The organism is Kribbella antiqua (assembly GCF_004345665.1).
Classification (GTDB): domain Bacteria; phylum Actinomycetota; class Actinomycetes; order Propionibacteriales; family Kribbellaceae; genus Kribbella; species Kribbella antiqua.
The window spans coordinates 1-57192 of the sequence record NZ_SLWR01000006.1; the positions used below are offsets into that span (position 1 = coordinate 1).

Here is a 57192-nt window from a genome sequence, read left to right on the forward strand (position 1 = left end):
CTTGTCGGCGGTGTGGACGATCCACAGCCCGGCCATCCCGTTGGGCAGCGGGACGATCTTGCAGGTGCGTTCGGCGACGGCGGCGCGGTGATCGTGGGTGTCCTCGCGGACGCGGTGTTTGGCGATCTGGCGGCGCAGCGACTCGAGCAGGTTCTTGTGGCTCTGGGCCGCGGCGCGTTTCAGCACGTGCGCCTCGACGGCGTGGGCGGCGTCGTCGGGCAGGTCGGCGGTGGCTTCGGAGATGGCCAGCGCTTTGCCCCAGGTCAGCGCGCCGCACTTCAGGGCGGTGTGGGTGGCGCGCAGGGTGGTGGTGAGGCGCAGCGCGGTGGTGACGTGGCGGGCGACGGTGGTGGGGGACAGGCCGAGGGCGAGGGCGATCTCGGCGTGCCAGGAGCGTTCGGGGTCGATCGGGCGGCCTTTGGTGTCGAGCTGGGTGGGGCGCGGGGATTCGGCGTGTTCGGCCTGGCGTTGCCGGTAGAACGACGCCATCGCCTCGGTCTTGAGGGCCTCGGCCCAGCCGGCCATCCGGGTCGCGGCCTTGAGCAGTTCGATCAGCGCGATCGGCGACATCGCCCGCGGGCGGGTGTCTTCCAGTGCCGCGGCGAGGGCGCCGCCGGGCGGCAGGGACAGCCAGGCCGGGGCGCCCAGGGCCAGCAGGGCGCGTTCGGCCTCGTCCTGCTCCACACCGTGCCATTCCTGCCACTCGAACTCATCCACCCGCGACCACCGACTACCGCCGAGGGCGTCATCGAGTTCGGCGTCCAGCCACTCCTGCTCGGTCAGCACCAGCGGACCGCCCGGGACCTCGGCATCGGTGGGGTAATGCAGGTCATCGGGCACGTAGTCGTAGGCGTCCGACAGGTAGGCGTCGTCCGGCACGGCGGTATCCCAGGCAGTGCGGTGGGCGCAGCAGGCGGCGCGGTCGGGGATTGACGGCGTGGTGGTGTCGCGGACTGACGCAGAGGACACGATCGTCGCGGTGGGCGTGGCCGTATCGGCGGTGACCTGATGGCCGCCGCCGGGCTGGGTGATCACTAGCCCTCTCATGCACCTATATTAGAACAAGTGTTCGATCAATCCAAATCGTGGATCCCGTCTCTGGTGTCATGTCGCAGGACATGGGTGACGGTTCTGTATCAGGACATCGGTGACACTTTCGGGGGGTCTTGGTGGGTGACACTTCGGTGAGTCGGCGGGGTCGGTGATGCCCGGGGCCGGTCGACTGCGCCGGTGCCGAAGAACAAGTCTGTTGATCCCCGTGTCCGCGCGATCACGCAGTGGCCGCCTGATGCGCCTCGTGGGGCGGTGACGACCTTCTGTGCCGAGCACGGCATCTCGCGCAAGACGTTCTACGAGAACCGGCGGCGTAGCCTCACCGACGGTGCCCGCGGCGGCGTTGGAGCCGAGGTCGCGGCGGCCGAAGTCGAGCCCTCGAAGCTGGCCGATGAGGTCAGGCGGCAGGCGATCGGGGCTCGGGCTGCACTCGATTGGCTTGGCGGACGGCGTTGGCCGACGAGGAGTACGGCCGCCATAGCGGATGGGTAGCCACGCTCACACCATCGCGTGGTCGACTCATCCCATCACCTTGACCCTGCGGAGCTTTGGAGCGGATGAACGGGAATCGAACTCGCATTCTCAGCTTGGGAATCCCACGAAACCTCTTAGGTGAGTCTGAAATGACCGGGTCCGGTTATGGACGCCCGCGCCCGCTCCGCGGCCTCGGCTGAACACCGCCGAGGATGCACGGGGGATGCACCAATGCTCTAGTTGAACCGGGCCACGGGCAGGGCTAGAGCATGGGGTCGCCATCGTCGCCACCGTCGCCACCCTCGCCACTTCCGCCAGCCAGTTGCCTCTACGTCTCGGCAGTTGTGGGCCAGGCAGGCCCCTCGACAAGTCCCAGCCAACCAAACGCGGAAAGGGCGCGCAGCCACGCTTTCTCTGCCACAATCCAATCTGCGACGACGTAGATGCGTGAACCCTGGGAGAGGAACTGATGCCGGACGAACCCGATGCCGAGATCCGACGCCGGGTCGAACAGGCACTGGGCCGGCCGACCACGACCTGGGCCGTCCCCGATACCGGTTGGTCGGGGGCGATCCGGCACTCAGTCGGATTGGCCGACGGTACGCGCGTCTTCGTCAAAGCCGCCACCGACGACGATACCGAGCGCTGGCTCCGCACCGAACACCTTTCCCTGCAGCACGTTCCCGAGCGGTTCGCGCCAGCGATCATCGCGTGGCTCGACGAGCCCGGCCGCCCGATTCTCGTCACTGAAGATCTCAGCCGGGCGCACTGGCCGGCCAGCCATCAGGGTGTGAATTGGCGCCCCGGCGATATCGATCTCCTACTCACCGCTGTCGCCAATCTTTCAGATATCGAGGCACCGAACGTCTTCTCACCCACACCGCGAACGCGCGCTCGCTGGCCCGGCCTACTGTGCGGCCCGGACCGAACGGCCTTCCTCGAATTGCAGCTGTGCTCGGAGAAGTGGCTCGACAACGCCGCACCGCAGCTCATCGCCGCCGAATCCCGCTGCGACGAGGACGGAACGAGCCTGGTGCACGGGGATATTCGCAGCGACAATATCTGCATCGACGGCGACCGGGTGGTTTTCGTCGACTGGAGCCAAACCTCACGCGGCAGCGCCGACCACGATCTGGCCGGATTGCTCCCGACCCTGCACCTGGAAGGCGGCGCCCTTCCCTACGACGTCATGCCCGACGGCGCACCCTGGGCCGCCGCCGGTGCCGCCACGCTCGCCTATCGCGTCCACCACGATTCCCTGCCGGACTGGCTGGTCCCGGTGATGATCCGGCTGATCGCGATCGACCTGTCGTGGGCAGCGTCATCGCTGGGGCTTCCGCCACCCGACGGCACCGCCCCGCGCTAACCGAACAATTCTGGATCATCCGAGTCCGCGTTCTGGCCACCGATCGCGAAGAATCGGCGGGCCGGACGCACCCGGGCCGGTGCAGAACCTGGCCGACGTCGAACGCGAGTACGCAATTGCTGTCGCCGGACTGCCGCCTCAGGGCGGACTACGCCTTGCGACGTTGGCGATCCGGCCATTAGTTGCCTTCCGCAACTGATGGCTGCGCATGATCGCGCCGCATTGGGGGACGCATCGACTCCTCGCTCTGGGACGACTCCGCGAACCCCACCACCCCGGAAGTGCTCGGCCGATCTCGCGCAGAGCTGCTCACGCCGCGCCCGGCGCTTTGTCCTCGACGCGCGTACGCTCGTCGCCGGGGGCAAGCGGCCGGCTGAGCCGACTTCAGTTGATGAGGCTTTCGACGATGGTTTTCATGCGGTCGACCGGGATTGCGAAGCCGATGCCGATGTTGCCGGAGCGGGAGGTGCCGAGGGTGGCGATGGCGGTGTTGACGCCGACGACCTGACCGGCGGCGTTGACCAGTGGGCCGCCGGAGTTGCCAGGGTTGATCGCCGCGTCGGTCTGGATCGCCGACTGCCGGGTCCCGTTGTCGCCGAACCGTGCCTGCCGGTCGACCGCGCTGACGATGCCGGCGGTCACCGTTCCTTCCAGGCCGAGCGGTGAGCCGACGGCCAGCACCGGGTCGCCGACCCGCAGCTGTGCGGACCGGCCGAGCGTGAGCGCTCGCAGTCCCTCGGCATCGGCGGTCGAGACCTGAAGGACCGCGAGGTCGTTGTCCGGGTCGGAGCCGAGGATCTCCGCATCGATCGTCCGGCCGTTCGACAGGACCAGGGAAACATCGCTCGCTCCTTCCACCACGTGCGCGTTGGTGACTACGTGACCCTGCTGGTCGATCGCAAACCCCGACCCGGTGGCCCGGCCGGCCCGCACCGAGACCACGCCGGGCAAAACGCTCGCCGCCGCGGCTGAGATCGACCCCTGCGCGGCCGCCGGTGGAGCGGCCGCCTGGGGCAGTTCGACCGCCGTACTCTCGGAGTCGCCCGAGCCCGTGACGGCGCCGGCGATACCGCCGGCCACGATCGAGAGGGCCAGGCTGGCGATGAGCGTCCGGCCGCGCCGCGCAGCACGGGGAGGGGCCGCCACCCCGGCCTGAGGTGCCGCCGCCGAAGAGGGGGATACGGGCGCGGCGGAGGCCGGGGTGACGGAGAAGGCGGGCGGCGCCGATGGTGCTACGGGCGCCGCGGGTGGCGGGCCGGGGGCGTAGTGCGGGCCACGGAACGGATGACCGAGATGAGGGCTCATCTGTTGCTCCTAAGGGAGGCGCGAGAACCACAGGAGCGACGCCAGGGCGGCCAGCAGAGCCGCGGCCAGGGCGATACCCGCCACCAGGTTGGTGATCTCGCGTGGTTCGGTGGTCCAGCCGATCGATGACTGGAGGTCGGAGTAGACGTCGCGCAGTTGCTCGTCACTCTCGGCGGCGTAGTACGAGCCGCTGGTCGCGTCGGCGAGGCCCTTCAGCGCCTCGGTGTCGGCGGGGACCGGGATGTTCCGGCCTTCGAGGTTGACCGTGCCGTCCGGCGTTCCGTACGCGATCGTCGACACCGGTACGCCGGCCTGCGTGGCAGCCTCGGCGGCTTCGTCGATCGAGCGGCCGGAGGTGTTGCCGCCATCGGACAGCAGCACGATCCGGGCCGGCGGCGGGTCGTCGGGGGCGACCGAGCTGATCGCCTGCAGGCTGGTCAGTACGGCCTCGCCGATCGCGGTGCTGTCGGTCAGGGCCAGGTTGTTGATCGCGTCCACGGTCGCCTGGTGGTTCGTACTCGGTGTGGTGACCACGGTCGCCGTACGGGCGAAGGAGACCAGGCCGACGTTGAACTTCTCCGGCAGGTCCTGGACGAACTCGACGGCCGCCTGCTTCTCCACCTCGAACCGCGTCGGCGACACATCCGTCGCCGCCATCGAGTTGGACACGTCCAGCGCGACCAGCACGGTAGCCCGCTCACGCGGCACGCGTACGTCGGCCACCGGGCGGGCGATCGCGATCGTCAGCACGGTCAGTGCGGCCAGGAACGCGACGGCCGGTGCGTGCCGGCGCCAACCGGGCCGTTGTGGCGCGACCTTGTCCAGCATCGGCAGGGTCGCGAACCGTACGGCGTACTTGCTGCGGCGGCGCTGGGCGATCAGGTAGGCGGCGATCAGCGCCACCACCAGCACCAGCAGCCAGAGCCACAGGGGTTGCTCGAATCTCATCGGATACCGGTCCTCGAGGTCGAAGGTCGGCGAGTGTGGGCGCGACGCCGGGCAGTGGCGAAGGCGGCGACCTCGCGGACCCAGTCGGTGTCTGTGCGAAGGACGAGATGGGCCGCGCCGGCCGCGCGGATGTCCCGCGCGGTCTGGGCGCGTTTGGCCGTCATCACGTCGGCGTACTTCCGCCTGAGCTTCTTGCTGCTGGTCTGGACCTCGCGCCGGCGGCCCGTCTCGGGATCGACCAGGGTGAGCAGCCCGACCTCGGGCAGCTCGAGTTCGCGCGGATCCAGCACCTCCACTGCGATCACCTCGTGTCGCGCGGCCAGCCGGCGCAGTGGCTCGGCCCAGGTGTCGTCGTGGAAGTCCGAGACGACCACCCGCAGGCCGGGCCGCGGATGTTCGCGGTTCAGCCGGGTGATCGCCGTACCGAGCCGGACGGCGGGGTGCTGTCCTGGTGTTGCCCTAGGCAACGACAACAGGGCTCTGAGAGTACGGCGGAGTGCGGCGGCGCCGCCGACATCGGGGATCCGGGACAAACGGTCACCGACGGCGATGCGGACGCCGAGCCGGTTGCCCGGGCGGTCGGCCAGTAGACCGACTGCGCCGACGACGGCGATGGCGAGATCACGTTTCTCGCTGAGCGCGGTGCCGAAATCCATGCTGGCGGACGCGTCCAGGAAAGCCCAGGTCTCCAGTTCACGCTCGGCCAACGGCGCCCGGACGTGCGGCTCGAGCGATCGTGCCGTCACGTTCCAGTCCATCCGTCGTACGTCGTCCTGGCCGGCCTGGTACGGCCTCGCCTCGTTCGGCTCGGCGCCGGGACCGCTGCGGAGGCCGGTGATCTCGCCGTGCAGGAAGCCTTCCAGCTTCCGCTTGACCGAGAGCTCCAGCGTCCGCAGCGCCCGCTCGCGCCCGGCCAGCAGATCCGGACCCGCCGGTTGCCTCTCCGGCGAGCCCGGACCCGTCCCGTGTGGGTCGTTCATGCCGCCGACCCTTGAGCGTCGTCGGCCGGGACGACGTGCGGTTGCTCGATGACCTGCAGGATGCGCGAGACCACGGAGCGCGGATCGACACCATCGGCCAGGGCGTCGAACGTGAGAACCAGCCGATGCGCCATCACGTCGAGGGCGACGTCGTACACGTCCGCAGGTAGGACATAGTCCCGTCCCCGCAACAGCGCCAGCGCCCGCCCGGCGGCGACCAGACCCAGCGTGGCCCGAGGGCTCACGCCGAACTCGAGCACGCCTTGCAGGTCGTTGATCCCGTATTGCTGCGGCACCCGCGTCGCATGAACCAGCCGTACGACGTACTCCGCCACGGCGTTGTGGACGAACACGTCATCCGTTGCCTCCTGCAACTGAGCGACGTGCTCCGGAGTGAGTACGGCGTTCGCGTGCGGGCGATGGGCGCTCATCCGCTGCAGGATGCTGAGCTCCTCCAGCGGGCTCGGGTAGTCCACCATGATCTTGAGCAGGAACCGGTCCCGCTGCGCCTCCGGGAGTGCGTACACGCCATCGGACTCGATCGGGTTCTGCGTCGCGAGCACCAGGAACGGCTCGGGCAGCTTGTAACTGCGGCCGCCGATGCTGACCTGGTTCTCGGCCATTGCCTCCAGCAACGCGGACTGCACCTTCGCCGGTGCGCGGTTGATCTCGTCCGCGAGTACGAGGTTGGCGAAGATCGGACCGAGCTCGGTGTCGAAGCCTTCGGCCGACGGGCGCCAGATCCGGGTGCCCATGATGTCGCCCGGGACCAGGTCCGGCGTGAACTGCAGCCGGGAGAAGTTGCCGCCGATCACCTCGGCCAGCGTCCGTACCGCCAGGGTCTTCGCGACACCCGGCACGCCCTCCAGCAGGCAATGCCCGCGAGCCAGCAGCCCGACCAGCATCCGCTCCACCAGATGGTCCTGTCCGACCACGACCCGCTTCACCTCGAACAGCGCATGCTCCAGCGAAGCCGTGGTCACGCCCGGCTCACTCCGCCGTACACCACCCGGCGCGGGCTCCCACTGGGTCATGCGTTCTCGGCCGCGTCAGGCTGGGAGGGCTGCGACGGCTGGCTCTCGCCCTGCTGGCCCTGGCCTTGGCCCTGCTGACCGCTGCCGTTCTTCTCGGGGCAGTCGCCGCGGCTGTTCGTGCTAGGGGACGGCGTGGTGGCGCCGTCCTCGATGGTGACGTAGCCCTGCTCGGGCGCCGGGTCGTTGTTCGCGGCGTACGCGAACCCGCCGACTCCGAAAGCGGCCATCACGACCGCGGAACCGAGCAGAATCCGTTTGCCAGGGTTGTTCATCAGTGTCCAACTCCTTCATTCGGTCTTTCAGCGGAGTCCAGACCATCAAAGGAGTGCGAAAACGACCGGAAAGCCCAGCGAAAGTCCAGCGAAAGAGCGGACCGGTCCGGGGCGTGGGCCCCGCTACCTTGGTCTCGTGCGACTACTGGTGGTGGAGGACGAGGAAGGCCTGGTCAGCGCGCTGCGCTCCGGGCTCGGCCGGGCTGGGTACGCCGTGGACACGGCGCTGACCGGTGCCGAGGCGATGGAGAAGCTCGCGACCACGGCGTACGACTTGGCGATCCTGGACATCACTCTGCCGGACACCAGCGGCCTCGACCTGTGCCGCGCCGTACGACGGGGTGAGATCGAGGTGGCGTCCGGTCGCGAGCTACGGGTGCTGATGCTGACCGCGCGGGCCTCGCTGGCCGACCGCGTCCGCGGCCTCGACGAAGGTGCGGACGACTACCTGACCAAGCCGTTCGCCCTGGTCGAGCTGCTGGCCCGGATCCGCGCTCTGCTCCGCCGCGACGTCACCAACGGCAGCACGCAGCTGCACGTCGGCGACCTGGTGCTCGACTCGTCCCGCCACCTCGCCACCCGAGCCGGCCGCGAACTTCCGTTGACGTTGAAGGAGTTCGGCGTACTGCGGTATCTGATGTCGCGGCCAGGTCATGTCGTGTCGGCCGAGGAACTCCTCGAGCACGTCTGGGACGAGAACGCGGACCCGTTCACCCAGAGCGTCCGCGTGACAGTCGGAACGCTGCGCCGCAAACTCACCCAGGAAGGCGAAGAACCCGTCCTGGAAACCGTGATCGGCCGCGGCTATCGGCTCAGAGGTGACGGATGAAACTCAGCCGCCCACCATCGGCGCAGACGATTCGGTTCCGCTTGACGCTGGCGTATTCCGCCGTACTGATCGCGTTGTCGGCGCTGCTGCTCGGCGGGTTGTACTTCGCGCTGGAGGCGTTCCTGGATCCCAAGCCGCTGGATCCGATCACGGTGAACAAGGTTTACAAGGACGCGCACGGCGACATCAAGGTCAAGCCCGGCCAGGTGATCCAGGCCGCGGAGATCTCCAGCATCCAGTCTGCCGTGAACTACCAAACCCTGCAGACGTTGCGGAACTACTCGGCCGCCGGCATGGGCGTGCTGTTCCTGGTCAGCCTCGGCACCGGTTGGTGGCTGTCGGGTCGCGCACTCCGGCCGGTACGGCGGATCACCGCCACCGCGCAGGAGATCTCGGCCACCGACCTGTCCCGCCGGATCGCGCTGGACGGCCCGCGGGACGAACTGCGGAACCTGGCCGACACCGTCGACGACATGCTCGAACGGCTCGAGTCGGCGTTCCTGGCGCAACGGCAACTGGTCGACGACGCGTCGCACGAGCTGCGCAATCCGCTGGCCGTGATCCAGGCGAACGTCGACGCCGTACTCGCGCATGACGACACGACCCCGGAGGACCGGGCGCAGGCGACGGCGATCGTGGCCCGGGCGATCCAGCGGATGACGCGGTTGGTCGAAGACCTGCTGGCGTCGGCACGTCGCTCGTCGCCGGCTTTCGTCGACGCGGATGTGGATCTGGCTGCGATCGCCGGCGAGGCGGCCGAGGAGTACCAACTCCTCGCCGCGGACCGCGAGCTTCGCGTCGTACGGCGACTGTCGCCCGGGCCGATCGCGGCCGGGGACGCGTCGGCGCTCCGGCGCGCGGTCGACAACCTGCTCTCCAACGCCGTCCGGCTCGCTCGCGGTGGAAGCGAGTTGATCCTCGCGGTCGGGAGCCGCAACGGCTGGGCGTGGATCGCCGTACGCGACGAAGGTCCCGGCATCGCCGAAGAAGACGCCGATCGGGTCTTCGACCGCTTCTTCCGCGCCGGTCAACGGCAGTCACCGGCCACCGTCCCGTCCACGGGTCAGCGTCGCGCCGGGTTGGGCCTGGCGATCGTTCGCCAGATCGCCGAATCCCACGGTGGCACGGTCGCCTTGCACTCCGAGCTGGGTGTCGGCAGCACGTTCATCCTCTGGTTGCCCGAACGCTCCCTGACCAACACCACCCGCCGCAGCCCGACCCCGCCGGTGGAGGATCCGCTCGGCCCTCGGATAGCTGACTGAACTCTTCGAGCACAAAGTCGGTGCAACAGCGAATACTTGGCTAGCCACAGATCGCCTGCTACGATGATTATGTGGCCAGCCACCTAATGCATTGAAACGTCAGTACTTGTCATCTTCCGATCGCGACAGGCGACCCCCACCTAGACCGTCCGAGGAACCGAACCATGGCTGGTCCCGCACCTCACATCCCCACCATGGCAAGCGAGGGGCAGCTGAGCTACGCGGTCTTTCAGCTCGCCCGTGCTCACCGCGGCTACGCCGCGGCCATGCTCCGCGAGATGGACCTGCATCCCGGTCAGGAACTGCTGCTGATGCACCTCCTTGAGCGCGACGGCCAAAGCCAGTCCGAACTGGTCGAAAGCGTCCGCGTGGACCACTCCACCGTCTCCAAGGCCCTCCGCCGCATGCAGGACGCCGGCCTGGTCATCCGTGAGCCGGCCGAACACGACCGGCGCGTCCTGGTCGTCCGCCTCACCGACAAGGGCCGTTCGATGCGCGAGCCCATCTCGGCCATGTGGCAGGCCCTGGAGGAGGCCTCCACCCGGAACCTGTCGGCGCAGCAGGCAAAGTCGTTTGTCCGCACCGCCTACGCCATCGTCGACACAATCGACAGCCGCCCTCTTCCCCAAGCTGAATCCAAGTAACTCGCCCCGCTTGCTGACCTGATTGAAAGTGAGACCCATGACCACCACCCTTCCGGTCCTGGTCGTCGGCGCGACCGGCTCCCTCGGGGGCAAGGTCGTCGAGGAGCTGCTCAAGCGCGGTAAGAACGTCCGCGCCCTGGTCCGGCCGACCACCGACCCGAGCAGGCTCGAAAGCCGAGGTGTCGAGATCGCCCGCGGCGACATGCTCGACCTCGACTCGCTCATCGCCGCCATGGACGGCGCCGATGCGGTCATCACCACTGCTGCCGGCTACACCCGCGGGGGCAAGAACGCGCACGACATCGACACCATCGGCAACGCCAACCTCGCCGAGGCCGCCCACCGCGCCGGCATCCGGCGGTTCGTCCTGACCAGCATCCTCACCTGCGACCAGACGCCCGATGTCCCGCATTTCTGGCACAAGAAGGTCACCGAGGACAAGCTCGAGCAGCTCGGCGTGCCGTTCGTCGCACTGCGCCCGGGGGCGTTCCTCGACCAGCTCGCGAGCGCGGCGGGCAACCCGATCGACAAGGGCCGCGTCATCTGGATCGGCAAGACCAACGTCCCGCTGACCTTCGTCCGCACCTCCGACCTCGCGGCGTATCTCGCCGCCGCGGTCGATGCGGAGGCCGACAACGGTGAGCGTATCGACATCGGCTGGGATCGTCCGGTCAGCCTCCGCGAGGTCGCCGACCTGATGGGCAGCCGGGCCGGAAAGAAAATCAAGGTCTGGGCCGTCCCTTCCGCCGTCACCCGTGCCGCAGGAGCCGTCGCCGGCCGCTTCATGCCGTTGCTCACGGACATGGCCGCGATGTTCCGCTGGATCGACAGCGGCCGCTACGTCGCAGACACCCGTCGGCAGGAGCAACTGTTCGGTCCCGTCCCCACGGCCGAGGACGCCCTCGCCCGGTTCACCGACGAGGTGGACAGGGCGCGCGACCTCGGCTAGCGCCGATTGGTTCGGTAGCGGCCTGGGGTGGTGCCGATGAGGTTGGTGAAGGCCGCGATGAAGCTGCTGGGGTTCGCCCACCCGCAGGCGTGCGCGACGTGGATCGTGTCGTGGCCGTCGGCAAGCAAAACGAGTGCGTGACAGATGCGTAGTTGGGTGCGCCACTCGTAGAAGGTCATGCCGAGTTCGTCGTGGAACAGCCGGCTGAGAGTACGGGCGCTGGCTCCGATCCGCTGCCCGAGTTCGGCTAGTGAGGTGTTGTCCGCAGGCCGCTCGTACAGAAGTTGGGCAATGGCTTGCAGCCGATCGTCCTGTGCTTCCGGCAGTTGCAGCGGTTGCTCGCGCGCTTCGTGGAGTTCGTCGACGAGGACTCGACGGAGGCGAGCGCTCGCGCCGCGGTCGTAGTCACCAACCCGTAGGCCCGTGAGGGCGAGCAGTAGCTCGCGGGCCAGGTCGGACACCATGAGTACGGCCGGATGCTCAGGCACGAGCCGGGCCAGGGATGGCGGGAGGAAGACGATTCGCATGTCGGTGTTGCCGTGAGCGCGGTGGTAGTGCGTGAACCCGGCGGGCGTCCAGCCGACTCGATTGGCCGGAACGATCAAGGTGCCGCGCTCCGTGTGAACCGAGATGACGCCACGGGCCGCGTACACGAGGTGCCCACGCGGATGGGAGTGCGCCGAGCTCGTTCCACCCGACGGCCAGAGATGCGCTCCTCCGGACGGCCACAGTTCTGACGTCTGGGGAGCTTGGCGGCGAACGGGCATAACTTGGCATTCTACCGGTGGTCGGCCACGGGACTCGTTGGCGACAGTGAACCCATGACGATGCGAGCGGCGGTATGTGTCCGGCCGGGTGGCCCGGAAGTGCTGGAGATCCGAGAGTTGCCGGTGCCCACGGTTCGGGATGGCTGGAGCCTGGTGCAGGTGAAGGGCGCGGGGCTCAACCGGTCCGAGCTGAGGACCCGTCAGGGGCACTCCCCGAACGTGAGGTTCCCGCGAGTGCTGGGGATCGAGTGTGTGGGAGTCGTGGCAGCCTCGACCGATCCCACGATGCCGGAGGGTACGACGGTTGCGGCGGTGATGGGTGAGATGGGCCGGGAGTACGACGGCGGCTATGCGCAGTACGCGTTGCTGCCGAACTCGCTGCTGATGCCGATCACTACCTCGTTGCCCTGGGAGGTGTTCGCCGCATTGCCTGAGACGTACTTGACCGCACAGGGAGCGCTCGACGCGTTGGGCATCGTGCGTCAAGGGCGGTTGCTGATCCGTGGCGGCACCTCGTCGGTGGGCATGGCGGCGGCATCGATCGCGTCCGGCTACGGTCTCGAGATCGCGGCGACGACCCGGCGGCAGGCCAAGGTCGACGCGTTGACCGCAGTCGGCGTCGACCACGTACTCGTCGACACCGGTGAGTCGCTGCCGGCGAGTGTGCACTCGGTCTGGGCCGAGGGGGCGGACTACGTCCTGGATCTCGTCGGAGCGAGCACGGCGGTGGAGTCTCTGCGCCTCGTCCGCCGCGGCGGGACGGTGTGCGTGGCCGGCTCGCTCAGTGGATGGTTGATCCCGGACTTCGAACCGATAGCGATGATCCCGTCCGGCACCAAGCTCACGGCCTTCCACAGCGACAACCTCAAGGGCAGCGCGGGCAGGACCGTGTTGCAGCGGGTGGTCCACGAGGTCGAGGCCGGCGTCTATCGGCCCAACGTGGACCGGGTCTTCGCCCTGGATGACATCGTCGCGGCCCACCGCCACATGGAGGACAACCAAGCCACCGGAAAGGTCGTCATGCGGCCGGAAAGCGCGTGAATCGGGCGGGCTCTAGAGTTGAGGAATGGTGTTCTTCGGTGCGCTGCTGGGCCTGATCGGGCTGGTGACCTTGGTGTTCCGGGACGCCGACGTCGCCGGGCTGCCGGCGGTCGGTGTCGGAGTCGGCCTGCTGCTGGTGGGCGCCGCGGTGGCCGGGCTCGGCGTCGTACGGCGTCGATGGGTACGGCGCCGGCGGCGGGAACGCGGGGAGCCGGAGCCGATCGGCAACGTGGTGGACCGGGCCCGTGCCTTGCCACGACTGCTGCGGGCCGCTCGGCAAGGGGCCTACGCCGGGTTGCCGAAGAGCCGGATGGCGTTGTGGGCGCTGGCGTTGGTGTATCTGGTGTCGCCGATCGACATTCTGCCGGACCTGCTGCCGGTCATCGGCGTGACCGACGACGCGGGGGTCGTGGTGTGGCTGCTCACGAGTGTGTCGACGGCGACGGGTCTCTACCTTCGCCACGAGCGTGATCAGCAGCGAGCCAATCCGTGATGTCGGCAGCGGCCTCCTCTGGATGCTCGTAGGCGAAGAGCTGCAGCCGATCGGTCGGGGGTTGCTGTTGCGCAAGGTGGGTAGCGGCTGCCAGTAGTTGCTGGGCTGCCGCGAGCACACGCTCAGCCTGAGGCACCGCCTCTGCCGGATTGGTCAGCGTGACCGCCGACCGCGCGAGGTCGGCCACCTCACACGCCTGGTAGGCCATGGCAATCCGATAGCGGTCAGTCATGCGGCGGCCCGCACGAAGAACAAGACGGTCATGGCGATTGCGGTAGTGAGGACCAGAGCACGCAGTACGGCGGCCGGCAAACGCCGTACCAGGTGAGCTCCGGTGTAGCCGCCGAGAATGGCGCCGAGCAGCATCGTCACGAGGTGGAGCGGTTGGCCGAGTACGTCGGCCGCGAACAGGAAGATGACGCCGGCGGTGAGATAGACGGCGGCGACCTGGATGACGCGGAGCGGATTGCCCCGAGCCGGATCGAGTGACGTGGTGGCGGTCCAGAAGGCGAGCATCATCAGGCCGACCGCGCCGCCGAAGTAGCCGCCGTAGATCGACAGCATGAACTGCCCGGCGAGGATCGCCGCCGGGCCGGGCGTGCCCAGCCGGATCGCCTGGGTGAGGCGCCGGCCGAAGGCGAGCACGATCGTCGCGAACGCCAGCAACCACGGCACTGCTGCGTCGAAAGATGCCGAGGGCAACCACAGCAGCAGTCCAGCGCCGAGTGCCCCGCCGAGCATACTGGCCAGCGTCAGGCCGAGTGTCGACGGCCGCTGGAAGGCGTGGATGTCGCGCCGGTAGACCCAGGCGCTGGTCGCGTTGCCCGGGAGGAGCGCGACGGTCGTGGTCGCGTTCGCGGTGACCGGCGGCATCCCGCTGGCGACCAGTGCGGACAGTGCCACGAAGCTCCCGCCACCGCCGACGGCGTTCAGTGCGCCGGCCGCGACACCGGCGAGGAGGATCATCAGCACCCTTCGAGCATCAGGGTTCGGCAAGCGCTTCACAATGCGCGATCCCCGTAGCCAGCCTAAGGCTGAGACGTAGGCTAGAGCTCATGCGGTACGACCTGGACGACCTCCGGCTGTTCAGCCACGTTGCAGCCGAAGGCTCGATCACCGCCGGTGCGCGGGTGATGCACCTGAGCCTGCCTTCGGCCAGCGCGCGGGTCAGAGCCCTCGAAGCGCAGGCCGGCGTACCTCTCCTGATCCGCGAGCGCCGCGGCGTCCGGCTCACTCCCGCCGGCGCCACGCTGGCCCGGCACGCCCGCGAGGTTCTCGCCGAGACCACCCGCCTGGACAGCGCCGTCGCGTCGTACGCCGTCTCTCGCACCGAGCCCGTCCGCCTGGTCGCCGGCGGCTCCGCGATGCACCAGCTCGTCCCCGCCGCGCTCGCCACCTTCCTCCGCGATCACCCCGAGTACGACGTGAACGTCAGCGAACGCCGGACGATCCGCAGCGTCCGGCTGCTCGCCTCCGGGGAAGCCGACCTCGGCGTGATCCTGGACGACGAGCCCACGCACCTGAGGACCGAACCGCTCGCCGACGACTCGCTGGTCGTCATCGGGCAAGCCGGCGGCGTCCTGTCCGGCCGTACCTCAATCGCGCACGCCGAAGTCGCCGAACACCCATTGGTCGGTCTCGACCGCGGCTCGCCGCTGACTCAATGGATGGACGATCGCCTGGGCCCGCACGCCCCGGCTCCGCGCTACCGGACCGTCGTACCCACGCTCCACACGCTCATCACCCTCGCCACGGCCGGTGCCGGCTTGGCGATCGTCCCTCGTCGAGCCGTGGACGCCAACACCGCCGTGGACATCTGCCCCCTCCAGGACACTTGGTCGACCCGCGCCCATCTGCTCTGCTACTCGGCGACCGCACCGGAGTCCGCACACCTCCTGGCCGCTCACCTTCACGTGGCGGCTAAAGCTTGAGGTGGTGCGACATGCCCTCCAGGAGGTAGCCCAATCCCAGCTCGAAGACCTCGGCCGCGGACCGGTGGCGGGCGTCGTGGACGGCCTCTTCGAGGGTGGGGTAGTGGCCGGTGGCAAACATCCGGGCCATGTAGGGGAAGGTCTTGTGCTGCCATTCCCGCTCGTTCTCGCCGGTGGCGCGTTCGGCGCGGCGCTGGGTGATCTCCTTGCGCACGGCACCGATCAGGTAGAGGTCGAGTGCCTCGAGCACGCCCATCATCGTGTCGACGTCGTCGATCCCGGCGGCCCGGAGCGCGGCCAGGGATCGCTCGGTGTGAGCCAGCGTTGCCGGGCCGAAGTGCGGGCGGCCGCCGAGCAGGTCGGCGAACCACTCGTGCCGGAGGGCAGCGTCCCGGATCCCGTTCGCGATGGACCGCAGTACCTCGGCCCAACTCGACCCGGTCGGCTCGGGAAGCTCGCCGTACACGGAGTCGACCATCAGCTCGAGCAGTTCTTGCTTGGTGTCGACGTACCGGTAGAGCCGCATCGGGCCTGCGTCGAGCGCACCGGCGACCTTTCGTAGCGACACCGCCTCCAGGCCCTCGGCATCGGCCAGGGCGAGGGCGGCCTGCACGATCCGCTCCCGGCTCAACGGGCTCGGCGCACGCCGCTCCGGCGGCTCGGGCCGCTCCCAGACGAGTGGAGTATCTGCCACCTCTTGAACAATACACTGGCTCGTGCGATACAGTGTATCGAAAAATACAGTGCATCGAACGGAGCTCATCATGATCGCGATCATCGGAGGCGGCCCCGGCGGCCTCACTCTCGCCCGGGTGCTGCACGTCCACGGCATCGAAGCCGTCGTGTACGAGCGTGATACCTCACGGGAGGCCCGCACCCAGGGCAGCATGCTCGACCTGCACACCGACACCGGCCAGGCCGCTCTCCGTGAAGCCGGTCTCCTGGAGAGGTTCCTCGCGGTCGCTCGCCGGGAAGGCCAGGACATGCGGATGCTGGATCACACCGGTACCTTGCTGCTCCAGGAGGACACCCCGGACGACGCGCCCATGGCCCGGCCGGAGATCGACCGTGCCGACCTGCGCGACCTGCTGCTCGACTCGCTTCCGGCCGGGACAGTCTGCTGGGGCAAGACCTTCAGCCACGCCGAAGCACGAGCTGGCGGGTACGTCGTGCACTTCGCTGACGGGAGCGTGGTTGAGTGCGAGCTGCTCGTCGGTGCCGACGGCGCCAACTCCCGCGTCCGCCCCCTGCTCACCGACGTCCAGCCCGTCTACGCCGGCACCACCTCGATCCAGAGCGCCATCCACGATGTCGAGCGCGCCCACCCCGAGCTGGCCGCCGAGGTTGGCCGCGGCAACTACTGGGTGTTCGGCCCGGATCGGCGGCTGACCGCACAGCGCAAGGGCGACGGCAGCATCCACGTCGGCATCTCCCTGCAGGGCGCACCGCGAGACCTCGACCTGCCGGGCGCACCGACAGACCTCGACCGTACGGCGGTTGCCGGGCTGCTCGACGGCTGGGACGACCGCTTCCATCGCCTCCTGGCGGCCTGTGACGAGCCGTTCGTGGTACGCCCGATCAACGTCCTGCCGAGCGACCTGACCTGGCCGTGCCGATCCGGCGTCACGCTGCTCGGCGACGCTGCCCATCTGATGCCGCCGGTCGGCGAAGGCGCCAACCTGGCCATGCTGGACGCCGCCGACCTCGGCCGGGCCATCGCAGCACACCCGGGCGATGTGGATGCTGCGGTGGCGGACTACGAACCGGCGATGCTGTCCCGCGCCGCCGAGACCGCGAAGGAGTCCGCCAGGGTTGCCGAGCTGCTGGTAGGTCCGGATGCCGCACAGAAAGTACTGCGGTTCTTCCAGCCTCAGCCTGTCGACTAGCGTGAAGCGTATGACCGCGGACGAGGCCATTCCCCTGCAAGCGTTCAGCGCGTTGCTCTACAGCGACAACGTCGCCACAGTCTGCCGGGCGCTGAACATGTACCAGGTGGCCGCGTCGTACACGCGGTTGTCGGGCGGGAATCCGTTGGAGCCTCTCGGTGGCGAGGTGCGGCAGGTGGCGCGGGCCGTGTTGTCGCGGCCGCCGGTGGCCGGCGATGAAGAGATGCGGGCGGCCTTTGATCACCTGAGTGCGCTGAACGTTCTGACGAGCCTTGCCGAGGCCGAGGACGCGCAGTTGATCGCGGACGTGCTCGAAACTTCCAAGGATCCCGATGTACGTGCGACAGCGCTGCTCGCGGCGGCCGCCGTACCCGCGGGGGACGAGCGGTTGCTGGGCGTGCTGGCTGCGATGGTCACGGACGAGACGCTCGACGAGGTTGCGAGGGCGCGGGCGCAGGCTGTGCGGGCAAAGTTGACTGGTGGCCTCGGATAGCGTGCAGGTATGCACGCGCTGACAGTGGAAGAGGCCCGGCAACGGGCAGCAGACCTCGCCGTCCGGTCGTACCGGGTCGACTTCGATCTGACCGGGTCTGGCGACACGTTCGTCACGACCAGCCGGATCCGGTTCGGCGCGACGAGCGATGCGACCTGGGTGGATGTGAAGCCCGAGCGGCTGCTCGCGGTCGAGCTGAACGGCGCCCCGGTCGACGTCGGTCTGCTGGCGGAGGGCCGGTTCCCGCTGACCGGGCTGGAGCCCGAGAACGAGGTCGTGGTGACCGCGGAGATGAGGTACTCCGTGGATGGCGAGGGACTGGTGCGATCGGTCGACGCGGCCGACGGGCGGGTCTACACCTACGGGATGTCGTCGCTGGAGTCGGCGCCGCGCTACTTCGCGTGCTTCGATCAGCCTGACCTCAAAGCGCCGTACACGGTGACGGTGAAGGCGCCCGAGGATTGGGTTGTGCTGGGCAACGGTGCGGCGACGCAGGTGGGGCCGGGCCAGTGGGAGCTGGCGGAGACGAAGCCGCTGTCGTCGTACTTCGTCACGATCGTGGCGGGGCCGTATCACCTGATCAGGAGCGAGCACGACGGGATCCCGCTGGGCCTCGCGTGCCGGCAATCGCTGAGTGAGCACCTGCAAAAGGACGCCGAGGACCTGTTCCGGACCACCGCGCAGGCGTTCGACGAATACCACCGGTTGTTCCGGCAGCGGTACCCGTTCGGTGAGTACTGGCAGGCGTTCGTGCCGGACTTCAACCTCGGCGCGATGGAGAACCCGGGCTGCGTCACGTTTGCGGACAAGCTGGTCTTCCGCGGTCAGGTGACCGACGCGGAGCGGGCGACCCGGGCGCGGATCGTGGTGCACGAGATGGCGCACATGTGGTTCGGCGACCTGGTCACCATGAAGTGGTGGAACGACATGTGGCTGAACGAATCGTTCGCCGAGTACATGGCGCATCGCGTGTCCGAGGAAGCCACCGACTACAAGGGCAACTGGACCGACTTCGCCTTCGTCCGCAAATGGTGGGGGTTGCAGACGGATCAGAGCAGCTCGACGCATCCGGTCGCGCCGGACAGCCTCAAGGACGCGCGGCAGTCGCTCGACGACTTCGACGGCATCTCGTACGCCAAGGGCGCCGCGGTGCTCAAGCAACTCGCGAAGTACCTCGGCGACGACGTCTTCCTCCAGGGTGTCAACGCGCACCTGGGGGCGCACGAGTACGGCAATGCCGACCTGCACGAGTTCATCGCCAAGCTCACCGAGGCCGGCGCGCATGACCTCGCCAACTGGTCCGAACAGTGGCTGCGGACCTCGCGCCTCGACACGATCACGGCCGAGCGGACCTCGACGGGCGTCACCCTGCACCGCACCAGTCCTGACGCCTCCCGGCGGCCGCACAAGCTGAGTGTCGGTGCCTACGACGCCGGCGGCGGAACGACGGTCGACGCCGTGGTCGATGGCGACCGGGTGGAAGTTGCTCTGAGCAACCAGGTGATCGTGCCGGATGCGAACGACGACACCTGGATCAAGCTCCGGCTCGACCCCGAGAGCCTGGCCAACCTGCCGGCCGTCCTGCCGAAGGTGTCCGACGGGACGACCCGCGCGGTGATCTGGAACTCGATCCGCGACTCCGTCGCCGACGCCGAACTGGACCCGCGGCAGGCGCTCGACCTGTTCGTCACCGCCATCGAGCACGAGGACAGCGACATCGCCGTGGGCTCACTCCTGCGCTGGCTCGAGGAGAAGGTGCTCGGCGGCTATCTCCCGTACGACGCTCATCGCGGCGCGGTCGCTGATGCCTTGGGCAACAAACTCGCCGGCACCCCGGCGGGCAGCAGCCTGCAGCTGGCGACGGCCCGCGGGTTCGTGACAACCACCGACGACGCGGCGGCCCTCACCGCGTGGCTCGACGGCAGCGACGTACCTGATGGTCTGGAGATCGACGCGGATCTTCGGTGGTCCCTGGTCCTGCGGCTGGTCCGGCTGAACGCGTTCGGGGCGGCGGAGATCGAGGCCGAGCTGGCCCGGGACACCTCGACCGAGGGGGTCGTCGAGGCGGCGAAGTGCCTCGCCGCGCTGCCGGACGCGAAGGAAGCCGCGTGGGCGCGGGTGATGACCGATCCCGGCTTGGGAGTGAGCGAACTGCTCGCCACCGCCGACGGGTTCTGGCATCCCGCGCAGGCCGACGTCACCGCGCCGTACGTCGAGCGGTTCTTCACCGACGTACGGCGGATGGCCGAGATCAGGTCCGGGATGGTGGTCCCACTGACCGTGCAGCGGATCGCGCCGAAGTATGTGATCGACCCGGACCTGATCGACCGGGCCGAAGCGCTGATCGCCGACGAGACTGTTGCCCCAGGCATCCGTCGGCAGACGGCCAACTTCGCCGACGAGCTCCGCCGGGCGGTCGAAGTACGCCGTACCTTCGGCTGACAGGAACCGGTCAGCACAACCCACCGCCGCCGCGGCGCTGATGCGATTGGGCAATGAGCAATGCGGCGGTGGTGGAGCTCCGCGCGGTGGCGGGACTGGAGGTGTATCGGCGGAACCCGTTCCGCCTGACTGGTCTGCCGACCGATGTCGATCGGCGGACGGCGCGGCATCGGCAGCAGCAGCTCACCGCCGTCCTGCAGGTCGGCGCTGACCTCCCGGAGGACGTGACCGCCGCCGACCCGAACGAGCTGCGGGGCGCGTTCGAGCGGGTGCTCGGCGATCCGCGGCGGCGCCTGGTGGAGGAGCTGTTCTGGCTCTGGGGGAGTCCCGGTGCCAAGTGTCGCTGCCCGCGTCAGGTCCACCACGAGCACGACGAGGCTGTTCGCGCGCATTCCGCCGTACTGGAAGAGGAGTTGACGGACCTCGGGCGGACGCCGCACCCGTCCGCGGTGGCGAAGCGGGGAGTCATGTGGGTGATGGCCTCCAGGCACTGGGATGCGGCGCTCAAGTCCAAGCACTTCTGGGAACACGTGCGGCATCGGATCGACGTCCTGGACGATCGTCAGCTGGACCGATCGGTGGTCGCCGAGCTTCGCAAGGAGCTCCCGCTCGCTCTCGTCCGGCCGCTCACCGATCTGGTCGCGGCGACACCGGCCCCGCTCCGGCTGGCGACGATCGCTCGCAAGTGGCCGGTGCCGAAGCGGGTGCTCGAGTTGCGGTTGGAAGAGATCGCCGAGCCGTTGTACGACGAGATCCACACGCTGGCGAGCGAGCTGATCCAGCGGCTGCACTCCGAGGATGCGCAGCGGATCGCGAATGACGTGACCAGGGTCCTCCGGCCCAAGCTCAACCGGCTGGAGGCCTTGGTCCCGCACGCACAGCATCGTCGTACAGCGTCGGCCCGCGAACGCGTCGGCATCGTCCTGAACAACTGCGCGACCCAACTGATCGAGACCGGTTCGGTGCTCGACGGGCGGGCGGCGAAGTGGCTGGACGAGGCCGGCGAGCTCGCCGGTGACACGCCGGGCGCGGACACCGTCGCCGCGAACAAGGCGACCCTCGACGAGATGCGGCGCACGCTCGAGACCATTCGGTCGCAGGTGAACTACTACGTCGGCATCGGATCGACGTACTCGGCGAAGGCCATGCTCCGCCGGGTCCGCTCGGCACTCGGCGATGGTCCGGGCTCGTACGACGTGGACAAGATGCTGGCCGACCTCGGCGGCAGGCGGGTAACCGAGAAGAGCGGCGGCCGCTACGGGTGGTTGTGGTGGGCCCTCATCGGCGGAGCCGCGGTGGGTGCGCTCGTGCGTTGGCTGGCGGGCTGGTGAGCCCGTTGCTGCGGACCGGCGAGCGCGTCGGCGACAGGCTCGTCGTTGACCGGCTGCTCGGCGAGGGCGCGTTCGCGGAGGTGCACCGGGTCCGGCATGAGTACCTCGGCTTCCAGGCGATGAAGGTGTTCAAGAAGGTGACCACGTTGAAGGAGACACATCGGGTGCTGGAGGAGGCGCGGCTGCTGTCGACGCTCGGGCATCCGAACATCGTCCGGATGTTCGACGCCGGGACCGTTCGGACCGCGGAAGGACTGCGTGGTTACTTCACCACCGAGTACGTCGCCGGTGGCAGCCTCCGGCGCTTCGCAGACGCCTACCACCCGACGGCGCCGGTCGAGGTGGTTGCCGATGTCATCGAGCAGATCGCCCAAGGACTCGCGGTCGGACATCGCCGTACGCCGCCGATCGTGCACCGCGACATCACCTTGGAGAACGTGCTCGTCGGGTACGACGAGGGCGGCCGGGTGCAGGTCCGGTTGAGCGACTTCGGTCTGGCGAAACGGGCGGATCCGTTCAGCCTGCTGGCGAGCGCACAGGGGACGTTCGCCTTCATGGCTCCGGAGGTCCTGCGGCAGCAGGGTTACTCACGGTCCGCGGATGTCTGGTCGGTCGGCACGATCGCGTACGTGCTGCTGACCGGGCAGCTTCCGTACGACGACGGTACGCCGGTGTCGTCGTACTCGGCGAGCAAGTTCGCGCGTACGCCGCTCGCGCCGAGCAAGTACAACGGCGAAGTCGATGCCGCGCTGGACCGAATCGTGCTGGACGCCTTGGTGGTCGATCCGGATGCCCGGTGTGAATCGGCCGACGCGCTCGCCGAGGCGTTGCGGCAGCGGAGAGGGGTGATGAGCTGATGGATGGCTGGCGGCAGCGGAAGTTTCACAAGGCCTTCCGGATCGACGAGCCGCGCTGGGATCAGGAGCAGCGCGATGAGCTGGCGAAGGTCCTCGCGGGCTTGGAAGCGCTCGAGCGGGCGGCGGTTGCCTCCAGCAACGAAGCAACCGGGCCGGATGTCGACCACAAGGCACTGGCCGAGGCGGCCACCAATTTGTGGCGGGCGCAGCGGAAGTTGTCGGGTGGCGACACCTCGACGCAGACGCGGCAGGCTGGGCGCTACCTGCAGACCTGCCGGAACGCGCTGACCGACGCCGGCCTGATCGTGCAGGACCACGAGGGCGACGCGTTCCACCCCGGGCGATCGCTGGAGGTCCTGGTGTACGAGGAGGATCCGGCGCTCACGGCCGAGACGGTGCTGGAGACCGTCCGGCCGTCGATCTACTTCCACGCCGAACGGATCCAGATGGGCCAGGTCATCGTCGGCCGGCCGGCAAACACGACGGAACTCGAGACCAGCAAGGGCAGCGAGCATGCGTGAGACGATCGACTTCGGCATCGACCTCGGCACCACCAACAGCGCGATCGCGGTGGCCGAGCACGGCACCGTGACGGTGATCAAGAACAACGAAGGCCAGGAAACGACACCGTCGGCCGTCTGGCTGCCCAAGCCCGGCGCCGTCACGGTCGGTGGCCGGGCAAAGAACCGGGTCGAGTCGGACCCCGACGACGCGGCCGCCGAGTTCAAGCTGGAGATGGGCCTGGCCGACGCCACCCGCACGTTTGCCCGCGCCGTTACGACGATGACGCCGCAGCAACTGTCGGCCGAAGTACTGAAGTCCTTGCGCTCCGATGTGGCCCGGCGCCACCCGGACCAGGTCGCGCCGGATGCCGCGGTGATCACGGTGCCCGCGGCCTTTGCGCTGAATCAGAACAAGGCGACCAGCGAGGCGGCCGAGTTGGCCGGGTTCGTCCCCGGCTGTCCGCTGCTTCAGGAGCCGACCGCGGCGGCCTTCGCGTATGGCTTCCACGATGCCGACGATCGCGCGTACTGGATGGTGTTCGACTTCGGTGGCGGGACCTTCGACGCGGCGGTGGTGAGCAAGCGGGATGGTGACCTGCGGGTGCTCAACCACGCCGGCGACTCGTACCTCGGCGGCAAGCTGATCGACTGGGCGGTGGTCGAGCGCATCCTCGCGCCCGCGGCTGCCCGGGATCTCGGCATGACCGACTTCCGGCGCGACAATCCGTTGTGGAAAAGGCATTTCGCTACGCTCAAAGGCGCGGCCGAGCAGGCGAAGATCCTGTTGTCGCAGGACGACAGCGTCGATCTGATGGTCGATCTGAAGCTGAGCGACGGGACCATCGAGACCTTCGAGTACCCACTGCGCCGTGCTGAGGTCGACGCGCTCGCCGAGCCGTACTACGTCCGTGCGATCAACCTGTGCCGTAAGGCGTTGTCCGACGGTGGACTCGGCAGCGACGACATGGACCGGCTGCTGCTGGTCGGCGGTGTGACGCTCTCGCCCGGCCTACGCGAACGACTCGCCGACCCGACCGACGGTCTCGGCATCGAACTCGACGTGAGTCTCGACCCGACCACCGCGATCGCCCGGGGTGCGGCGATCTTCGCCAGTACTGTCCGGCACCCCGGACCGTCGTCGTACCAGCCGGTCGCGGGGGAGTACGGGGTCGAGTGGGCGTACGAACCGAGCTCGACCACCACGACGCCGACCGTGGCGGGGAAGCTGGTGTCCGCCGAGCCGGTCGACTGGACGGCGTACTCGGTGGTGCTGAGCAACCCGTCCGCGCACCCTCCGTTCAGTACGGCGCGGATCGCCCTGAACGCCGGTGGTGCGTTCGTCACCGAGGTGGATCTGGATCCGCATCAGACCTCGCGGTTCACCCTCGAGCTGACCGACGGCCAGGGGACCGTGCAGCGGGTGACGCCGGATTCGCTGGCGATCACCCATCGCGAGATCGAGTTCGGCGGCGCCCGGTTGACGCATTCGCTGGGGATCCAGCTGGCCGACCGGGCGTTCTCGCCGCTGTTGAAGAAGGGCGCCGGAGTGCCGACGCGGGCGCGTGAGGTGTTCCGTACGTCGAGCACGCTGCGCCGGGCGGATGCCGATGCGGTGATCAGGATCCCTGTGGTGCAAGGGGAACGGGCCCGGGCCGACCGCAACCGGTCGGTGGGGACGCTGGAGATCCGGCCCGGCGACGTGCGGATGGATGTGCCGGCCGGGAGCGAGATCGAGGTGACGTTCGAGGTGGACGCGTCGAACCTGGTGACCGTGGTGGCCGACGTACCGCTGATCGGGGAGCAGTTCGAGGCCGAGATCGACCTGGACAACGTGCGTACGCCGAGTGTCGTCGTACTGGAGGAGATCCTGGCCGAGGCGGAGGAGCGGGTGACGGCGGCGCGGAGTGCCGGCAGCGCTTCGGAGGACGCGCGGCGGCTCATCGCCAAGCTGGACTCGGAAGGCACGGTGACCACCGCGCGGGAGCAGGTGCGTGCGGCCGGGGCGGATCCGGGCGCGGCGGCAACGGCCGAGGACCGGCTGCGCGAACTGCATGCGCAGCTGGACGATGTCGAGGACGCAGCGCGGCTGCCGGGACTGATCCAGGACCTCGAGGACGTGCTGACGGACGCGGCCGAACTCGTCAAGCTGTACGGCGGTTCCGGCGATCGGCAGGAGCTCAGCGAGCTCAGGGTGCGGTCGCGGGAGGCGATCGACGCTCGTGACTCGGCCGCGATCCGGGCGCAGATCGAGCGCGGCGGTCAGTTCCTGGTCCGGTTGGAGTCGCGGCAGCCGGGATGGACCGCGAAGCTGTTCTACGCGCTGATCGCGGAGCAGGACATTCTGCGGCCGGCCTCGGAGGCGAAGGCGCTGATCCGGGAAGGCCAGCAGGCGATCGCGGCCCGGGACGAACGGGCGCTGGGCGCGGTCAACCAGCGGCTGATCCGGCTGCTGCCGCAGGACGAGCAGAGCAAGATCATCGGCCTGGTGAAATCGTGAACGCCGTCGACGAACTGCGCGGTGAGTTGGCGGTCGCCGCGGCGGCGGCCGCTGCTCGGGGCGGGGACTTGGAACGGGCCGCGGAGTTGCTCGCGGAGACTGGCGGCGTTGCCGGGTGGGACTTGCTGGCTCGGGTCGAGGCGCAGCTGGGGCGGTGGGAGGAGGCGGACGCGTGCTGGGCGCGAGTACAGGAGCTCGAGCCGGATCATGTGGGCGCGGCCCGTGGGCGGAAGGTGGTCGCGGGGATCGTGGCCGGGCGCCGGAGGGCGCGGCCGCTCGCTCAGCCGCCCTTGCTGGCTGCGGCGGCGCTGGTGGTGACTGGCGCGGTCGTCGCCGGCGCGGTGGTTGGCGTTGCCGCGGTCGTCGATGACCGTGTGGTCGCGGCGTCCCCGTCGGTGTCTCCCTCAGCTGATCCTCGTCTGGCGGAGCAGAAGCGGCGCGCCGATGAACTGCAGCGGCAGCTGGACGAGCAGGCCGCCGCTCGCCGTGCCGCGGCCGCTCGGCTCAACCAGCAACTGGACGCCTTGACCGCGTCAGTCCGCGTCCCTGGCGTGATCGTCAGCCGTCAGGGCGGCTCGGTCCGGGTCTTGTTCCAGCGCGGGCTCTTCAGCCGCGGTACCTCACTCACACCTGACGGCTTGGAGTCCTTGGCCAGCGTGAGTACGACGCTCCCACGCAGCGGCGCGACGATCACGATCGTCGGACACTCGGTCCCGACGAACGGATCGGAGCGCGGAGGCTCGGGTACGGCGTTGGCCCGGGCGCGAGTCGCGGCTCAGGAGTTGTCGGAGGTGACCGGACTGCCGCTGACCAGCTTCACGCTGACGACGGCCGATCAGTCCGCCGGCCCGTTCCGGGAGCCCGCCCGCAACCGCACGATCAGTCTGGTGCTCACCCCGGTCGGCTGAGGTACTCTGACTACGCAGAGTGTCGCCCCGAGCCCGAGGAGTCACCTTATGCGTTTGATCAGGCTTCTCGTGGTGCTCGGTCTGATCGTGACGACGCTGGTCGGTACGGCCGCGGCCGCCGTACCGAAGGATCCGGTGGGGGAGGTGCGGGCCCGGCTGGAGACTGTTCCCGGGCTGCGGGTGGAGAGCGGGAAGCTGCTCAACGGGAAGCCGTTCTTCGTGCTGTGGTTCCGGCAGCCGTCGGAGCCGAGCCGACGCGACTGATCGACGGGAATCAGTTGAACGTCGAGCAGCGGTTCTTCGGCAAGTCGACGCCGGCGAGCAAGAACTGGACGAAGCTCGACCTCTGGCAGGCGGCGACCGATCACCACCGGATCGTGCAGGCCTTCAAGGCCCTGTACGGCGGCAAGTGGGTCTCGACCGGTGCGAGCAAGGGCGGCATGACATCGGTCTACCACCGGCGGTTCTACCCGGCGGACGTGGACGCGACCGTGGCCTATGTCGCGCCCGACGATGTGGTGAACGATCAGGACTCGTACGTCGCTTTCATCCAGCACGCAGGAACCGATGCCCAATGCAACGAAGCGCTGCGGGTGCTGCAGCGGCACGCGTTGTATCGCCGGTCCGCGCTGCTCGGGATGCTTCCAAGCAGGGCCTGAAATTCGACCAGGACTACGGATCGGCCGATCGTGCTTTCGAGGCCGCCGTACTGGACACTCCGTTCGCGTTCTGGCAGTACCACTCCCAGGCGAGCTGTTTCCTGATCCCGGGCCGCGACGCCACCGACCAGCAGTTGTTCAGCTTCATCGACCAGATCGCCGACTAGTCGTCGTACTCGGACTCGGGGATCGCGCCATACCTGGCGTACTACTACCAGGCGAGCGCGCAGCTCAACTGGCCGGACGTCGCCACCGGCGCCACCTGGCTCAGGGGTTTGCTGCACTATCCGGAAGCCGGTGCTGCCCCTGCGGCGGTCCCGGACGCCATCGAGCCCAAGCACGACGACGCGGCTATGAAGGACATCGACCAGTGGGTGAAGACGTCTGCCACCCGGATGCTGTTCGTGTACGGCGAGAACGATCCTTGGAGCGCCGAGAAGTTCGCGCCGGGCCCTGGCACCCGGGACTCGCACTGGTACACCGTGCCGGCCGGCAACCACAACGCCGCCATAGCCGGACTACCTGCACCCCAGCGCACCGAGGCCACCACGCTGCTGCGGGCCTGGATGGGAGTTAGCGAATAGTCAACCGTTCCGCGACGGCCTTTCGTGCCTGGTGGATTCGGGCTTTGACCGTGCCCAGCGGGACATCCAGTTCGTCGGCGATTTCGGCGTACGACAACGCGCCGAGGTCGCGGAGGACGAGGGGCTGGACCAACTGGGGGTGGCTGGACTCCAGCGACTCGAGAGCTTCGAGGAGGTCGAGCCGGGAGCCGGCGATCACCGACGTCGTCCGCGGGTCGGCCGCTTCGGGGAGGACCTCGGCGGACTGCTCGACCGCGCGGCGCTTCAGCGACCGGTAGGTCTGGCGCGCCTGGTTGGTGGCGACGACGGTGAGCCAGCCGGCGAACGAGCCGGTGCCCTTGAAGGTGTGGATCTTGTGCGCCACCTGGAGCAGGGTGTCCTGGGTCGCCTCCTCGGCGTCCTCGTGGAACGGCAGGAACTTGGCAACCCGGCGCTCGACCTGCGGGCGGATCGCCCGCAGCAGGTCGGGGATCACGGCCTGATCCCCGGATGCCGCGCGGGCAGCCAGTTCTTCCAGCTCCTCGTTCATGCTCCCCCAGAGTGGTGTTCGCCTGACACTTGGCCCGTGGTCGACAATAGCCGGGATGGAAGCCATCGGACGGTACCGGTTGCGGGACAAGATCGGCGCGGGTGCGTTCGCGACCGTGTGGCGCGGGTACGACGACGACCTCGACGTGGACGTGGCCGTCAAGGTGCTCGCCGAAAACTGGGCGTCGCGCGCGGACGTGCGGGAGCGATTCCTTGCCGAGGCGCGCCTGATGCGCCAGATCGCGAGCGATCGCGTGGTCCGGGTGTTCGACCTCGGCAAGCTCACCGACGGACGCCCGTACTTCGTGATGGACTACGTCGGCGGTGGCACGCTGGCCGACGTACTCCGGGATGGACCGCCGGACCCGGCCGACGCGTTGTGGTGGGGTGCGGACCTGGCTCGCGCGGTCGCGGCGCTGCACCACGAGGGTGTCGTACACCGGGATGTCACGCCTGCGAATCTCCTCCTCCGCGCTCAAGGCGACGGGGCCGGCGGTGGGACGCACCGGGTTGTGCTGGCCGATCTCGGGCTGGCGAAGCGTGCCGCAGAGGCGTCCGGGCTGACCCAGGCGGTCGGCACGCCGTCGTACATGGCGCCGGAGCAGGGGCGAGGCGACGGCGGGTTCGACGAGCGGGCGGACATCTACGCGGTCGGTGCGGTGACCTACGCCTTGCTCACCGGCCATCCGCCGTACTCCGCCGGGTCGATCGGCGACGTACTCAACCGCGACCCCGAGGAGCCGCCGCCGAGCCTGCGGCCGGTCCTGCACGACGCGGTCGGCGAGCTCGACGACCTCTTGGCTCGCGCGCTGGCGTATCGGGTAGACGACCGCTGGGAGCGCGCTGACACGCTGGCCGATCGGCTGGAGGCGGAGGCGTACCGGCTGGAGCAGGAGGCGCCGCTGCGCGCTCTCCAGCGGACCAGCCTCACCGACGACGAATTGACGACTACGGTGGCGACTGCGCATCCGCTACGGCGTCGTCGGCGGCATGGGTGGGCGTGGTTCATGCTGTCGCTGCCGCTGGTGTTCGTGGCGGCCGGGGTCGGCGGCTGGTTCCTGTTCGGACGGTGAGACGAGGGGTTCTTGCGGCCAGGTTTGGCTGCTTAGAGTAGTTGTATGGCTACTCACCGCAGTGTTGTGGCTCTGGGCTTGCTCCCTCTGCTGGTGGCGACCACCGCCTCCGCGGCGCCACCGACGGCCAGCTATGCGTGTCGCGCCGCCACCAAGTTTGGGCGGCACGAGCTGTCGCTGCGACAGGTTGTCGACGCGAAGGCACCGGCGATCGTGCCGCCGAACACCCGCTTCTCGATCACGGTCGACCTGAAGCCGGGGTCGCTGCCGGGGGAGGTCAAAGGCTTCAAGCTGAAGGAGGTCCGGGATCTCGCGCTTCGCGTGCCGGTGCCAGCCAATTCGGCGTACATCACGGCGACCCTGTCCGGCGGCTCCGGCCTCAATTCCACGCCTTCGGCCAGCCTGGAAAACGGCGTTGTCGTCGTCAGGGTCGCTGGGCCGATCGCCGGCGGTGCGAGCTACCAGCTCCACACCCTGTCGGTCCGCCTCACATCCGGCCGCCGCGGCACCACCATCGAAACCAAACTCAAAGGCACCTCGTACGACGATCCCGGCCTGACCCTCCAAGCCAAAATCAAATGGAAATTCCTCACCACCACCGCCCCCATCTCCTGCTACCCCAACCCCAACCCCGCCCTCACCCAAACCCTCATCCGCTAGCCAATGGGCTGCTAGTCCGGGCGCGGGTGTCGGCTGGGCCCGATAGCGGGTTATGTGATGGCTGGCGGTTTACTTGCCGCTATCGATCAAACAACCCGCCATCGAGCCGGCGCATCAGCCCTGGTGCCCGGGATGTGGCCGGATTCGTCCGGATGCCGGGATCGGCCGGGCATGGCACAAGAAGCCGGGGCTCGACACAGGTTATTTCCTGTGCTCGCCCCCAGTACTTGTGTCAGCCCACCAGCACCTGTCCCACCCCACCCCCAGGCGACCCCACCCCGACCCCGCCAGCACACACACCACCGCAGCTAAAACCGTCCACCCCGGCCCCGGGGAGCTGCGGTGCAGTCGCGGGCGGCCTCGGCGAGCTGTGGTGCAACCGCGCGGTTTCGGGGAGTTGAGGTGTGGTCGGGGGTGCGGGTTCGGGGGAGTTGAGGTGGTGTCGAGGGCGCGGCTCCGGGCTGCGTGATGGTGCTAGTCCGGCCGGTGGGTGTCAAGGGCGCCTCCTTCGTCGGCGTCGCTGCGCGATCTTCGACCCTTGATACCCACCACCCGGACCAGGGAAGGACGCAGCTATCCCGGAGCTGCTCACCCGAGTGGTCGCGTGCCGGGGTGGATCCGGGTGGTGCGGCCGTGAGCGTGCGGACCGGGTCGTGCGGCACCGGAGGTGGCTGTCGGGCCGGGCCCGATAGCGGGTTATGTGATGGCTGGCGGCTTACTTGCCGCTATCGATCAAACAACCCGCTATCGAGCCGGCGAATCAGCCCTGGTGCCCGGGATGTGGCCGGTTTTGTCCGGATGCCGGGATCCCGGGGCTCGTGCCGAGGACTGCGGACACCACATCGGGACCTCGGACACCTGGTCAGATGTCCGAGGTCCCCACCAGGTGTCCGAGGTTGCCACCGAACTCCCACGCGCCAGGCGAAACCACCCCAACCAGGCCCAACACACAAACCACCCGGAGCTAAACCATCCACCCCGGCCCCGGGCTGCAGCGGAGCCCGCGGACAATCACCTCCGGTCTAAACGTGAGAAACGGACGCAGCATGTCCCACGCTCAGTACGTGACGGTGATGCGGGACGCGGCAGGATCGAGCCGGGCCAGGCCGCCATACGGCAGGATCTGTTGGGGGTCGGTGTGGCCGATGTCGAGGCCGGTGACGAGCAGGGCGGATGGGTTGTATTCGGCCAGGGCTCGGCGGGCTGCGGCGTATTGGGATTCGACGTACGTCGCGGATTCGTCGGCGGAGAGGCGCTGGTCGAGGGCCCAGGACTTGGGGCGGCCCCAGAGGATGGCGGAGAAGCGTTCGAGGAGGCCGCGTTCGCCGAAGTTGCGGAGGATGCGGTAGACGGCGGTGTCGCTCGGCATTTCTTCGCTGGTCTCCAGGAAGAGGATGCCGTCGTACGACGTGATCGGCAGCATCCACCGGTCGACGGCGAGTTGCCAGTCGAGGATTTCGAGGCAGCCGCCCCACAGGCGGCCGCTCACCGGTTCCGAGCCGTGCCAGCTCCAGCCGGTGCCGGGGAAGAGATCGGGCTCGGTTTCCAGTAGCGCCGGGTTGGCCCAGTCGCGATCGTGATCGGTCCAGCCGGTCGCCGGCGTCAGTTCGAAGTCGCCAGGGGCGAACAACGCGGCCCGCAGCGACCGCTCGGTGTCCGGATGCATCGCGCCGCCGCGGCCGAACTGCACCATCACGCTGCCGCCGTGGTACGCCGGCAAGCCCAAGGAATACAGGAAGTTGAGCAGGTTCGTGTTGTCGCTGTAGCCGAAGAACGGCTTCGGATCCGCGCGGAACACCGAAGGATCGAGATGCTTCAGCACGGTGAGCTGGTCGTCCCCGCCGATGCTCGCGATCACGGCACGAATCGACGGATCCGACCACGCCGCGTGCAGATCAGCAGCTCGCTGCTCCGGCGATGCCCCCATCTTCCGGGTGGTCGGGTACTCGACCGGTTCCAGCCCAAAGGAACGCAGCCGCTGCAGGCCGAGTTCGTACGGAGCCGGAAAGATCTCAGGCAGACCGCTCGACGGTGAGACGATCGCGACCCGGTCTCCTGGCTGGACCATTCAGACGCCGATCGGGTGCCAGACGGTCTTGAGTTCCAGGTACTGCGTCAGGCGCGACATCCCCGGCGACTCCGACCAGTCCTCTGCCGCGGGACGTCGTACCCGCTTGAGATTCTCGGCCGCCAGCGCCTCGAGCTCGCGCGCCTCCTCGGCGTCCGAGATGCCGCACAGGTCGATCGCGTTCACGTCCAGGTGCGACGCGAGCCACGGCCCGATCTCCGATGCCGATCCGGTCAGCAGGTTCACCACCCCGCCCGGCAGGTCGGACGTCGCCATCATTTCGCCCAGCGTGACAGCAGGCAACGGACGCTCGTACGACGAGACCGCGACGACGGTGTTGCCGGAGACGATCGCCGGCGCGATCACCGAGGTCAGCCCGAGCAGGCTGGAGTCCTGCGGTGCCAGTACCGCCACCACACCAGTTGCCTCGGGCAACGAGAAGTCGAAGTACGGGCCGGCCACCGGGTTGCTCGAGCCGACCACCTGGGCCAGCTTGTCGGCCCAGCCGGCGTACCAGACCCAGCGGTCGATCGACGCGTCCACCACCGCGCGCGCCTTGGACGCCGACAATCCCTCGGACGCAGCCACTTCAAGAGTGAACTGCTCGTGCCGGCCCTCCATCACCTCGGCGATGCGGTAGAGCACCTGACCGCGGTTGTACGCCGTCTTGCCCGACCAGCCGCCGAACGCCTTGCGGGCCGCGACCACCGCGTCCCGGGCGTCCTTCCGCGACGCCTGCGACGCGTTCGCCAGGAACTTGCCCTTGGCATCGTTCACGACGTACGAGCGGCCGGACTCGCTGCGTGGGAAGGCGCCGCCGATGTAGAGCTTGTAGGTCTTGCGCACCTCGAGCCGCACATTGTTGTCCTTAGTGGGCAAGGTAGGCCTCCAGACCATGGCGGCCGCCCTCGCGACCGTAGCCCGACTCCTTGTAGCCGCCGAACGGCGAGGTCGGGTCGAAGCGGTTGAACGTGTTGGCCCAGACCACGCCGGCGCGCAGCTGGTTCGCCATCCACAGGATCCGGGAACCCTTGTCGGTCCAGATCCCGGCGGACAGCCCGAAGGGGGTGTTGTTCGCCTTCTCCACCGCCTCGGCCGGGGTGCGGAAGGTGAGCACGGACAGCACTGGCCCGAAGATCTCCTCCCGGGCGATCCGGTGCGCCTGCGACACTCCGGTGAAGACGGTCGGCGGGAACCAGTACCCCTCGGCCGGTAGCTCGCATTCCGGCGACCAGCGCTCGGCGCCTTCGTCCTCGCCGATCTGGGACAGCTCGCGGATCTTGGCCAGCTGGGCCGAGGAGTTGATCGCGCCGATGTCGGTGTTCTTGTCCAACGGGTCGCCGACCCGCAGCGTGCTCATCCGGCGCTTCAGTCGCGCGAGCACCTCGTCGTACACGCTCTCCTGGACCAGCAGCCGGGAGCCCGCGCAGCAGACGTGGCCCTGGTTGAAGAAGATGCCGTTGACGATGCCCTCGATGGTCTGGTCGATCGGCGCGTCCTCGAAGACGATGTTCGCCGCTTTGCCGCCGAGCTCGAGGGTGACCTTCTTGTCCGAGCCCGCAACAGCCTTGGCGATCGCCCGGCCGACCTCGGTCGAACCGGTGAAGGCGACCTTGTCGACATCCGGATGCTCGACCAGCGCCTGCCCGGTCCGGCCTGCGCCGGTGACGATGTTGACCACACCCGGAGGCAGGTCGGCCTGCTGGCAGATCTCCGCGAACGCCAGCGCGGTCAGCGGTGTCGTCTCGGCCGGCTTCAGTACGACGGTGTTGCCGGCGGCCAGGGCAGGTGCGATCTTCCAGGCCAGCATCAGCATCGGGAAGTTCCACGGGATGATCTGGCCCGCGACGCCCAACGGCTGTGGGTCCTCACCAGCACCGGCGTACTCGAGCTTGTCCGCCCAGCCGGCGTAGTAGAAGAAGTGCGCCGCCACCAGCGGGATGTCGACATCGCGCGACTCACGGATCGGCTTGCCGTTGTCCAGCGACTCCAGCACCGCCAGCTCACGCGAGCGCTCCTGGATCAGCCGCGCGATCCGGAACAGGTACTTCGCCCGGTCCCGGCCGGCCATCGGCGCCCAGACCTTGTCGAACGCCTTCCGGGCCGCGCGAACGGCCCGGTCGACATCCGCCGGACCGGCCTCGCTGACCTCCGCGAGCACCTCCTCCGACGAAGGGCTGACGGTCTTGAACGGCTTCCCGTCCGTCGCCTCGACGAAGCCGCCGTTGATGAAGAGCCCGTACGACGACTTGATGTCGACGATCGCCCGGGACTCGGGAGCCGGTGCGTACTCGAATCTGCTCATGCCTCAGTCCAGCGTGAAGTAGTCGGGGCCGGGGTAGTGCCCGGTGGCCAGCTTGGTGCGTTGCATCAGCAGGTCGTTCAGCAGGCTGGAGGCGCCGAAGCGGAACAGCTCCGGATCCAGCCAGTCAGGTCCGGCCGTTTCGTTGACCGTGACCAGGTACTTGATCGCGTCCTTCGCGGTCCGGATGCCGCCGGCCGGCTTGACGCCGATGTGCAGGCCGGTGGTCTCGTGGTAGTCGCGGACCGCCTCGAGCATGATCAGCGTCACCGGCAGCGTGGCCGCGGGGGACACCTTGCCGGTCGAGGTCTTGATGAAGTCCGCGCCGGCCAGCATCGCCAGCCAGGACGCACGGCGGACGTTGTCGTAGGTGACCAGCTCGCCGGTCTCCAGGATGACCTTCAGGTGCGCGTCGCCGGCCGCCTCGCGGATCGCGGTGATCTCGTCGAAGACCAGTCCGTACCGCCCGGACAGGAACGCGCCACGGTCGATCACCATGTCGACCTCGTCGGCTCCTGCGGCCACCGCGTCCTTGGTGTCCTGCACCTTGATCGCGAGGCTGGAACGCCCACTGGGGAAGGCGGTCGCGACACTCGCCACGTTGATCCCCGAGCCGCGCAGCTCGTGCTTGGCCGTCGCGACCAGGTCCGGGTAGACGCAGACCGCGGCCACCTGCGGCGCACTCGGGTCGGCCGGGTCGGGCCGCTTCGCCTTTGCGCACAGCGCCCGGACCTTGCCTGGCGTGTCCTGCCCCTCCAGCGTGGTCAGGTCGATCATCCGGATCGCCAGGTCCAGCGCGTAGGCCTTGGCGGTGGTCTTGATCGACCGGGTGCTCAGGGTGGCCGCCCTGGCCTCGGCGCCGACCTGGTCGACGCCCGGCAGGCCGAGCAGGAACCGGCGCAGCCGGTCCTCGGACGAGGTCACGTCGGCCAAGCTGTCGACGCCGCTGTCGAGTGTGGTCACGCTCGGCAGTCTAATCCGGATCCCGGCGGTCGGCGTCCGCGCGATCCACAGGTCCACCGCGGCACTGGTCCTATGCCTGCTACCTACCGCCGGTTACTTTGTGCGGGTGAAGTCGAAGTCGCCGGAGAGCGAGCACTATCTGTCCGCGTCGAACCGGATCACCGGTGTTGTGATCATGGTGATCGGGCTGATCGGCCTGCTCGACATCGTGCTGGAGTGGCGGACGCTCAGCGGCCTACTGGTCGCGTGCATCATCGGCCTCCTGATGGTGCTGACGTACGTCGGCCTGTTCCGCCCCACCGTCACGCTCAGCCCGGAGCACCTCGTGCTGCGTAACCACGTGCGCGACCACGTCATCCCGTGGAGCAAGGTCACCGGTGCCGACGTCACCGACACCCTCCGGGTGCACGCGGGCGACAACCGGTTCCGTGCGCCCGGCGTCCAACTCGTCATGCGCGATCTCAGGAAGCAGCGCGTCGGCGGCCGCAAGCTGTCGGCGGACAGTTCGATCTCCCGGGCCGACTTCGTCGTGGACCGGATCGAGACCCACATGGCACAGTACGGCGAACAGTCCGAGGGCCAGGTGGTCACCCGCTGGGCACGGCCCGAGCTGATCATCGCCGGTGCACTCGCGGTCGTCGCCCTTTTGGCCGCTGTACTTCGTTGATGCTCTCCCGCCGCACTCTGGTCCGCACAGGTGTCGCCGCATCGGTTGCCGGTGTTGCCGCCGTTGCGGGGCTGGAGAGCGGTGTCATCCCCGGTCGTGCTCGCGTACACGACGTACTCGGGCTGACTGGTCCGGATGGCGTCGTACCGGATGTTCCTGCCGGGCCTGTGGAGTCAGGGTCGTTCGAGTCGTTCGGGCGTCGTACGGCGGTCGGCTACAGCGTCATCTATCCGCACGGCTACAGCGATACAGCGGCGCTGCCCGTCGTACTGGTGCTGCATGGGCGAGGCGGCGACCACACGTCCGCCGTGAACGACCTCGGCATCGACCGCTACCTGACAGCCGCGGTCCAAGCCGGTACGGCGCCGTTCGCGCTCGCGACTGTGGACGGCGGTCGGGACACCTACTGGCATCGACGAGCCGACGGGCACGACCCCGGCTACATGCTCAACCAGGAACTCCTTCCCCTGCTGGCGGATCGCGGACTGCGCACCCAGCGGTACGGCGTCCTCGGCTGGTCGATGGGTGGGTACGGCGCTCTGTTGTTCGCAGCGCTCGACTACTGGCAGCGGATGGTCCGGCCGGAGCGGAAGGCGGTCGCGGTGGGCGCGCTGAGTCCTGCACTGTGGCGTCGGTTCGAGGACTCCGCACCGGGTGCGTTCGACGGGGTCGAGGACTTCGAGCTGAGCAGCGTTTTCGGCCGTCGGAGTGGGTTCCGCGATGTTGCTGTGCGCATCGACTGCGGGCGGGACGATCCGTTCGCCGAGGCCGCTGGTGAGCTGCGCACGGAACTGCGGGCCCAGGGCGGGACCCAGCTCGGCGCCCACACGCCCGGCTACTGGCGCCGGATGCTCCCCGACCAACTCCGCTTCCTCGGCGCCAAGCTCTCCGCCTGACCCGGTCGGCGGTCTACCGTAACTCGGCTGCCTGCCGCGCGTTGCCGTACCGGGCGGCTTGTTGCGTTTTGAAGACACGTGCACGATCTGCGATCGTGTGGTTACTTGTTTCGGGTCCGCACGCCTTACAGTTCTTAGTCGAGCAGTCACACGGCAGGAGTCAAGGACAGTGAACTACGACGAGTTCAACACCGAGTACGCCAAGGTGCTGGACAAGATCAAGAGCGGCAGGTGCAGCTGGTCCGAGCTGTCCGGTCACGTGACCCGGCTGCGCCAGGCGACCGCCGGGATCACCGCGCCGGTGGAGCGGACCCAGGTCGACCACGATCTGGCCGCGCTCGGCCAGATGGTCGACATGTCCCGGCGGACGAACGACAAGGAGGACGTCTGGACGATCACGTCCGACGTGATCCGCAAGGCGTCCAGTCTCGAGGGCACCGTCGCGGACCGGATCGGCCGGATCGAGGCGGGGATCAACGAGATCACCAACCTCGCCAACCGGAACCCGGACGAGCGCGACGCGCTGATGCAGTCGACCAGCACGCTGCGCATCCTGCACTCCTCGCTGCAGAGCTCGCTCCGCGCCGAAGAAGCCGAAGCGGCGGCCGCAGCCCGCTAGACCGCCGGGAGCCACCCGCCAGGTGTTCCCGAGCTACCGACGTCAGCCGCTGAATTCCATGCCCAGCGGCTGACGTCTTCTGCGTTCAGAGGCCGAGCGCGTCCGACAGCGATTGCTTGACGGCGTTGAGCTCCGCCGCCGCTCGGGCGCGGGCAGCAGCGACATCCGAGCCCTCCACCGGGATAACCACCTCGAGGTAGCACTTCAGCTTGGGCTCGGTGCCGGACGGGCGTACGACGACCCGCGCGCCCTCGGACAGCGTGTAGCGCAGGCCGTCAGTAGGTGGCAGCGTGGCCGAGCCCTCGCTCAAGTCGTCCACGCGCTCGACGGCGTGACTTCCCAACTCCGTCGGGGGAGTGGCCCGCAGGCGCTCCATCGCGGCCGCGATCAACGACAGGTCCTCCACCCGAACCGACAGCTGGTCCGTCGCGTGCAGGCCGTGCTTGATGGCGAGATCGTCCAGCAGGTCCAGCAGGGTCCGGCCCTCGGCCTTGGCCCGGGCTGCCAGCTGCAGCACCCGGACGAGCGTCGACACACCGTCCTTGTCCTTCACCGCCACCGGGTCGACGCAGTACCCCAATGCCTCCTCATAGCCGAAGACGAGATCGGGCACGCGTCCGATCCACTTGAACCCGGTCAGCGTCTCGACGTACGCAACGCCGTGCGACGCCGCGATCTTGCCGAGCAAGGACGACGACACGATCGAGCACGCGGCCACGCCGGCCGGTCCCGTCGAGAGCAGGAACTCGCCGAGCAACCCGCCGAGCTCGTCCCCACGCAGCATCCGCCAGCCGCGCTGGGCCGGATCCTGGGCCGCGGGATCCGGTACGGCGACGGCACACCGGTCCGCATCGGGATCGTTCGCCACCGCGATGTCCGCGTCGATCGACCGCGCCAGCTCCAGCGCCGCGTCGATTGCCCCTGGCTCCTCCGGGTTCGGGAACGACACGGTCGGGAAGTCCGGGTCCGGATCCGCCTGCGACGCCACCACTGCCGGTACGGCGAACCCCGCACGGGCGACGGCATCCTCGACCAGCGTCCGCCCGACGCCGTGGAGCGGCGTGTAAGCCACGTTCAGCGCCCGCGGCGCATCCGGGGGCACCAGCTCCGCGATGCGGTCCAGGTAGGCGTTCAGGAGCTCATCGCCGGTCGTCTGCCAGTCGTCGCCGCGCGGCACCGAGGCCAGCGGTCCGACCGCCGCGATGGCTGCGGCGATCTCCGCATCCGCCGGCGGCACGATCTGCGAGCCGTCACCCAGATAGACCTTGTACCCGTTGTCCTGCGGTGGATTGTGTGACGCGGTCACGACCACGCCCGCAACCGCCTTCAGATGCCGGATCCCGAACGCGACAACCGGCGTCGGCGCCGGCCGATCCAGCAGTACGGCGTCAAGGCCGGCTCCGCGCACCACGGCGGCCGTGTCCTGCGCGAACACGTCGGACTTGTGCCGGGCGTCGTACCCGATCAGGACCGGACCGTTGGTGAGGCCCTTCGCCTTGAGGTAGGCGCAGAGGCCGGCGGCGGCGCGGATGACGACGACCCGGTTCATCCGGTTCGGTCCGGCGCCGACGGCTCCGCGGAGTCCCGCCGTACCGAACTCGAGGGTGCCGGCGAAGCGGTCGGCCAGCTCGTCGGCGGCGTCGATGTCCAGCAACTGGGCCAGCTCGGCGCGCGTGTCGGGGTCGGGGTCCTCGCTCAGCCAGGCTTCGGCGGCGGTCCGGAGGTCATCGTTGACGGTCACTACCGCACGATAACCGCCGTACGACGTCTAGTGGCCGGACGACTGGCAGGGGCGGGCGCGGAGGTCGGCGACGTAGTCGTCCGGGGCGCCGGCGGCCTCGGCGGCCTCGGCGAGGATGCCCAGGTAGCGGGCCGACGGGAGACCGCCTTCGTAGGCGTTCAGGACGTACATCCAGGCCAGCTGCTCGCCGTCCAGGGTCTGCACCCGGACCTGGATCTTGCGGTAGACGCCCTGGTCGATCCACTCCCACTCGTCCAGCCGCTCGACGTCCTTGGGGTGGATGTCGTAGAGCGCGACGAACACCTGGTTGGTCGGGTCGGCCGGGTCCTCGACGACGGTGGCCATCGCTCCCTCCCAGCCCAGCTCCTCGCCGCCGAAGGTGAGGCGCCAGCCGGTGATCCAGCCGGTCCCGCGCAAGGGCGAGTACGGGCACCGCTCGGCCATCAGGTTCGGGTCCAGATTCGACGCAAACGCGGCGTACAGGGTCACGACGAAACAGGATACGGAAGAATGGCCTCCCGTGGCGCGAGTTGTGATCATCGGAGGCGGCCCGGGTGGGTACGAAGCGGCCAGTGCGGCCGCCCAGCTGGGCGGGGAGGTGACGGTCGTCGATTCCGACGGGATCGGCGGTTCCGCCGTGCTCACCGACTGTGTGCCGAGCAAGACGCTGATCGCCACGGCGGAGGTGATGACCGAGGTCGAGCAGGCCGGCGAGCTGGGTGTCCGGCTCGACGACGGCGACGACGATCCGGCGAACTCCGTGCGTGTCGATCTCTCCGTCGTCAACCAACGGGTCAAGCGGCTGGCCGCCGCGCAGTCCGAGGGCATCACCCGGCGGCTGGACCGGGACAAGGTGAGGATCATTCAGGGACGCGGCCGCCTGGACGGACCGGAGACCGTGGTCGTCGGCGACGAGCGCCTCGACGCGGACGTCGTACTGATCGCGACCGGAGCGCGGCCGCGGATCCTGAAGGGCTCCGAGCCGGACGGCGAGCGGATCCTGACGTGGGAGCAGGTCTACGAGCTGGAGGAACTGCCCGAGCGGCTGATCGTGGTCGGCTCCGGTGTCACGGGTGCGGAGTTCGCCAGCGCGTACGACGCTCTGGGCAGCGACGTCGTCCTGGTGTCGTCGCGGGACCGGGTGCTGCCGGGCGAGGACGCCGACGCGGCCGCCGTACTGGAGGACGTGTTCAAGCGGCGCGGGCTGACCGTGCTGGGCAAGTCGCGGGCGGAGTCGGTCCGGCGGCAGGGCGACGGCGTCGTGGTGACGCTGACGGACGGCCGGACGGTCGAGGGTTCGCACGCGCTGCTCGCGGTCGGATCGCTGCCGAACACCGATGACATGGGCCTGGTCGAGTCGGGCGTGTCGCTGAACGAAGGCGGCTTCGTCACGGTCGACAAGGTGTCCCGTACGACGGCCCGTGGCGTCTACGCGGCCGGCGACTGCACCGGCGTACTCATGCTCGCCTCGGTCGCCGCCATGCAGGGCCGGATCGCGATCGCGCACGCGCTCGGCGACGCGGTCACCCCGCTGGACCAGTCGACCGTGTCCGCGAACGTCTTCACCGCGCCGGAGATCGCCACCGTCGGGATCTCTCAGGCCGTGGTCGACGCCGGCGGCAGTACGGCGATGGTCGTCAAGGTGCCGCTGGCCGACAACGCCCGCGCCAAGATGCAGAGCGTCCGCGACGGTTTCGTCAAACTCTTCTGCCTCCCCAACACCGGCATCATCGTCGGCGGCGTCGTCGTCGCCCCCCGCGCCAGCGAACTGATCCACCCCATCTCCCTCGCGGTTGCGGCGAGGTTGACCGTCGACCAGGTGGCTCAGTCCTTCACCGTCTACCCCTCCGTCTCCGGTTCCGTCGCCGAAGCCGCCCGCCGCCTCCACCTCCGCAGCTGAGATCCAGGTCACATCAGGCGGGGTCACATCTTCGGCGGTCGTCTCGTCAGATCTCTGTACGGATGGATTCTGTGTGGAGGACGAGATGAGTGCAGTGGTTGAGGGGTTTGCCGGGGACATCATCGAGCCGGGTGCGGCGGAGTACGAATCGGCCAGCCGGTCGGTCCTGGCTGTTGGTAGTCCGGCCTATGTTCTGCGACCCAAGAGCGTCGAAGACGTGCAGGCGGGGGTCAGATTCGCCGCCGAGGCAGGGCTTGTGCTCTCTGTACGGGGCGGTGGTCACAGCTTCCCCGGCTTCAGTACCAACGACGGTGGGGTCGTGATCGACCTCGGCCAGCTGGCGAACGTCGAGGTCGGCGAGCGAAACGTCGTACGGATCGGTGGCGGGGCCAACTGGGGTCAGGTCGCGGCTGCCTTGGCGCCGTACGGCCTGGCGATCTCCTCGGGCGACACCAAGAGCGTCGGCGTCGGCGGGCTGACGTTGACCGGCGGCATCGGCTGGAAGGTCCGGAAGTACGGCCTGGCCCTGGACAGTCTGGTCGCCGCGGAAGTGGTCACCGCCAACGGAGAAGTCGTACGGGCGAGCGCCGACGAGAACCCGGAGCTGTTCTGGGCGATCCGCGGTGGCGGCGGCAACTTCGGCATCGTGACCGCCTTCGAGTTCGCGGCGCACCCGACCACGGACGTCTTCTTCGGCAAGATCGCCTTCCCGGCCGCGGAGGCGGCCACCGTGCTTCAGGGATGGGCGGACTACCTCCGCACGGCCCCCGAAGAACTCACCTGCGTTGTGACCTTCGCCAACCCGTTCGCCGGCGGACCGAACGCGCCGGTCGAGATCGAGATCGCGTACGACGGTGATGACGCCGAGCGTGCCGCGGAGGCGATCGACCCGATCCGCCGGCTCGGCACGGTGATCGAGGACAGTGTTGCGCTGACTCCGTACGTGGACATCCTGGTGGACGGCATGGTCCCGCCGCCTGGCATCCAGTTTGTTGCCCGGAGCGCGTTCGTCAACAAGGAATCGGTCTCCGAGGTGCTGAGCATCCTTGCCGAGGTCGGGACGTCCGAAGGGTCGCCGATCATCTCCGTGCGCAGCGTCGGCGGTGCGGTGTCCCGAGTCGCCGACGATGAAACCGCCTACGCGCATCGCCAAGCGGAGCTGATGTTCGTCACCAACACTGTCGGTCCGAAGCCGGACATCGACGCGGCTCGCCCGGCGCTGGACGCGATCTGGGCACGGCTCGCACCGCACGTCAGCGGCGCCTACGCGAACTTCCTTGCCGGCACCACCGAGGAGGATGTCGCGGCGATCTATCCGGCCGAGACGTATCAGCGGCTGGTGGCGGTCAAGCGCCAGTACGACGCCGGCAACCTCTTCGCCGGCAATCACAACATCCGGCCGTAACAGAAAGACACGGGAAAACCTGCATTTGCGCAAGGAGGTGGGTGGATACGGCGGGTGATCAGGGTGGCAGGGCGCGGTTTGGCGTCGTTCCGGGAAGAATCGGGCCGCCCGCCGGGCGGGCGAATTGTATTGGTGACGAATAGTTACCGTTGCTAGTGGCAACCAAATGTCACAGCGCGGAAAACGGTCGGTGAAGTCGCTACCGAACTGTCCGTGAGCGGTCGTACTCTCCGTCTGTTCAGCCGCGTTCCGCGGGGGGACCGCCCACGTCGGAGGGGAAGCATGAGACGACGCCTGTCATTCGGAGCCGCGTTCGTTGCCCTGACCACCTTGATCGTCGCACCGCTCACCGCGGCGCCGGTCCAGGCGGCGACCGGGGAGGACCCGCCGCCGACACCCACTCCGGCGACGCAGGTGCAGACGGCGATCGACGCCGTACTGTCGAAGCTCGATCCCAAGCTGGAAGCGCGGATGAAGAAAGGCGAGACGGCCCCGGTGGCCGTCTTCGCTACTGTCCAGGGCGACCCGACGCAGGCGCGCGAGGTGCTCGGTGACGCGCGCGTCGCGAAGTCCGGCGACACCGGCATCGTGCTGGGATCGATTCCTGTGCAGGCGCTGCCGAAGCTGGCCGCCGTACCGGGAGTGATCTCGATTCAGCCGGTCGAGCTCGGCAAGACCGGGCAGCCGCTGAACGACCCCGACCCCGAGCTGCACCAGGCGCCGACCAAGGCCGAGCAGCAGGCGGCGGTCGCCAAGATCAAGACCGACGAGGTCCCGTACGACGAGGCGCCGCCGCTGAAGAAGTCGAACTTCGACAAGCTCCGGCACCAGAACCTGCTGGACGCCAAGTCGCACAACTTCACCGGCGCCTGGAACGCGGGCTTCACCGGCAGCGGCGTGACCGTCGGCGTACTCGACGGCGGCACCGACTTCGGCCACCCGGACCTGCTGAACACCTGGCAGACCTGGACCGGCCAGACCGGCGCGGAGGCCGGCTGGAACGGCTGGCCGAAGGCGTTCGACCCCTACGGCACCCTGCAGTGGCTGGCCGCGCCGGCGCAGATCGACCAGGGCCTGTCCTGGTACACGAAGACCACCGCGGCGACCTGCACCAAGTCGGGAGCGACCTGCAGCCTCGACTTCGCCACCAAGACCGGCCCGTCGCGCAACTTCAGCGCACCGACAGGGACCAAGCAGCACACGTACGACTTCCCGGCGGCGTGGAGCAAGTCCGGCAAGGTCATGCTCGGCAGCCACCCGGACGACCACCTGCTCCAGCTGTACGGCGAGCGCCCGGCCTTCCTGGTCACCGACCCGCACACCGCCGGCGTCTACGACACGGTGTACGTCGACCTCGACGACGACCACTCGTTCGCCGACGAGAAGCCGGTCACCAAGGAGTCGCCCGCGTCGTACCGCGACATGAACGGCGACGGCTACACCGACCTGTCCGGCGGATTGCTGTACTACATCTCCGACGGCAAGACCCCGATCCCCGGTGGTCTGGATGCCTTCGGCGTCGACGACACGTCGTACAAGTCCGGTGAGCTGCTGGCGTGGACCGGCGACTTCGACCCGGCGATCGAGGGCCACGGCACGCTGACCGCGTCGAACATCGTCGGTCAGGCGGTCATCAACGGCAAGGCACCGACGTTCAAGGACATCCCCGGCGGCACGTACGCGGGCGCCGTACTGGGTGGAGCTCCGCACGCGAAGCTCGCACCGTTCGGTGACATCTACCTCGGCTTCGACTTCTCCACCCAGTTCGGGTACCTGCTGTCCACCCGGCAGGGCGTCGACGTCACCTCCAACTCGTACGGGCAGTCCGACGTCGACAACGACGGCTGGGACGCGGCGAGCCAGGAAGCCGACGTCATCTACGACGGCTACAAGACGACCCCGCTGTTCTCGACGGGCAACGGCGCACCCGGTTTCGGTACGACGGGATCGCCCGCACCCACGGCCGGGATCGAGGTCGGCGCGTCGACACAGTTCGGCGGCACCGGCTGGGACTCGATCGTGCGTACCAAGCAGATCATGGACAACGACGTGATGGTCTGGTCCAACCGCGGCTTCGGCGCGAACGCCACCAACGGCGTCGATGTCGTTGCCGACGGCGCCTATGCGCCCGGCGACGCGACCCTGAACACCGTCCTCGACGGACGGAACGCATGGGTCAGCTGGGGCGGCACCAGCCGCTCAACCCCGGTCGCAGTCGGCGCGACAGCGCTCGTCTACCAGGCGTACAAGAAGGCCCACGGTGGCCAGGTCCCGGCCGGCTTCTACCAGAACGCGAAGGACATCCTGAAGTCCTCCGCCAAGGACCTCGGGTACGACGCCAACGTGCAGGGCTCAGGTTCGGTCGACGCCGGCAAAGCGGTGGCCAGCGCGGTCGGCCAGCGGGCGAGCGTCTCGCCATCGCAGTGGCGCGTCGGCGACTACCGCGGCACCGAGTACCCGGTCTTCGCGAACATCATCTCGCCCGGTTCTTCCGATGCGCAGAAGTTCACTTTGCAAGGCCCCGGCGTCTGGCAGGTCAGCGACCGGCAGCTGACCCGGACGGCGAGTGACACGATCTCCTTCACCAGCAAGGATCTGAGCCAGGAGAGCACCGGCAACTTCAACGCACCCGACTATCTGATCAACCTGACGAACAAGGTCAAACAGCATCGGGACGCCGATCTGATGGTGGTCAAACTCGAGTACCCGCGGTCGGAGTTCGACGGTGACAAGAACCTCACTGAGGACCAGGCCTGGCGGCTGCTCACCTACAACTGGACGGACGTCAACCACGACGGCAAGCTGTGGACCGACAAGAACCACAACGGCGTCGTCAACCACACCGACAAGACGACCAGCTCGAACATCGACGGCTTCAAAGACCTCGACTTCGCCAAGTCGGAGATGGAGCAAGGCGAGTACGGCCGGTTCATGTACCACCGGGCCGGTGCGAACGCACTGCAGTCCTGGGTCCGCGACCCCGCTCAGCGGATGGCCGACGGACTGTTCCTCGGCCTGCAGCACTCGGCGAAGAACACCTCGATCCCGGTCACGCACTTCATGATCTCGATCGACTGGTACAAGAACAGCGACTGGAAGTGGGTCACCACGCCTCGGTACGCGACTGGCTCCTTCACCGCCTCGATCAAGGTGCCGTCGAGTGCGCCGTACGGGATGTACTCGGGCGCCGTCGTACTGACGCGCGGCTCGGACTCGATGGTGGTGCCGGTGTCGGTCGCGGTAGCGGCGAAGGCGACGCAGGACGCTAGCGGCAAGATCACCGGCGCGGTCACCTTCGGCGGCTCGGATGTCGCGAAGGCGCAGCAGAACCTGACCTACGACAACGGGTCGGTGTTCGGTGCGAACGACTGGACCTGGCGAGCCGAGTCAGGTGACTGGCGGTTCTTCTATCTCGACGTACCGAAGACACCGGCGGAGGGCACGAAGTTCCTGGCCAACACGACCTGGGACGACTCCGGTCCGTACACCGACCTCGACACGTTGATCATGGGCCGGTCGGTGAACCACTTCCAGCTCGAACCCGACTCGGTGTTCGGGGCGCCGTACACGCTCGACACGGTGGGGAAGAGTCCGAACACCAATGTGCGTGCGGGTGTCTGGGCGTTCAACACCGCGACCGGTGGGCCGGCCGATGTGGTCACGGCGCCTGCGCAGGAAGGGCTGCAGGCGGTCGCGTTGCACCAGGTCGGGTGGCAGGGCGATCAGTTCAACACGCCGTTCAAGGTGCAACTGGGTAGCGCGTCCGTCTCGCCGTCGTCTGTCGAACAGACGGCGACCGGGAACACGGGTGGCTTCGATGTGAAGTTCGAGTCGAGTGTGCCGCTGGACGGTTTGGCGGCAGCCGGGTTCGGGCTCAGCCAGCCTTCGACGACGACCGAGGTGGCGCAGCAGGACGACCCGGACGACCCGTCGACGGCGAGCGTGAAGAAGAACATCACGCTGTCGCACGCGTCCCGGCTGTCGGTGAGTACTGCGCTGAACACCGACGACCTGGATCTGTACGTCGTCCGCGACGCCAACAACGACGGGGTGTTCTCACCGTCGGAGATCGTCGCCTCGTCCGCCGGCGGTACGGCGAACGAGTCGGTGAACCTGGTCAGCCCGCCCGACGGCAACTACCAGATCTGGGTCCACGGCTACTCGGTCTCCGGTACGCCGTCCTTCACCCTCAACGTCAACGCCGTCCAAGGCAACGACCTGACGGTGACCGGTGCGCCCACCGGCGCGGTCCCGGCCAACACCCCGGTGACTCTCCACGTGACCTACGACAAGGCCATGACCCCCGGCCAGACCTACAACGGCGAACTCCTCCTCGGCCCCACCACGGCCCCGTCCGCCCTGTCGGTCCCGATCAAGCTCACCAGATAACCCCAGCCGTGGGGTGTCCCGCGACCCCTCCCGGGACACCCCACATCCAACGAAAAGCCCCGGCGACCGTAGTGGTCGCCGGGGCTCTTTCGCGTGGTTTGTGGGTCAGAAGTCTCCGCCGCCGAAGTCGCCGCCGCCGAAGTCCCAGCCGCCGGAGTCGCCGCCGCTGTCGCCGAAGTCGAAGCCGCCGCCGTCGCCCGAGTCGCCGCCGCCGTCACCCCCGCCGTCGCCGCCATCACCGCCGTCGCTCTGGCCGGCTTCGTAGCCGGCCGCGTAGTCGCCGTAGCCGCCGCCGGCGAACATGCCGCCCAGCATGGTGCCGAGGAACATACCGGTCATCACGCCGCCGAGCGCGCCGAACATGCCCTGCGCGTACGGCGAGTAGGCCGGGCCGGCCTCCCAGTACGGCACCCGCTGCGGGCCGACCATGACCTTGCGGACGTCCGGCTCGGCGCCGGCGCGGACCCGCTCGGCGTCGGCGGCACAGGCCGGCACCTCACGCGGCGCGCCGCCCGGCGGCGACCACATCACGTCCTCCACGGACGGGCCGTGCTGCGGGTTGAAGAAGCAGGACGGACGCCGCTGGGGCAGTGGCTCGCCGTTCACCCGGGCACGCACACACGCCGCCGCGTACCGGCCGTCCTCGAGGATCTCGATCACGTGCTTGATCTCGTCGGCCTGCGTGACCTTGCCGACCGCCTCTTTGGCCGACTCGTACGAGTCCAGGGCGCGCTGGTAGTCCTGGCGGGCGCCGTCACCGAGGTCCTTGCCGACCATGTCCAGGTCGAGGTCCTGCAGTTCCTCACCGAACCGGGTGATGTCCTCGTCGGCCGTCCGCTTCACGCCTTCGAGCTCGGCGGTGGTGATCTCGTGCTGCTTGCGGTTCTGCAGCTGGGTTCTTCGATAGGAGCGGTATGCCAGTACGGCGATCACCACGAGTGCGATGATCAAAATCGTGGTCATGACGGGCCTTCTCTCGCAGGTCTTTACGGCGAGCCTACCCAAACTCACAACTGACGCGGCGCGCCTCAGGCGTCGTCACTGCCTGAGGAAACGCCAAGAATTTCGGGCCGCACGCCACGCAGGGTGACGACAATCCCGGGAAAGCGGTCACCCGGCGCGCATAATCGATTACCGCCGCCCAGCGACCGTTGTAAGACCCGCCGCGGAAGGCTGTGCCATGAGCAAGACCTCCCGACTCCTGACAATCGCGGTGACCGGGCTGGCCCTCGCCGTGCCGCAGGCCCAGCCGGATCGCCAGTCGGTGCATCCGTCGACACAGTCGGTGCTTCCGGCGACACCCGAGCCGTCGCCGGCCGAGGCGTCGTACCAGGAGTTGGCACTCGATGGTCCGTCGGTCGCCGCCGAGACGAAACCGTTCGCAATGGTAGGGATCACCTGGCCGGAAGGCACGCGGCCGGTGGTGGCGAAGGTGCGTGTGCAACGCGACGGCCAATGGACCGAGTGGCAGCCGCTGGTCGTTGAGGACGAGCATGGTCCCGACCCGGCGACTCCGGAAGGGGCGGAGCGGTCCGGCACTGAGCCGCTGTGGGTCGGCGACGCGACTGGTGTGCAGGCCAGCGCTGTGACGATCGGTGGTTCGACGATCAGCGACGCGAAGGTCGTGCTCATCCAGCCCGGTGTGCTTACGACCGACGCCGACGAGCCGGCTGCTCAAAGTGTCGAGCCCGAAGCGAGTGGCACGCCGTACCCGATGCCGGGGATCATCAGCCGCCGCGGGTGGGGTGCCGACGAGCGGCTGCGGAGCCACAACGGGAAGGCTTGCGCGCGGCCGAAGTACACGACCACAGTGCAGGCCGCGTTCGTTCATCACACCGCCGATCGCAACAACTACACCCGCGCGCAGGTCCCGGCGATGATCCGCGGGATGTACGCCTACCACGTGAAGAGCCGCGGCTGGTGCGATCTCGGCTACAACTTCCTCGTCGACCGCTTCGGCCGCGCGTTCGAGGGCCGGTACGGCGGAACGTACCTGCCGGTGCTGGGCGCGCACACCGGCGCGTTCAACTCCAACTCGTTCGGTGTCGCGCTGATCGGCAACTTCGAGAAAGCCGCGCCCACACAGGCGATGCTGGAGAAGACTGCCGAGGTGATCGCCTGGAAGCTGGACGCAAACTATCGGTCGCCGATGGCAACGATCGTGCTCGACGGCAGCCGGCTGTACACGATCTCCGGTCACCGCGACACGAAGGCAACAGCGTGTCCGGGCAACCAGTTGTACGGCAAGCTCGGTTGGCTGAGGCAACGAATCGACACGTTGATCGGCGGCAGTGTCTCGACGCCGATCTACCGGTATGCGCGCAAGCTCGGGTTCGACCGCACGGGCCAGCCGTTCTGGGGTGAACACCCGACGCGGACCGGCTGGGCGACGTACTTCGGCATTCGCGATGTCTTCCATTCCGTTGCCACCGGCACCCATTCGACCCTCGGTGTGTTCCGCAACCGGTATCGCGGGCTCGGGGTGGACAACACCGTCCTCGGTCTGCCGCTCGGTGAGCAGCGCAATGGACGAGTTCGCGGCACGGCGGTGCAGTCGTTCCGGTACGGCGCCCTCTACTGGTCGAGGTCGACCGGCGCACGCCCGGTGACCGGCCGGATCTACCACAAGTACACCTCTTTGGGCGCCGAGCGATCGCGACTCGGTCTGCCGATCACCGATATGTACAAGGTGAAGACCGGTCTCCGGCAGAAGTACCAGCGCGGCTGGCTCACCTACAACACCCGCCGCAACAGGGTCTACGTCCAATACCGGAGTGGCTCGTGAAACGCATCGTCGTCATCGTCATCGTCGCGTCCACGCTGATCAGCGCGACCGCGGAGGCCCGCGAGTTCGAGCCGACCGCGGCGCCGGACACCACCATCAGCGGCCGCGGCTTCGGCCACGGTCGCGGGATGTCCCAGTACGGCGCTCAGGGCGCGGCCATCGCGGGGAAGTCGGTCAAGCAGATCCTCGACTTCTACTACCCGGGAACGTCGGTGGGCAAGGCAACCGGCAACATCCGGGTTCGGATCACCGCGGACACCAACGACGGCGTCCGGGTCGTTCCCGCCAACAACCTCCGGGTCCGCTCGCTGAAGACCGGCTCGGTCTGGACGTTGCCGAAGGCATCGACCCGGAACCAGTGGTCGATCGACCCGTACGGCGATCATGCGACCCGGATCAGCTCGTTCAACGCCACGACCCGGAAATGGACGCTGTGGAAGACCTTCCTCGGGATGGCGCAGTTCGATGGCGCGTCGGTCACCGGCCTGATCCTGCCCAGCGGAGAGGTACGGCGCTTTCGCGGCACGCTCCGGGCGGTCGACGTGTCCGGCCCTCATCTGGACACCGTGAACGTCGTCGACCTGGAGCACTACCTGCGTGGCGTCGTACCGCGGGAGGCCTTGTCCAGTTGGCGTCCGGCGGCTCTGCAGGCACAGGCTGTTGCCGCACGCACCTATTCCGTCTACCACCGGAGCCGGTCGGCGAGCCGCGCGTACGACCTCTGTGACACCATCGCCTGCCAGGTGTACGGCGGCTACAACTCGGAGAAGGCGTCGACGACCACCGCGATCGCCGCGACCGCGGGGCAGATCCGGCTGTACCAGGGCAAGCCGATCATCGCCGAGTTCTCCTCGTCCAACGGCGGCGCGACGGCGACCGGCGCGGTGCCGTACCAGGTAATGAAACTGGACAGCTGGGACGCGTATCCCGGCAACGGGAATCCGAACGTCACCTGGACCGTCACGCGGACGGCCGCGGAGGTGGAGGCGACGTTCGATGTCGGGTCGATCCGGAGTCTGCGGGTACTGACCCGGACCGGCGTCGGGCCGGGCGGCGGGCGGGCGCTGACCGTGGAGGCGGTCGGCTCGAAGGGTCGGCGGGTGCTGACCGCTGACCAGGTCCGCGGCCGGCTGCATCTGAAGTCCGGCTGGTTCGCGTTCGTGCCGAGCCCGCTTGATATACCAACTGATCCCCTGCGCTGACCCATTGACGCCGCATCCCTGCGCCGGTTACAACGTGACATCGCTGTCAACCGCCACCGCCCAGGAGGAGCAGGTCGATGCGCAGGAAAATTGGTATATCAACCAGGATCGTGGCCGGGATGCTCGCGATCGCCGTCGTCGGGTCGCTGCAGGCGACAGGGGCTGATGCCGTGACAAGTCAGGCCGCCCGTGCCAAAGCGTCGTACGACGCGCTGAACAAGTACTTCGACGCCGGGCAGGGTCTGCTGCTCGAGGAGTACCCGAACACGCAGTCCAACCCGTACTCGTACGTCTGGCCGTACTCGCAGGCAGCGATTGCTGCGGAGAACCTGGCCGGGATGCCGGGCGCGGGCCGGAAGGCGTCGGAGGAGGCCGATCGGCGGATCGCGGCGTACGCGCCGTACTGGAACGACACGACGACGCCGAAGGGGTACGACTCTTACGTGCGCCCGCCGCTTGGTCAGGGTGGGGACAAGTTCTACGACGACAACGAATGGATCGGGCTCCAGTTGATCCAGCACTACAAGCGGACTGGTGACCGCTCGGCGCTGGCACGGGCCAAGGAGATCTTCGCGCTCGTCGTCCACGGGTGGGACACGGATCCGTCGCATCCGTGTGCCGGCGGGGTCTACTGGACCCAGGCGCCGTGGAGCCAGGATCGGAACACGGTGTCGAACGGTCCGGGTGCGGAGCTCGGCGCGCATCTGTACCTGCTCACGCGGGACACGTCGTACCTGACGTGGGCGCAGCGGATGTACGACTGGGCGCAGGACTGTTTCCTGGCGCCGAACGGGCTCTACTGGGACCACATCGACCTGGCCGGCAACATCGAGAAGACGCAGTGGAGCTACAACCAGGGCGTGATGCTCGGCGCGGGTGTGCTGTTGTTCAAGGCAACCGGCAACCGTCAGTACCTCGATGACGCGAAGGCGGTCGCGAACGCGTCGCTGGCCTTCTACGGCACCGACGACCGGCTCTGGCAGCAGCCGACCCGCTTCAACTCCATCTGGTTCAAGAACCTGCTCATCCTCGACTCGGTCTTACCCGACGCCCGCTACAAAGCCACCATGCAGGCGTACGCCGACCGCGCCTGGAACCAGGCCAGAGATCCCCAAACCGGCCTCTACCACTTCGTCGAAGGCCCAGTGCAACTGCTCGAACAAGCCGGCATAACCCAAATCCAGGCCCTCCTGGCCTGGCCCCGAAATCAATACGCCCTCCTCGCCTAACCGAGATTCAAACGCACCGCGCCGCCCGTGCCGCAGGGATGGGCGGCGCGGTTGTGTGGTTTTAGGAGGCGGCGGTGGCGGACTTGATGTTGACCGGGGTGACGGGGCTGCCGTCGGTGGGGCCGCCTTCGGGGACTACGCCGGCTTCGGCGACCTTGTCGATGAGTTTGAGGCCGGCTTCGTCGATGCTGCCGAAGGCTGTGTAGTCGGGGGTCAGGCCGGAGCCGTCGCCGTACACGATGAAGAACTGGCTGCCGTTGGTGTTCGCGCCGGAATTCGCCATCGCCAGTACGCCGCGTCCGTACTTCAGCGTCGGGTAGACCTCGTCCGCGAAGCTGTAGCCGGGGCCGCCGCTCCCCGTGCCGGTCGGATCGCCGCACTGCAGCACCTGCAGACCCTCGCCGACGGTGAGCCGGTGGCAGCTGGTGTTGTCGTAGAACTTCTGGTCGACCAGGCTGAGGAAGTTCTTCACCGCGCACGGCGCGAGTGCGCTGTCCAGGGTGACCTGGAGGTCGCCGATCGAGGTGTTCAGGTCGACCCTCGTCGTCCCGGACGCCTTGGTCTTGCCGTCGGCCGGCGGGTTCACCTTCTTGCTTGCCGCCTCGGCGCTCTTCTTGTATGTGCAGCTCACCTCGGCCGGCAGCGGGGTCGGCCGCTTCAACGGCGCCGCGAGCGCGGTCGGGATGCTCTTCGGCTTGTTGTCCGGGCCCGCCGACGCCGGCAGCTCGGTCGGCGCCGCGGCCGGGCTCGAGTCCTTGCCGTTGCCGAGCACGACGAAGACCCCGACGACGACCACGACCACGGCGGCGATCGCGGTGACGGTGACGCCGAGATTCCGCCGCTGCCGGCGCCGCTCAGCCTCCCGCTCGGCCTGCCGCCTCGCCTTCCGCGCCGCCAGCTGCTGCTGGTGGGTCTTCTTCGACATGCAACACCCTCCTCAGCCCGATATCTGCAGGGAACCTACAGCGTCAACCTGAGAACTGCCTGTTAATCGCCCCCGGGCCTCGTCAGCCGCCCCAAAGAAAGGGCGGCGGGCTGAGAGAGTCTCCTCCTTGATGTGTCGGCGGATGTGTGGCGAACGTCGTTCCCGGTCGGTGCTGTCGAGGGGGAGCGACTGGGTTGTCGGGTGAGCGGATGTGCGTGTGGACCGTGGAGGGTTTTGGTGTCGACGGTGGAGGATTTTCGCGAAATGGCGCGAGAAACCCTCCACTGTCTGCCGTGGGACCTTGCGCCAGCACGGTGAAGTCACTGGGCGAGTTCGACCAGTTCCCAGTGGAGGTAGCCGTCGTCGACATGCGGGTGCCAGGCACGGGCCGGCCAGTAGGGCTGAGCTGCGTGGTACCGGCGGCCATGGTCCTGCAGCGCCGGTTGGTCGAGCATCAAGGCATCTACGCCGGTGATGGTGCCGTCCGAACCCCGGGTGAAGTAACCGCGTTGGCCAGACAAGCCGCCTTCGGTGACTATGTATTCGTCGTCTGCGAGGAAGCCGATGGCGGCGGGTGGGAAGGCTGGGTCAGTCTTTGATTTCGCAGAGGATGGCGCCGGCTGAGACGGTGGCGCCGACCTCGGCGGTGAGGGCGGTGACCGTGCCTGCCTTGTGGGCGTTGAGGGGCTGCTCCATCTTCATTGCTTCGAGTACGACGATCAGGTCGCCCTCGGCGACGGTCGCGCCTTCCTCGACGGCGATCTTGACGATGGTGCCCTGCATCGGCGACGTCAGCGAGTCACCAGACGCGGCCGATCCCTTGCCCGAGCCGCCCGCGCGACGCGCCGGCTTCTTCTTCGCTCCGGCAACAGCACCACCCGCGACCGCAGACGCACCCAGACCAGCCGGGAGAACGACCTCGAGCCGCTTCCCGCCGACCTCGACCGTGACCTTCTCGCGCTCGCCGGCATCCACAACCTCGGCCGTCGGACCCTCGTACGGCGGGATCTGGTTGTCGAACTCGGTCTCGATCCACCGCGTGTGAACAGTGAAGGGCCCGACGAACGCCGGATCCGACACCACAGCCAGGTGGAACGGGATCACTGTCGGCATCCCCTCGACCACAAACTCGCGAAGAGCCCGCCGAGAACGCTCCAAAGCCTGCGTCCGATCGCGACCGGTGACGATCAGCTTCGCCACCAGCGAGTCGAAAGCACCCGGCACCGTCTCACCCTGGTCGTAACCGCCGTCGACCCGGACCCCGGGACCGCTTGGTGCGTGCCAGCGAGTCAGCGTGCCCGGCGCCGGCAGGAATCCACGACCGCCGTCCTCGGCGTTGATCCGGAATTCGATCGAGTGCCCGGAGACGACCGGGTCGTCGTACCCGAGCTCCTCGCCGTTGGCGATCCGGAACATCTCCCGGACCAGGTCCAGCCCGGTGACCTCCTCCGACACCGGGTGCTCGACCTGCAGCCGGGTGTTCACCTCGAGGAAGGAAATCAGCCCGTCTTGGCTGACCAGGAACTCGCAGGTGCCGGCGCCGACGTACCCGGCCTCGCGCAGGATCGCCTTCGACGACGAATAGAGCGTCTCCAGCTGCTCGTCGGTAAGGAAGGGAGCCGGAGCCTCCTCGACCAGCTTCTGGTACCGGCGCTGCAGCGAGCAGTCGCGGGTGGAGACGACCACGACGTTGCCGTGGGCATCGGCCAGGCACTGCGTCTCGACGTGCCGCGGCTTGTCCAGGTACCGCTCGACGAAGCACTCGCCGCGACCGAAGGCGCTGACGGCTTCACGCACAGCTGAGTCATAAAGCTCAGGAATCTCTTCCACAGAGCGGGCGACCTTCATGCCGCGGCCGCCACCGCCGTACGCCGCCTTGATCGCGATCGGCAGGCCGTACTGCTCGGCGAAGGCGAGTACATCATCAACCCCAGCAACCGGGTCCGGCGTACCGGGAACCTGTGGTGCGCCGACCTTCTCGGCGATGTGCCGCGCCTTGACCTTGTCGCCGAGGGAGTCGATGGCCGACGGCGGCGGGCCGATCCAGATCAGCCCGGCGTCGAGCACGGCCTGGGCGAAGTCGGCGTTCTCGGCCAGGAAGCCGTAGCCGGGATGTACGGCGTCCGCGCCGGAGCGGGCGGCGACGTCGAGGATCTTGGCGATGTTCAGGTAGGAGTCGGCCGGTGTCGAACCGTCCAGCGAGTACGCCTCGTCGGCGAGCCGGACGAACAGTGCGTCGCGGTCCTGCTCGGCGTACACGGCGACGCTGCCCAGACCTGCGTCGGCGGCGGCCCGGACGACCCGGACGGCGATCTCGCCTCGGTTGGCGACCAGCACCTTCGTGATCTGCTTGCTGTTGGACACAGCTGACTCCCTTCGGCCGTGCCTGAGTCTAGGCTCAAGCTTGCCTCACCGGAGCAGGGTGTTTGTCACACCGCCCCCCATGAGGCGCGCCGAGGCGACGCGCCTCACGGGGTGCTCAGCGGTAGGACTTGGAGACTCCGTCGAGCAGGTGTTCGAGGGTTTCGTACGTCGGCGTGTCGGCGACGTCCAGGATCTGCTTGGCCACAGCAGGCACGGAGTACTGGGTGACGACCTTGGTGAACTCGTCGGCGTCAGCAGTCCGGAACCCGTGCTTGGCCGCGAGTTGCTGGAGCTCCGGATCCGTCGTCAGCAGGTCACCGAGCTTGTCGCCCCCTGGCTTGAGCGCCAGCAGGGTGTGTCTGGATTGCACGGTCGGCGCCGGGTACATGAGCACCAGCGGCGCGACCAGGGGAAGCACCTTCTTCTCGTCCGCGGCGCTCTGCACCACCGTGCTGTTGTTGGTCACGTAACTGGTGATGGCCAGGAACATCGCCGCCGAGTTCGAGGTCCGCGGGTCGGTCGTGGTGACCAGGATGCGCTTGCGCACCGGGTAGGCGGTGTTGCCGGGGAGGGTGTCCCAGCGCCACCCGGCGCGGACGAGGTCGACGTACTTGCGGATGTCGAAGTACCAGACGCCGTCGACCTGCTTGGCGATGCCGCTCGCGGAGAGCAGGTCGACGATCGGCTGGTAGGTCGCGATTGCCATCGGCGACGAGAAGACGGCGTACGTCTTCCCGGTGACGGCCGGCCGGTTGCCGCTGGGCTGCTGGATCCGCGCGGACGATCCGTTCCACCAGGATCGGAACGTACTCGCGGACCGGATAGTCGGTGAACTGCTGATGGGCCGTCTGTACGGCGGCCTCGACAGTCTCGGGGGTATGGGTAGCGGCGAAGGACTCGGTCAGCCTGGTGGTGACGTTCAGGATCGCCTTGTCCTCGCGATCGGTGTCGAGCTTCAAGAGGAGTTCTCCAGTTGATGACTGCTTCTTGGAGGTGCTGGCCCATCGTTTCGTACGGACGGGCCATCCGGCGGCCGTCACGGGGAACGGAATAGGCTCTCCGGGGACGTGGTCTCAACTCGTGAGGAGTGGTGATGACAGGCATCCTCGAGCCGCTGGCAGGTACTGCGCCGGCCGTCTGGGAGAAGCTCGACGACCGGTTCGCCGGGATCCGCGGGGACCGGCAGTTCGAGCGCTTGTGGACCGGCGGACGGTGGGTGGAGGGTCCGGTCTATTCGCCGGCCGGGCGGTATCTGCTCTGGAGCGACATCCCCAACGACCGCATCCTGCGCTGGGACGAGACGTCGTACCAGGTCTCGGTGTTCCGGCACCCGGCCGGCAACACGAACGGGCACACGCTCGACACCGAGGGCCGCCTGGTCAGTTGCGAACACGGCAACCGGCGGGTTACCCGGACCGAGCACCACGGCGCGATCACCGTGCTCGCTTCCGAGTACGACGGGAAGCGGCTGAACAGCCCGAACGACGTGGTGGTCAAGCGAGACGGCTCGGTCTGGTTCACCGATCCGGCGTACGGGATCGACTCCGATTACGAGGGGTACAAGGGCGAGATCGAGACGGGTGGTTGCCACGTCTACCGGGTCGCACCGGACGGGGCGCTGAGCCGGGTCGCGGACGACTTCGACCGGCCGAACGGGCTGGCCTTCTCACTCGACGAGTCGCTGCTCTACATCGCCGATTCGGCGCAGGGGACGATCCGGGTCTTCACCGTCGACGGCGACAAGCTGTCCGGTGGCGAGCTCTTCGCGCAGTGCACCAACGGCATCTTCGACGGCTTCCGCCTCGACACCGAGGGCCGGATCTGGGCGTCGGCCGCGGACGGCATCCACGTCTACCACCCGGACGGCAGCCTGCTCGGCAAGCTTCACGTCCCGGAGACCGTCTCCAACCTCGTCTGGGGCGGCGCCAAGCGCAACCGCCTGTTCATCACCGCCACCACCTCCATCTA

The 57192-nt window shown here is 68.3% G+C and carries 51 protein-coding genes and 2 pseudogenes (1 of these 53 only partly in view); 31 read left to right on the top strand and 22 right to left on the bottom strand.

Going from position 1 to position 57192, the window contains the following annotated elements; all coding sequences use genetic code 11:
* Positions 1 to 1047: DUF222 domain-containing protein (locus tag EV646_RS17730; protein ID WP_132149893.1), on the bottom strand; the 1047-nt coding region annotated here is incomplete at its 3' end.
* Positions 1048 to 1230: 183 nt separating this feature from the next.
* Here EV646_RS17730 and EV646_RS40965 point away from each other — a divergent pair.
* Positions 1231 to 1545, top strand: a complete 315-nt coding sequence (locus EV646_RS40965; RefSeq protein WP_199237038.1) for a hypothetical protein — start codon at positions 1231 to 1233, stop codon at positions 1543 to 1545.
* A 451-nt stretch (positions 1546 to 1996) separates the two neighbouring features.
* Complete coding sequence (locus tag EV646_RS17740) at positions 1997 to 2893, top strand: phosphotransferase (protein WP_132149895.1); 897 nt, start codon at positions 1997 to 1999, stop codon at positions 2891 to 2893.
* 384 nt (positions 2894 to 3277) lie between these two features.
* Here the strand turns inward: EV646_RS17740 and EV646_RS17745 are convergent, their stop codons facing one another.
* From EV646_RS17745 to EV646_RS17765, 5 genes are read right to left on the bottom strand one after another with little or no spacing between them, the layout of a single operon-like run.
* The gene (locus EV646_RS17745; protein WP_132149897.1) at positions 3278 to 4198 is read right to left on the bottom strand and encodes a S1C family serine protease; all 921 of its coding nucleotides are present in this window, start codon (positions 4196 to 4198) and stop codon (positions 3278 to 3280) included.
* Positions 4199 to 4207: 9 nt separating this feature from the next.
* Positions 4208 to 5146 (bottom strand): VWA domain-containing protein, encoded by a 939-nt coding sequence (locus EV646_RS17750; RefSeq protein WP_132149899.1) that lies wholly within the window; start codon positions 5144 to 5146, stop codon positions 4208 to 4210.
* Positions 5143 to 6126 (bottom strand): DUF58 domain-containing protein, encoded by a 984-nt coding sequence (locus EV646_RS17755; RefSeq protein WP_132149901.1) that lies wholly within the window; start codon positions 6124 to 6126, stop codon positions 5143 to 5145. The genes EV646_RS17750 and EV646_RS17755 overlap by 4 nt, the downstream gene beginning before the upstream one ends.
* On the bottom strand, positions 6123 to 7160 hold the full coding sequence (locus EV646_RS17760; protein WP_132149903.1) for an AAA family ATPase: 1038 nt from the start codon (positions 7158 to 7160) through the stop codon (positions 6123 to 6125). Before EV646_RS17760 ends, EV646_RS17755 begins: the two co-directional genes overlap by 4 nt.
* Positions 7157 to 7432: a hypothetical protein gene (locus EV646_RS17765; protein ID WP_132149905.1), complete on the bottom strand. Its 276-nt coding sequence runs from the start codon at positions 7430 to 7432 to the stop codon at positions 7157 to 7159. The genes EV646_RS17760 and EV646_RS17765 overlap by 4 nt, the downstream gene beginning before the upstream one ends.
* 136 nt (positions 7433 to 7568) lie before the next feature.
* Here EV646_RS17765 and EV646_RS17770 point away from each other — a divergent pair, with 136 nt between their 5' ends.
* The 4 genes from EV646_RS17770 (at position 7569) to EV646_RS17785 (ending at position 11116) form a co-directional block, all read left to right on the top strand.
* Complete coding sequence (locus EV646_RS17770; RefSeq protein WP_132149907.1) at positions 7569 to 8261, top strand: response regulator transcription factor; 693 nt, start codon at positions 7569 to 7571, stop codon at positions 8259 to 8261.
* Positions 8258 to 9523, top strand: a complete 1266-nt coding sequence (locus tag EV646_RS17775) for a sensor histidine kinase (RefSeq protein WP_132149909.1) — start codon at positions 8258 to 8260, stop codon at positions 9521 to 9523. The genes EV646_RS17770 and EV646_RS17775 overlap by 4 nt, the downstream gene beginning before the upstream one ends.
* Before the next feature lie 194 nt (positions 9524 to 9717).
* The gene (locus EV646_RS17780; RefSeq protein WP_241996118.1) at positions 9718 to 10167 is read left to right on the top strand and encodes a MarR family winged helix-turn-helix transcriptional regulator; all 450 of its coding nucleotides are present in this window, start codon (positions 9718 to 9720) and stop codon (positions 10165 to 10167) included.
* A gap of 37 nt (positions 10168 to 10204) precedes the next feature.
* Positions 10205 to 11116 carry an SDR family oxidoreductase gene (locus EV646_RS17785; protein ID WP_132149913.1) on the top strand — a complete coding sequence of 304 codons (912 nt, stop codon included), beginning with the start codon at positions 10205 to 10207 and terminating at the stop codon, positions 11114 to 11116.
* Here the strand turns inward: EV646_RS17785 and EV646_RS17790 are convergent.
* Entirely contained in the window at positions 11113 to 11883 is a 771-nt protein-coding gene (locus EV646_RS17790; RefSeq protein WP_132149915.1) for an AraC family transcriptional regulator, read from the bottom strand. The genes EV646_RS17785 and EV646_RS17790 overlap by 4 nt on opposite strands.
* Positions 11884 to 11937: 54 nt before the next feature.
* Between EV646_RS17790 and EV646_RS17795 the strand changes: the two genes are divergently transcribed.
* Together EV646_RS17795 and EV646_RS17800 are read left to right on the top strand one after the other, a co-directional pair.
* Positions 11938 to 12924, top strand: coding sequence for a zinc-binding dehydrogenase (locus EV646_RS17795; RefSeq protein WP_132149917.1), 987 nt, complete (start codon positions 11938 to 11940; stop codon positions 12922 to 12924).
* Between the two features lie 25 nt (positions 12925 to 12949).
* A complete protein-coding gene (locus tag EV646_RS17800; RefSeq protein WP_132149919.1) occupies positions 12950 to 13417 on the top strand; it encodes a YkvA family protein in 468 nt (155 codons plus the stop codon).
* Between the two features lie 228 nt (positions 13418 to 13645).
* Here the strand turns inward: EV646_RS17800 and EV646_RS17805 are convergent, their stop codons facing one another.
* The gene (locus EV646_RS17805; RefSeq protein ID WP_132150670.1) at positions 13646 to 14383 is read right to left on the bottom strand and encodes a sulfite exporter TauE/SafE family protein; all 738 of its coding nucleotides are present in this window, start codon (positions 14381 to 14383) and stop codon (positions 13646 to 13648) included.
* Between the two features lie 89 nt (positions 14384 to 14472).
* Here EV646_RS17805 and EV646_RS17810 point away from each other — a divergent pair, with 89 nt between their 5' ends.
* A complete protein-coding gene (locus EV646_RS17810) occupies positions 14473 to 15348 on the top strand; it encodes a LysR family transcriptional regulator (protein ID WP_132149921.1) in 876 nt (291 codons plus the stop codon).
* Here EV646_RS17810 and EV646_RS17815 read toward each other — a convergent pair.
* Positions 15338 to 16042: a TetR/AcrR family transcriptional regulator gene (locus EV646_RS17815; protein WP_241996126.1), complete on the bottom strand. Its 705-nt coding sequence runs from the start codon at positions 16040 to 16042 to the stop codon at positions 15338 to 15340. The genes EV646_RS17810 and EV646_RS17815 overlap by 11 nt on opposite strands.
* Positions 16043 to 16112: 70 nt before the next feature.
* Between EV646_RS17815 and EV646_RS17820 the strand changes: the two genes are divergently transcribed.
* The 10 genes and pseudogenes from EV646_RS17820 (at position 16113) to EV646_RS17855 (ending at position 27508) form a co-directional block, all read left to right on the top strand.
* Positions 16113 to 17234, top strand: a complete 1122-nt coding sequence (locus tag EV646_RS17820; protein ID WP_199237039.1) for an FAD-dependent oxidoreductase — start codon at positions 16113 to 16115, stop codon at positions 17232 to 17234.
* Between the two features lie 10 nt (positions 17235 to 17244).
* Complete coding sequence (locus EV646_RS17825; protein ID WP_132149923.1) at positions 17245 to 17727, top strand: hypothetical protein; 483 nt, start codon at positions 17245 to 17247, stop codon at positions 17725 to 17727.
* 9 nt (positions 17728 to 17736) lie between these two features.
* Positions 17737 to 20169: an aminopeptidase N gene (pepN, locus tag EV646_RS17830; RefSeq protein WP_132149925.1), complete on the top strand. Its 2433-nt coding sequence runs from the start codon at positions 17737 to 17739 to the stop codon at positions 20167 to 20169.
* Positions 20170 to 20222: 53 nt separating this feature from the next.
* The gene (locus EV646_RS38890) at positions 20223 to 21500 is read left to right on the top strand and encodes a hypothetical protein (protein ID WP_158290974.1); all 1278 of its coding nucleotides are present in this window, start codon (positions 20223 to 20225) and stop codon (positions 21498 to 21500) included.
* Positions 21497 to 22357, top strand: coding sequence for a serine/threonine-protein kinase (locus EV646_RS17835; protein WP_158290975.1), 861 nt, complete (start codon positions 21497 to 21499; stop codon positions 22355 to 22357). The genes EV646_RS38890 and EV646_RS17835 overlap by 4 nt, the downstream gene beginning before the upstream one ends.
* Complete coding sequence (locus tag EV646_RS17840) at positions 22357 to 22878, top strand: hypothetical protein (protein WP_132149929.1); 522 nt, start codon at positions 22357 to 22359, stop codon at positions 22876 to 22878. Before EV646_RS17835 ends, EV646_RS17840 begins: the two co-directional genes overlap by 1 nt.
* Positions 22871 to 25357 carry an Hsp70 family protein gene (locus EV646_RS17845; protein ID WP_132149930.1) on the top strand — a complete coding sequence of 829 codons (2487 nt, stop codon included), beginning with the start codon at positions 22871 to 22873 and terminating at the stop codon, positions 25355 to 25357. Before EV646_RS17840 ends, EV646_RS17845 begins: the two co-directional genes overlap by 8 nt.
* Positions 25354 to 26265, top strand: coding sequence for a tetratricopeptide repeat protein (locus EV646_RS17850; RefSeq protein ID WP_132149932.1), 912 nt, complete (start codon positions 25354 to 25356; stop codon positions 26263 to 26265). The genes EV646_RS17845 and EV646_RS17850 overlap by 4 nt, the downstream gene beginning before the upstream one ends.
* Positions 26266 to 26313: 48 nt before the next feature.
* Positions 26314 to 26529, top strand: coding sequence for a hypothetical protein (locus EV646_RS40090; protein ID WP_241996129.1), 216 nt, complete (start codon positions 26314 to 26316; stop codon positions 26527 to 26529).
* Positions 26490 to 27508, top strand: a pseudogene (locus EV646_RS17855) (S28 family serine protease). The gene EV646_RS40090 and the pseudogene EV646_RS17855 overlap by 40 nt, the downstream one beginning before the upstream one ends.
* Here the strand turns inward: EV646_RS17855 and EV646_RS17860 are convergent.
* Positions 27498 to 28037, bottom strand: coding sequence for an RNA polymerase sigma factor (locus EV646_RS17860; protein ID WP_199237040.1), 540 nt, complete (start codon positions 28035 to 28037; stop codon positions 27498 to 27500). The pseudogene EV646_RS17855 and the gene EV646_RS17860 overlap by 11 nt on opposite strands.
* 55 nt (positions 28038 to 28092) lie before the next feature.
* Between EV646_RS17860 and EV646_RS17865 the strand changes: the two genes are divergently transcribed.
* Positions 28093 to 29109, top strand: coding sequence for a serine/threonine-protein kinase (locus EV646_RS17865; RefSeq protein WP_132149936.1), 1017 nt, complete (start codon positions 28093 to 28095; stop codon positions 29107 to 29109).
* Positions 29110 to 29154: 45 nt separating this feature from the next.
* Positions 29155 to 29769, top strand: a complete 615-nt coding sequence (locus tag EV646_RS17870) for a hypothetical protein (protein WP_132149938.1) — start codon at positions 29155 to 29157, stop codon at positions 29767 to 29769.
* 1057 nt (positions 29770 to 30826) lie between these two features.
* Here EV646_RS17870 and EV646_RS17875 read toward each other — a convergent pair.
* Genes EV646_RS17875 through deoC form a run of 4 tightly spaced genes read right to left on the bottom strand, consistent with a single transcriptional unit; the run spans position 30827 to position 35102 of the window.
* The gene (locus tag EV646_RS17875) at positions 30827 to 31837 is read right to left on the bottom strand and encodes a S66 family peptidase (RefSeq protein WP_132149940.1); all 1011 of its coding nucleotides are present in this window, start codon (positions 31835 to 31837) and stop codon (positions 30827 to 30829) included.
* The gene (locus EV646_RS17880; RefSeq protein WP_241996131.1) at positions 31838 to 32695 is read right to left on the bottom strand and encodes an aldehyde dehydrogenase family protein; all 858 of its coding nucleotides are present in this window, start codon (positions 32693 to 32695) and stop codon (positions 31838 to 31840) included. It lies immediately after the preceding gene.
* 10 nt (positions 32696 to 32705) lie between these two features.
* The gene (locus tag EV646_RS17885; protein ID WP_132149944.1) at positions 32706 to 34142 is read right to left on the bottom strand and encodes an aldehyde dehydrogenase family protein; all 1437 of its coding nucleotides are present in this window, start codon (positions 34140 to 34142) and stop codon (positions 32706 to 32708) included.
* A 3-nt stretch (positions 34143 to 34145) separates the two neighbouring features.
* Positions 34146 to 35102, bottom strand: coding sequence for a deoxyribose-phosphate aldolase (gene deoC / locus EV646_RS17890; RefSeq protein ID WP_132149946.1), 957 nt, complete (start codon positions 35100 to 35102; stop codon positions 34146 to 34148).
* Between the two features lie 106 nt (positions 35103 to 35208).
* On the opposite strand from deoC, the gene EV646_RS17895 reads away from it, so the two are divergent.
* The 3 genes from EV646_RS17895 to EV646_RS17905 all read left to right on the top strand — a co-directional run bounded on the left by EV646_RS17895 (position 35209) and on the right by EV646_RS17905 (position 37284).
* Positions 35209 to 35769, top strand: coding sequence for a PH domain-containing protein (locus tag EV646_RS17895; protein WP_132149948.1), 561 nt, complete (start codon positions 35209 to 35211; stop codon positions 35767 to 35769).
* Complete coding sequence (locus tag EV646_RS17900) at positions 35769 to 36665, top strand: alpha/beta hydrolase (RefSeq protein WP_132149950.1); 897 nt, start codon at positions 35769 to 35771, stop codon at positions 36663 to 36665. The genes EV646_RS17895 and EV646_RS17900 overlap by 1 nt, the downstream gene beginning before the upstream one ends.
* Before the next feature lie 169 nt (positions 36666 to 36834).
* Positions 36835 to 37284 carry a hypothetical protein gene (locus tag EV646_RS17905; protein ID WP_132149952.1) on the top strand — a complete coding sequence of 150 codons (450 nt, stop codon included), beginning with the start codon at positions 36835 to 36837 and terminating at the stop codon, positions 37282 to 37284.
* A gap of 85 nt (positions 37285 to 37369) precedes the next feature.
* On the opposite strand, the gene EV646_RS17910 is transcribed toward EV646_RS17905, so the two are convergent.
* Positions 37370 to 39025, bottom strand: coding sequence for a phospho-sugar mutase (locus EV646_RS17910; RefSeq protein ID WP_132149954.1), 1656 nt, complete (start codon positions 39023 to 39025; stop codon positions 37370 to 37372).
* A gap of 27 nt (positions 39026 to 39052) precedes the next feature.
* Positions 39053 to 39514 (bottom strand): gamma-glutamylcyclotransferase, encoded by a 462-nt coding sequence (locus tag EV646_RS17915; protein ID WP_132149956.1) that lies wholly within the window; start codon positions 39512 to 39514, stop codon positions 39053 to 39055.
* A 31-nt stretch (positions 39515 to 39545) separates the two neighbouring features.
* On the opposite strand from EV646_RS17915, the gene EV646_RS17920 reads away from it, so the two are divergent.
* The 3 genes from EV646_RS17920 (at position 39546) to EV646_RS17930 (ending at position 46719) form a co-directional block, all read left to right on the top strand.
* Positions 39546 to 40925 (top strand): NAD(P)H-quinone dehydrogenase, encoded by a 1380-nt coding sequence (locus tag EV646_RS17920; RefSeq protein WP_132149958.1) that lies wholly within the window; start codon positions 39546 to 39548, stop codon positions 40923 to 40925.
* Between the two features lie 85 nt (positions 40926 to 41010).
* The gene (locus EV646_RS17925; protein WP_132149960.1) at positions 41011 to 42330 is read left to right on the top strand and encodes an FAD-binding oxidoreductase; all 1320 of its coding nucleotides are present in this window, start codon (positions 41011 to 41013) and stop codon (positions 42328 to 42330) included.
* 282 nt (positions 42331 to 42612) lie between these two features.
* The gene (locus tag EV646_RS17930; RefSeq protein WP_132149962.1) at positions 42613 to 46719 is read left to right on the top strand and encodes a S8 family serine peptidase; all 4107 of its coding nucleotides are present in this window, start codon (positions 42613 to 42615) and stop codon (positions 46717 to 46719) included.
* Positions 46720 to 46824: 105 nt separating this feature from the next.
* Here the strand turns inward: EV646_RS17930 and EV646_RS17935 are convergent, their stop codons facing one another.
* Positions 46825 to 47682 (bottom strand): hypothetical protein, encoded by an 858-nt coding sequence (locus EV646_RS17935; RefSeq protein WP_132149964.1) that lies wholly within the window; start codon positions 47680 to 47682, stop codon positions 46825 to 46827.
* Positions 47683 to 47899: 217 nt separating this feature from the next.
* On the opposite strand from EV646_RS17935, the gene EV646_RS17940 reads away from it, so the two are divergent.
* The 3 genes from EV646_RS17940 to EV646_RS17950 all read left to right on the top strand — a co-directional run bounded on the left by EV646_RS17940 (position 47900) and on the right by EV646_RS17950 (position 51935).
* Positions 47900 to 49504 (top strand): N-acetylmuramoyl-L-alanine amidase, encoded by a 1605-nt coding sequence (locus EV646_RS17940; protein WP_132149966.1) that lies wholly within the window; start codon positions 47900 to 47902, stop codon positions 49502 to 49504.
* The gene (locus EV646_RS17945; RefSeq protein ID WP_241996133.1) at positions 49501 to 50706 is read left to right on the top strand and encodes a SpoIID/LytB domain-containing protein; all 1206 of its coding nucleotides are present in this window, start codon (positions 49501 to 49503) and stop codon (positions 50704 to 50706) included. Before EV646_RS17940 ends, EV646_RS17945 begins: the two co-directional genes overlap by 4 nt.
* Positions 50707 to 50783: 77 nt before the next feature.
* Positions 50784 to 51935 (top strand): glycoside hydrolase family 76 protein, encoded by a 1152-nt coding sequence (locus EV646_RS17950; RefSeq protein WP_132149968.1) that lies wholly within the window; start codon positions 50784 to 50786, stop codon positions 51933 to 51935.
* A 61-nt stretch (positions 51936 to 51996) separates the two neighbouring features.
* Here the strand turns inward: EV646_RS17950 and EV646_RS17955 are convergent, their stop codons facing one another.
* The 5 genes and pseudogenes from EV646_RS17955 to EV646_RS40970 form a co-directional block, all read right to left on the bottom strand.
* On the bottom strand, positions 51997 to 52860 hold the full coding sequence (locus EV646_RS17955; protein ID WP_132149970.1) for a peptidylprolyl isomerase: 864 nt from the start codon (positions 52858 to 52860) through the stop codon (positions 51997 to 51999).
* A 320-nt stretch (positions 52861 to 53180) separates the two neighbouring features.
* Positions 53181 to 53381, bottom strand: coding sequence for a hypothetical protein (locus EV646_RS17960; RefSeq protein ID WP_132149972.1), 201 nt, complete (start codon positions 53379 to 53381; stop codon positions 53181 to 53183).
* Between the two features lie 67 nt (positions 53382 to 53448).
* The gene (locus EV646_RS17965; RefSeq protein WP_241996134.1) at positions 53449 to 55224 is read right to left on the bottom strand and encodes an acetyl/propionyl/methylcrotonyl-CoA carboxylase subunit alpha; all 1776 of its coding nucleotides are present in this window, start codon (positions 55222 to 55224) and stop codon (positions 53449 to 53451) included.
* 115 nt (positions 55225 to 55339) lie between these two features.
* Positions 55340 to 55930, bottom strand: coding sequence for a hypothetical protein (locus tag EV646_RS17970; protein ID WP_199237041.1), 591 nt, complete (start codon positions 55928 to 55930; stop codon positions 55340 to 55342).
* Positions 55931 to 56057: 127 nt separating this feature from the next.
* Positions 56058 to 56264 (bottom strand): annotated as a pseudogene (locus tag EV646_RS40970) (three-helix bundle dimerization domain-containing protein); the annotation flags it as partial.
* 53 nt (positions 56265 to 56317) lie between these two features.
* Here EV646_RS40970 and EV646_RS17975 point away from each other — a divergent pair.
* Positions 56318 to 57192 carry the 5' portion of an SMP-30/gluconolactonase/LRE family protein gene (locus EV646_RS17975; RefSeq protein WP_132149974.1) on the top strand. Its footprint extends 55 nt past the window's final position, so 875 of the gene's 930 nt are visible here — the first part of the coding sequence; the start codon lies at positions 56318 to 56320; the stop codon falls past the right edge of the window.

What these genes read in the sequence shown, in the direction of transcription:
- EV646_RS17865 (WP_132149936.1), top strand. Translation starts at nt 28,093, where the DNA reads ATGGAAGCCATCGGACGGTACCGGTTGCGGGACAAGATCGGCGCGGGT.
- EV646_RS17930 (WP_132149962.1), top strand. Translation starts at nt 42,613, where the DNA reads ATGAGACGACGCCTGTCATTCGGAGCCGCGTTCGTTGCCCTGACCACC.
- pepN (WP_132149925.1), top strand. Translation starts at nt 17,737, where the DNA reads ATGCACGCGCTGACAGTGGAAGAGGCCCGGCAACGGGCAGCAGACCTC.
- EV646_RS17745 (WP_132149897.1), bottom strand. Translation starts at nt 4,198, where the DNA reads ATGAGCCCTCATCTCGGTCATCCGTTCCGTGGCCCGCACTACGCCCCC.
- EV646_RS17765 (WP_132149905.1), bottom strand. Translation starts at nt 7,432, where the DNA reads ATGAACAACCCTGGCAAACGGATTCTGCTCGGTTCCGCGGTCGTGATG.
- EV646_RS17955 (WP_132149970.1), bottom strand. Translation starts at nt 52,860, where the DNA reads ATGTCGAAGAAGACCCACCAGCAGCAGCTGGCGGCGCGGAAGGCGAGG.
- EV646_RS40090 (WP_241996129.1), top strand. Translation starts at nt 26,314, where the DNA reads ATGCGTTTGATCAGGCTTCTCGTGGTGCTCGGTCTGATCGTGACGACG.
- EV646_RS17860 (WP_199237040.1), bottom strand. Translation starts at nt 28,037, where the DNA reads ATGAACGAGGAGCTGGAAGAACTGGCTGCCCGCGCGGCATCCGGGGAT.
- EV646_RS17785 (WP_132149913.1), top strand. Translation starts at nt 10,205, where the DNA reads ATGACCACCACCCTTCCGGTCCTGGTCGTCGGCGCGACCGGCTCCCTC.
- EV646_RS17840 (WP_132149929.1), top strand. Translation starts at nt 22,357, where the DNA reads ATGGATGGCTGGCGGCAGCGGAAGTTTCACAAGGCCTTCCGGATCGAC.
- EV646_RS17795 (WP_132149917.1), top strand. Translation starts at nt 11,938, where the DNA reads ATGACGATGCGAGCGGCGGTATGTGTCCGGCCGGGTGGCCCGGAAGTG.
- EV646_RS17810 (WP_132149921.1), top strand. Translation starts at nt 14,473, where the DNA reads ATGCGGTACGACCTGGACGACCTCCGGCTGTTCAGCCACGTTGCAGCC.
- EV646_RS17950 (WP_132149968.1), top strand. Translation starts at nt 50,784, where the DNA reads ATGCGCAGGAAAATTGGTATATCAACCAGGATCGTGGCCGGGATGCTC.
- EV646_RS17800 (WP_132149919.1), top strand. Translation starts at nt 12,950, where the DNA reads ATGGTGTTCTTCGGTGCGCTGCTGGGCCTGATCGGGCTGGTGACCTTG.
- EV646_RS17750 (WP_132149899.1), bottom strand. Translation starts at nt 5,146, where the DNA reads ATGAGATTCGAGCAACCCCTGTGGCTCTGGCTGCTGGTGCTGGTGGTG.
- EV646_RS17790 (WP_132149915.1), bottom strand. Translation starts at nt 11,883, where the DNA reads ATGCCCGTTCGCCGCCAAGCTCCCCAGACGTCAGAACTGTGGCCGTCC.
- EV646_RS17825 (WP_132149923.1), top strand. Translation starts at nt 17,245, where the DNA reads ATGACCGCGGACGAGGCCATTCCCCTGCAAGCGTTCAGCGCGTTGCTC.
- EV646_RS17820 (WP_199237039.1), top strand. Translation starts at nt 16,113, where the DNA reads ATGATCGCGATCATCGGAGGCGGCCCCGGCGGCCTCACTCTCGCCCGG.
- EV646_RS17780 (WP_241996118.1), top strand. Translation starts at nt 9,718, where the DNA reads ATGGCAAGCGAGGGGCAGCTGAGCTACGCGGTCTTTCAGCTCGCCCGT.
- EV646_RS17940 (WP_132149966.1), top strand. Translation starts at nt 47,900, where the DNA reads ATGAGCAAGACCTCCCGACTCCTGACAATCGCGGTGACCGGGCTGGCC.
- EV646_RS17875 (WP_132149940.1), bottom strand. Translation starts at nt 31,837, where the DNA reads ATGGTCCAGCCAGGAGACCGGGTCGCGATCGTCTCACCGTCGAGCGGT.
- EV646_RS17775 (WP_132149909.1), top strand. Translation starts at nt 8,258, where the DNA reads ATGAAACTCAGCCGCCCACCATCGGCGCAGACGATTCGGTTCCGCTTG.
- EV646_RS17760 (WP_132149903.1), bottom strand. Translation starts at nt 7,160, where the DNA reads ATGACCCAGTGGGAGCCCGCGCCGGGTGGTGTACGGCGGAGTGAGCCG.
- EV646_RS17805 (WP_132150670.1), bottom strand. Translation starts at nt 14,383, where the DNA reads ATGATCCTCCTCGCCGGTGTCGCGGCCGGCGCACTGAACGCCGTCGGC.
- EV646_RS17935 (WP_132149964.1), bottom strand. Translation starts at nt 47,682, where the DNA reads ATGACCACGATTTTGATCATCGCACTCGTGGTGATCGCCGTACTGGCA.
- EV646_RS17885 (WP_132149944.1), bottom strand. Translation starts at nt 34,142, where the DNA reads ATGAGCAGATTCGAGTACGCACCGGCTCCCGAGTCCCGGGCGATCGTC.
- EV646_RS38890 (WP_158290974.1), top strand. Translation starts at nt 20,223, where the DNA reads ATGAGCAATGCGGCGGTGGTGGAGCTCCGCGCGGTGGCGGGACTGGAG.
- EV646_RS17925 (WP_132149960.1), top strand. Translation starts at nt 41,011, where the DNA reads ATGAGTGCAGTGGTTGAGGGGTTTGCCGGGGACATCATCGAGCCGGGT.
- EV646_RS17900 (WP_132149950.1), top strand. Translation starts at nt 35,769, where the DNA reads ATGCTCTCCCGCCGCACTCTGGTCCGCACAGGTGTCGCCGCATCGGTT.
- EV646_RS17740 (WP_132149895.1), top strand. Translation starts at nt 1,997, where the DNA reads ATGCCGGACGAACCCGATGCCGAGATCCGACGCCGGGTCGAACAGGCA.
- EV646_RS17870 (WP_132149938.1), top strand. Translation starts at nt 29,155, where the DNA reads ATGGCTACTCACCGCAGTGTTGTGGCTCTGGGCTTGCTCCCTCTGCTG.
- EV646_RS17845 (WP_132149930.1), top strand. Translation starts at nt 22,871, where the DNA reads ATGCGTGAGACGATCGACTTCGGCATCGACCTCGGCACCACCAACAGC.
- EV646_RS17755 (WP_132149901.1), bottom strand. Translation starts at nt 6,126, where the DNA reads ATGAACGACCCACACGGGACGGGTCCGGGCTCGCCGGAGAGGCAACCG.
- EV646_RS17970 (WP_199237041.1), bottom strand. Translation starts at nt 55,930, where the DNA reads ATGGCAATCGCGACCTACCAGCCGATCGTCGACCTGCTCTCCGCGAGC.